At 65.3% G+C, this 42,701-nt stretch carries 44 protein-coding genes and 1 pseudogene; 18 read left to right on the top strand and 27 right to left on the bottom strand.

Translation table 11 applies throughout. From position 1 onward, the window contains the following. Window positions 1-1,065 (bottom strand): UDP-N-acetylmuramate dehydrogenase (locus VEI45_RS14230; protein ID WP_324854229.1); only part of this gene is annotated, 1,065 nt, incomplete at its 3' end. Window positions 1,066-1,103: 38 nt separating this feature from the next. Here VEI45_RS14230 and VEI45_RS14225 point away from each other — a divergent pair. Next, entirely contained in the window at window positions 1,104-1,628 is a 525-nt protein-coding gene (locus VEI45_RS14225; RefSeq protein WP_324854221.1) for a DUF2505 domain-containing protein, read from the top strand. A 14-nt stretch (window positions 1,629-1,642) separates the two neighbouring features. On the opposite strand, the gene VEI45_RS14220 is transcribed toward VEI45_RS14225, so the two are convergent. Next, entirely contained in the window at window positions 1,643-2,077 is a 435-nt protein-coding gene (locus tag VEI45_RS14220; protein ID WP_324854219.1) for an SRPBCC family protein, read from the bottom strand. 206 nt (window positions 2,078-2,283) lie between these two features. Between VEI45_RS14220 and VEI45_RS14215 the strand changes: the two genes are divergently transcribed. The 3 genes from VEI45_RS14215 (at window position 2,284) to VEI45_RS14205 (ending at window position 5,360) form a co-directional block, all read left to right on the top strand. Further along, window positions 2,284-3,120, top strand: coding sequence for a carbon-nitrogen hydrolase family protein (locus VEI45_RS14215; protein ID WP_324854217.1), 837 nt, complete (start codon window positions 2,284-2,286; stop codon window positions 3,118-3,120). Further along, window positions 3,117-4,124, top strand: a complete 1,008-nt coding sequence (locus tag VEI45_RS14210; protein WP_324854215.1) for a DUF2993 domain-containing protein — start codon at window positions 3,117-3,119, stop codon at window positions 4,122-4,124. Before VEI45_RS14215 ends, VEI45_RS14210 begins: the two co-directional genes overlap by 4 nt. A gap of 90 nt (window positions 4,125-4,214) precedes the next feature. Then, window positions 4,215-5,360 carry a DUF2993 domain-containing protein gene (locus VEI45_RS14205; RefSeq protein WP_414687479.1) on the top strand — a complete coding sequence of 382 codons (1,146 nt, stop codon included), beginning with the start codon at window positions 4,215-4,217 and terminating at the stop codon, window positions 5,358-5,360. Between the two features lie 9 nt (window positions 5,361-5,369). On the opposite strand, the gene deoC is transcribed toward VEI45_RS14205, so the two are convergent. From deoC to VEI45_RS14175, 6 genes are all read right to left on the bottom strand, one after another. Further along, on the bottom strand, window positions 5,370-6,041 hold the full coding sequence (deoC, locus tag VEI45_RS14200) for a deoxyribose-phosphate aldolase (RefSeq protein ID WP_324854211.1): 672 nt from the start codon (window positions 6,039-6,041) through the stop codon (window positions 5,370-5,372). Beyond that, complete coding sequence (locus VEI45_RS14195; protein WP_324854209.1) at window positions 6,041-6,481, bottom strand: DUF2599 domain-containing protein; 441 nt, start codon at window positions 6,479-6,481, stop codon at window positions 6,041-6,043. The genes deoC and VEI45_RS14195 overlap by 1 nt, the downstream gene beginning before the upstream one ends. A 4-nt stretch (window positions 6,482-6,485) precedes the next feature. Next, window positions 6,486-6,716, bottom strand: a complete 231-nt coding sequence (locus VEI45_RS14190) for a DUF2516 family protein (RefSeq protein WP_324854228.1) — start codon at window positions 6,714-6,716, stop codon at window positions 6,486-6,488. 171 nt (window positions 6,717-6,887) lie between these two features. Continuing rightward, window positions 6,888-7,478, bottom strand: coding sequence for a heparin-binding hemagglutinin (locus VEI45_RS14185; RefSeq protein ID WP_324854207.1), 591 nt, complete (start codon window positions 7,476-7,478; stop codon window positions 6,888-6,890). Between the two features lie 79 nt (window positions 7,479-7,557). After that, window positions 7,558-7,950, bottom strand: coding sequence for a helix-turn-helix transcriptional regulator (locus tag VEI45_RS14180; protein WP_324854226.1), 393 nt, complete (start codon window positions 7,948-7,950; stop codon window positions 7,558-7,560). An 87-nt stretch (window positions 7,951-8,037) separates the two neighbouring features. After that, complete coding sequence (locus tag VEI45_RS14175) at window positions 8,038-9,378, bottom strand: DUF445 domain-containing protein (RefSeq protein WP_324854223.1); 1,341 nt, start codon at window positions 9,376-9,378, stop codon at window positions 8,038-8,040. Between the two features lie 271 nt (window positions 9,379-9,649). On the opposite strand from VEI45_RS14175, the gene VEI45_RS14170 reads away from it, so the two are divergent. Both VEI45_RS14170 and VEI45_RS14165 read left to right on the top strand, forming a co-directional pair. Next, entirely contained in the window at window positions 9,650-10,351 is a 702-nt protein-coding gene (locus VEI45_RS14170; protein ID WP_324854205.1) for a TetR/AcrR family transcriptional regulator, read from the top strand. A 1-nt stretch (window position 10,352) separates the two neighbouring features. Then, window positions 10,353-11,363 carry a prenyltransferase gene (locus VEI45_RS14165; RefSeq protein WP_324854203.1) on the top strand — a complete coding sequence of 337 codons (1,011 nt, stop codon included), beginning with the start codon at window positions 10,353-10,355 and terminating at the stop codon, window positions 11,361-11,363. 7 nt (window positions 11,364-11,370) lie between these two features. Here the strand turns inward: VEI45_RS14165 and VEI45_RS14160 are convergent, their stop codons facing one another. Both VEI45_RS14160 and kasB read right to left on the bottom strand, forming a co-directional pair. Then, entirely contained in the window at window positions 11,371-12,231 is an 861-nt protein-coding gene (locus VEI45_RS14160) for a cyclopropane mycolic acid synthase family methyltransferase (RefSeq protein WP_324854201.1), read from the bottom strand. Between the two features lie 388 nt (window positions 12,232-12,619). Then, window positions 12,620-13,870 (bottom strand): 3-oxoacyl-ACP synthase KasB, encoded by a 1,251-nt coding sequence (gene kasB / locus VEI45_RS14155; protein ID WP_324854199.1) that lies wholly within the window; start codon window positions 13,868-13,870, stop codon window positions 12,620-12,622. Between the two features lie 174 nt (window positions 13,871-14,044). Here kasB and VEI45_RS14150 point away from each other — a divergent pair, with 174 nt between their 5' ends. Beyond that, window positions 14,045-14,950: a cyclopropane mycolic acid synthase family methyltransferase gene (locus tag VEI45_RS14150; RefSeq protein WP_324854197.1), complete on the top strand. Its 906-nt coding sequence runs from the start codon at window positions 14,045-14,047 to the stop codon at window positions 14,948-14,950. 256 nt (window positions 14,951-15,206) lie between these two features. Here the strand turns inward: VEI45_RS14150 and VEI45_RS14145 are convergent, their stop codons facing one another. The 3 genes from VEI45_RS14145 to VEI45_RS14135 all read right to left on the bottom strand — a co-directional run bounded on the left by VEI45_RS14145 (window position 15,207) and on the right by VEI45_RS14135 (window position 18,636). Beyond that, on the bottom strand, window positions 15,207-16,061 hold the full coding sequence (locus VEI45_RS14145) for a 3-hydroxybutyryl-CoA dehydrogenase (protein ID WP_324854195.1): 855 nt from the start codon (window positions 16,059-16,061) through the stop codon (window positions 15,207-15,209). Window positions 16,062-16,282: 221 nt separating this feature from the next. Beyond that, window positions 16,283-17,569: an isocitrate lyase gene (gene aceA, locus VEI45_RS14140; RefSeq protein ID WP_324854193.1), complete on the bottom strand. Its 1,287-nt coding sequence runs from the start codon at window positions 17,567-17,569 to the stop codon at window positions 16,283-16,285. A gap of 263 nt (window positions 17,570-17,832) precedes the next feature. Then, the gene (locus VEI45_RS14135; protein WP_324854192.1) at window positions 17,833-18,636 is read right to left on the bottom strand and encodes an acyl-[acyl-carrier-protein] thioesterase; all 804 of its coding nucleotides are present in this window, start codon (window positions 18,634-18,636) and stop codon (window positions 17,833-17,835) included. 191 nt (window positions 18,637-18,827) lie between these two features. On the opposite strand from VEI45_RS14135, the gene ramB reads away from it, so the two are divergent. Further along, on the top strand, window positions 18,828-20,243 hold the full coding sequence (gene ramB, locus VEI45_RS14130) for an acetate metabolism transcriptional regulator RamB (RefSeq protein ID WP_324854190.1): 1,416 nt from the start codon (window positions 18,828-18,830) through the stop codon (window positions 20,241-20,243). Further along, complete coding sequence (locus tag VEI45_RS14125) at window positions 20,240-20,785, top strand: carboxymuconolactone decarboxylase family protein (RefSeq protein WP_324854188.1); 546 nt, start codon at window positions 20,240-20,242, stop codon at window positions 20,783-20,785. The genes ramB and VEI45_RS14125 overlap by 4 nt, the downstream gene beginning before the upstream one ends. A 7-nt stretch (window positions 20,786-20,792) precedes the next feature. On the opposite strand, the gene VEI45_RS14120 is transcribed toward VEI45_RS14125, so the two are convergent. The 7 genes from VEI45_RS14120 to adh all read right to left on the bottom strand — a co-directional run bounded on the left by VEI45_RS14120 (window position 20,793) and on the right by adh (window position 26,241). Beyond that, window positions 20,793-21,065 carry a hypothetical protein gene (locus tag VEI45_RS14120; protein WP_324854186.1) on the bottom strand — a complete coding sequence of 91 codons (273 nt, stop codon included), beginning with the start codon at window positions 21,063-21,065 and terminating at the stop codon, window positions 20,793-20,795. Between the two features lie 5 nt (window positions 21,066-21,070). Beyond that, the gene (lpdA, locus tag VEI45_RS14115; RefSeq protein WP_324854184.1) at window positions 21,071-22,468 is read right to left on the bottom strand and encodes a dihydrolipoyl dehydrogenase; all 1,398 of its coding nucleotides are present in this window, start codon (window positions 22,466-22,468) and stop codon (window positions 21,071-21,073) included. Window positions 22,469-22,542: 74 nt separating this feature from the next. Then, the gene (locus tag VEI45_RS14110) at window positions 22,543-23,247 is read right to left on the bottom strand and encodes a helix-turn-helix domain-containing protein (RefSeq protein ID WP_324854182.1); all 705 of its coding nucleotides are present in this window, start codon (window positions 23,245-23,247) and stop codon (window positions 22,543-22,545) included. A 33-nt stretch (window positions 23,248-23,280) separates the two neighbouring features. Further along, on the bottom strand, window positions 23,281-23,862 hold the full coding sequence (locus VEI45_RS14105) for a hypothetical protein (protein ID WP_324854180.1): 582 nt from the start codon (window positions 23,860-23,862) through the stop codon (window positions 23,281-23,283). Window positions 23,863-23,908: 46 nt separating this feature from the next. Next, window positions 23,909-24,187 (bottom strand): putative holin, encoded by a 279-nt coding sequence (locus VEI45_RS14100; RefSeq protein WP_324854178.1) that lies wholly within the window; start codon window positions 24,185-24,187, stop codon window positions 23,909-23,911. Window positions 24,188-24,215: 28 nt separating this feature from the next. Beyond that, window positions 24,216-24,704, bottom strand: a complete 489-nt coding sequence (locus VEI45_RS14095) for a DUF779 domain-containing protein (RefSeq protein ID WP_324854176.1) — start codon at window positions 24,702-24,704, stop codon at window positions 24,216-24,218. 13 nt (window positions 24,705-24,717) lie between these two features. Further along, complete coding sequence (gene adh / locus VEI45_RS14090) at window positions 24,718-26,241, bottom strand: aldehyde dehydrogenase (RefSeq protein WP_324854174.1); 1,524 nt, start codon at window positions 26,239-26,241, stop codon at window positions 24,718-24,720. A 65-nt stretch (window positions 26,242-26,306) separates the two neighbouring features. Between adh and VEI45_RS14085 the strand changes: the two genes are divergently transcribed. The 3 genes from VEI45_RS14085 (at window position 26,307) to VEI45_RS14075 (ending at window position 30,244) form a co-directional block, all read left to right on the top strand. Then, window positions 26,307-28,331: a prolyl oligopeptidase family protein gene (locus VEI45_RS14085; protein ID WP_324854172.1), complete on the top strand. Its 2,025-nt coding sequence runs from the start codon at window positions 26,307-26,309 to the stop codon at window positions 28,329-28,331. Window positions 28,332-28,495: 164 nt separating this feature from the next. Next, the gene (locus tag VEI45_RS14080; RefSeq protein ID WP_324854170.1) at window positions 28,496-28,996 is read left to right on the top strand and encodes a hypothetical protein; all 501 of its coding nucleotides are present in this window, start codon (window positions 28,496-28,498) and stop codon (window positions 28,994-28,996) included. A gap of 342 nt (window positions 28,997-29,338) precedes the next feature. Then, window positions 29,339-30,244, top strand: coding sequence for a crotonase/enoyl-CoA hydratase family protein (locus tag VEI45_RS14075; RefSeq protein WP_324854168.1), 906 nt, complete (start codon window positions 29,339-29,341; stop codon window positions 30,242-30,244). Window positions 30,245-30,284: 40 nt separating this feature from the next. On the opposite strand, the gene VEI45_RS14070 is transcribed toward VEI45_RS14075, so the two are convergent. Continuing rightward, window positions 30,285-31,991 (bottom strand): cytochrome c biogenesis protein DipZ, encoded by a 1,707-nt coding sequence (locus VEI45_RS14070; RefSeq protein ID WP_324854166.1) that lies wholly within the window; start codon window positions 31,989-31,991, stop codon window positions 30,285-30,287. Window positions 31,992-32,065: 74 nt separating this feature from the next. Beyond that, a complete protein-coding gene (locus VEI45_RS14065) occupies window positions 32,066-32,608 on the bottom strand; it encodes a fasciclin domain-containing protein (RefSeq protein WP_414687480.1) in 543 nt (180 codons plus the stop codon). Between the two features lie 420 nt (window positions 32,609-33,028). Here VEI45_RS14065 and VEI45_RS14060 point away from each other — a divergent pair. From VEI45_RS14060 to VEI45_RS14045, 4 genes and pseudogenes are all read left to right on the top strand, one after another. Beyond that, window positions 33,029-33,271: pseudogene (locus tag VEI45_RS14060) on the top strand (class I SAM-dependent methyltransferase); the annotation flags it as partial. Beyond that, on the top strand, window positions 33,268-34,071 hold the full coding sequence (locus VEI45_RS14055) for a DUF1295 domain-containing protein (protein WP_324854162.1): 804 nt from the start codon (window positions 33,268-33,270) through the stop codon (window positions 34,069-34,071). The pseudogene VEI45_RS14060 and the gene VEI45_RS14055, both read left to right, overlap by 4 nt. Window positions 34,072-34,090: 19 nt before the next feature. Beyond that, window positions 34,091-34,651, top strand: a complete 561-nt coding sequence (locus tag VEI45_RS14050; protein WP_324854160.1) for a sigma-70 family RNA polymerase sigma factor — start codon at window positions 34,091-34,093, stop codon at window positions 34,649-34,651. Then, complete coding sequence (locus VEI45_RS14045) at window positions 34,648-35,343, top strand: anti-sigma factor (RefSeq protein WP_324854158.1); 696 nt, start codon at window positions 34,648-34,650, stop codon at window positions 35,341-35,343. Before VEI45_RS14050 ends, VEI45_RS14045 begins: the two co-directional genes overlap by 4 nt. 38 nt (window positions 35,344-35,381) lie before the next feature. On the opposite strand, the gene VEI45_RS14040 is transcribed toward VEI45_RS14045, so the two are convergent. Beyond that, entirely contained in the window at window positions 35,382-36,251 is an 870-nt protein-coding gene (locus VEI45_RS14040; RefSeq protein WP_324854156.1) for a hypothetical protein, read from the bottom strand. Window positions 36,252-36,407: 156 nt separating this feature from the next. Then, window positions 36,408-36,926 carry a mycothiol transferase gene (locus tag VEI45_RS14035; protein WP_324854154.1) on the bottom strand — a complete coding sequence of 173 codons (519 nt, stop codon included), beginning with the start codon at window positions 36,924-36,926 and terminating at the stop codon, window positions 36,408-36,410. A 107-nt stretch (window positions 36,927-37,033) separates the two neighbouring features. On the opposite strand from VEI45_RS14035, the gene VEI45_RS14030 reads away from it, so the two are divergent. Beyond that, window positions 37,034-38,764: an N-acyl-D-amino-acid deacylase family protein gene (locus VEI45_RS14030; RefSeq protein ID WP_324854152.1), complete on the top strand. Its 1,731-nt coding sequence runs from the start codon at window positions 37,034-37,036 to the stop codon at window positions 38,762-38,764. Window positions 38,765-38,770: 6 nt separating this feature from the next. On the opposite strand, the gene VEI45_RS14025 is transcribed toward VEI45_RS14030, so the two are convergent. Continuing rightward, window positions 38,771-39,394: a TetR/AcrR family transcriptional regulator gene (locus VEI45_RS14025; protein ID WP_324854150.1), complete on the bottom strand. Its 624-nt coding sequence runs from the start codon at window positions 39,392-39,394 to the stop codon at window positions 38,771-38,773. A gap of 113 nt (window positions 39,395-39,507) precedes the next feature. Between VEI45_RS14025 and VEI45_RS14020 the strand changes: the two genes are divergently transcribed. After that, on the top strand, window positions 39,508-41,028 hold the full coding sequence (locus VEI45_RS14020) for an NAD(P)/FAD-dependent oxidoreductase (protein ID WP_324854148.1): 1,521 nt from the start codon (window positions 39,508-39,510) through the stop codon (window positions 41,026-41,028). A gap of 3 nt (window positions 41,029-41,031) precedes the next feature. Here the strand turns inward: VEI45_RS14020 and VEI45_RS14015 are convergent, their stop codons facing one another. Continuing rightward, window positions 41,032-41,421 (bottom strand): heme-binding protein, encoded by a 390-nt coding sequence (locus VEI45_RS14015; RefSeq protein WP_324854146.1) that lies wholly within the window; start codon window positions 41,419-41,421, stop codon window positions 41,032-41,034. 134 nt (window positions 41,422-41,555) lie between these two features. Then, window positions 41,556-42,701, bottom strand: a 1,146-nt coding sequence (gene groEL / locus VEI45_RS14010) for a chaperonin GroEL (RefSeq protein ID WP_324854144.1), incomplete at its 5' end; no start/stop codon positions are given.

Genomic DNA, 42,701 nt, shown 5'->3' with positions numbered 1-42,701 from the left:
GCCGACCAGCACCGGCTCGGGTGTCAGTGTGACACCAAACACATCACGTACTCCGTTTCGCACGGTGCGCGCCAGCGAAATCACGTCGTCGACGCTGGCCTCGCCGCGATTCGTCAAAGCAAGCGCATGCTTGGTGGACAGTCGACAGCGCGCGGTTGAGACGTCGGGATAGCCCTTGCCGAAGCCGGCTTGCTCGACTAGCCAGCCGGCGGCAAGTTTGACGCCGTCGGGAGCCGGATAGTGCGGCACTGCCCGGTCGACGCTGCTGGCCAGCTTCTGGTAAAACTCCGGTGCGACAACCGGATTGGTGAAAAACGAGCCCACACTCCAGGTGTCGTGGTCGGCCGGGTCGAGCACCATGCCCTTGCGGGCGCGCAAACCCAGCACCGCATCACGGACAGTCGCGGGATCCGCGCTCTCCCCGGCCGTCGCATCCAGCGCCGCGACCAATTCGCCGTAGCGCAGTGGCGCGCTGCGACCCGACACGTCCAGCGCGAACTCCACCTCCAAAACGATGGCCGCGTCGGAATGTTTGAGCACGCTGGTGCGATAACCGAACCCCAGTTCGGTGGGCGCCGCCCAGCTCACCGCGCCGCTGCGCCGGTCCAGCAGCCGGACCCGGGTGATGGTGTCGGCTACCTCGGCTCCGTAGGCGCCGACGTTTTGCACCGGGGTGGCGCCGGCCGAGCCGGGGATGCCCGACAGGCACTCCAGCCCGCCCAGGCCCGCGGCGATGGCCGCGACGACCACGTCGTCCCACACCGCCCCGGCCTCGGCCCGCACGATGTTGCCGTCGACACGGATGTTGTCGGTGGCTAACCGCACCACGGTCAGATCGGTCAGCGTCTCGGCGATCACCACATTCGAGCCCCCGGCCAACACCAGCAGCGGCTGGCAACCCTCGCCGTCGAGCTGGCGGAGCGTGGCGACCACCTGCTCGGTGCTGGTGCAGGTGATGACGCGCGGCGCGACCGGACCGACTCGCAAGGTGGTCAGCGGTGCAAGCGGCACCGCCTCGTCGACGCGCGCGCCGGCGAAAAGCGTTCCCACATCGTCCCTTTTCAGGCCCTTTTTCATCGGCCTTCACGGTAGCCTGACCTGCTATGCCGCGTTCGTTCGACATGTCCACCGACTATGCGGTCAGCGTCGAAAAGGTTCTGCAGGCCTTCAGCGAAGAGGAGTACTGGCTGGCCCGCCTCGCCGATTCGGGCGCCGACGACACCGCGCTGGATTCGATGCAAGTCGGCGGTCCATCCGGAGATGACGGCAGCATCGACGTGATCACCACGCAGGTGCTGCGCAGCGACCGGCTCCCGGGCGTGATCGCCCAATTCCACCGCGGCGATCTGCACATCCGCCGCGAGGAGAAATGGGAGCCGGTCACCAACGGTTCGGCGACCGCGACCATCACCGGCTCGATCCTGGATGCGCCGGCATCGTTGACCGGCAACGCGGTGCTGGAGCCGCTAGCGGAGTCGGGCGGCGCGCGGATGAAGCTCCGGGCCACCGTCGAGGTGCGCATCCCGCTGGTCGGCGGCAAGTTGGAGAACTTCATCGGTAACCAACTCGTCGAGTTGCTGATCGCCGAGCAGCGTTTCACCACCACGTGGATCGGCGAAACCGCCTGATCAGTCGGTCACGTCTATGCACGGCCTTCGGCGGCGGTGATGCCGCCTTTGAAGAGTTCGTCGATCACCTTCTTGAGCACCGGCAGCAACAGCCGGTCGACACCGGGGATCTTCGGCGTCGACCGTAAGTGCCAGCTGACCGCAGTTCCGGTTCCTGCTTCGCGCAGCTCGATCGTGCCGACGTGATCCCGGACCGGCGCGCCTGAGAGCAACTTGTACGCGTAACGGGTGGGTCGCTGATACTCGGTGATCTCTTCGACGATTGCGGGCCCGATCGCCTCGAGGCGTCTGATCGCACCGACACCGTTTGGGGCGGGGATCCCCTCGCGATCTAGCGTGCTGCGACGGCACGCCCACACGTGGTCCGCGATCGCGCGGTGGTCAGTGAGGGCATCGAACACTGTCTCGATCGGCGCCGTCGTGGTACGCGTGAGAGTGAACTCGATCATCCGCCCGCCTTGCTCCCGCTACGTGCTGCCGGTATCCGGTTGTCCACCGTCATGGTCTCTCCTTCGCTAGGTCAATGAATTCTGGCATCCGGGGGCGACCCGCCGCGCCCGGCTCCGCCGCGCTTGCGATCGCCCTAGGCGGCATCCGGGGGCGACCCGCCGCGCCCGGCTCCGCCGCGCTTGCGATCGCCCCTAGGCTGGCGGTCATGCGGATTGCGGTGGCGCAGATCCTGTCTGGCACCGATCCGGCTGACAACCTGCAGCTGGTGCGGGACTACGCCGGGCGGGCCGCTGAGGCCGGCGCGCGGGTGGTGGTGTTCCCGGAGGCGACCATGTGCCGGTTCGGGGTTCCGTTGGCACCGATCGCCGAGCCGGTCGACGGCCCGTGGGCCGACGGCGTACGCCGGATCGCGGCCGACGCGAATATCACGGTGATCGTGGGCATGTTCAGCCCGGCCGACGACGGGCGGGTCTACAACACGTTGCTGGCGGTGGGTCCAGCGGGGCCGGGCACCCCCAATCGGCCGGACACCCACTACCACAAGATCCACCTGTATGACGCCTTCGGCTTCACCGAGTCGCGCACCGTCGCGCCCGGCCGCGAACCTGTGGTGATCGACGTCGACGGCCTCGGGGTGGGGTTGACCACCTGCTATGACATTCGTTTCCCGGAGCTCTTCACCACGCTGGCGCGCCGCGGTGCCCAACTGATGGCCGTCAGCGCGTCGTGGGCTGCCGGGCGAGGGAAGCTGGAGCAGTGGACGCTGCTGGCCCGGGCACGGGCGCTGGACTCCACCAGTTACGTCGTCGCGGCCGGCCAAGCCGACCCCGGTGAGCCGCTGGCATCGACGGCACCGACCGGGGTGGGCGGCAGCCTGGTGGTTTCACCCTTCGGCGACGTGGTGGCGTCGGCCGGAGCCGACCCACAGTTGCTGATCACCGATATCGCTATCGATCGGGTGGCGCAAGCTCGCGAAACGATCGCAGTGCTGCGCAACCACTCAGCGTTTGCTCATGGTGATAGGGCAGAATCGCCCGGGTGACGAATCCGCAGGGACCCCCACACCAGGACCCGTCGATATGGGCTCGTCCGGGCAGCCAGAGCACGCCCACTCAGCCTGCGCCGCAAGCCGAGTCGCCAACCACCCAGGTGGCGCTGGGCCACGGTGGACTGCATGTCGAGCACGCCCATGAAGCACCGGCCAAGCCGCCGCGCCAGACCATTTCGCCCACCCTGGAATTCCCGGCTGCGTCGCCATACGGCCAGCCGCCGTCGCAGGACCCGCCAGCTGCCGTGAAAACCAAACGCCGCCGCTTCCTCGGCGATCCAGTGTCGATCATCTTGGTTCTCGTCATCGTGGCGGCGTTAGCCGTCGCCGGTCTGATCGCAGGCGAGCTCTATGCCCGCAACCGTGCCGACAGTGTGGTGGCCGCGGCCACCGAATGCGTGGTGCAGGACCAGGTTAAAGTGTCCTTCGGTCCGAGTCCGTTTCTGTTGCAACACTTCACCGGCCACTACCGCGACATCTCCATCCACACCGCGGGACACCAGATTCGCAACGCCAAAGGCATGACGGCTGACATCAACATCAACAACGTCGACCTGCACGGCAGCGGCGACTCAAAGGGCACCATCGGCGAGCTGGACGCCGCCATCACCTGGACATCGGACGGCATCAAGGAAACCTTGCAAGATGGTGTTCCGTTCGTCGGTGGCCTGATCAACAACGTCAGCACCAACACCAGTGCCGGCACCATCGAACTCAACGGCGCACTGAGCCTGGGCAGTGTCACCGTCAAACCGCAGGTTGCCGGCAGCGGGCTGTCATTGCAGGTCGTCAAGGTCACCGCGATGGGCGCCACGTTGCCGCACGAGACCGCGCAATCGGCGCTGGAAACCTTCACCTCGGCGCTGACCAAGGACTATCCCTTGGGTATTCGCGCCGACAGTGTGCAGGTCACCAATGACGGTGTGGTGGCCCACTTTTCGACGCGCGACGCCTCGATCCCGGCAGCCCAGACCGATCCCTGCTTCGCCCATGTTTAATGCAGACGATCACGGGTACAGGACCGACGCCATGATGCGACGACGTGAACGCCTTCGACGTCCCCCTGCCGATGCGGAACAATCGCGCTGATGACGAACTCGCGAGGACCATCGAGCGACGACCCATCGGAATGGGCTCGTCCGACCAGGCCGGCCGGACCCCCCAACCGCGGTACGCCGCCACGCCGTCAGCCCGCGGTGCCGCCGTCTGAATCACCCACTCGCCAAATCCGCCACGGCGGCCGCCCGCCGGATCCGGCCAGCCGTGATGTCCCACGGCCGCAGCAGCCCGGGCCGCCGCCGGGTCGCCCGCCCCAGCAACCAGGTCCACCGCCGCAGCAACCGGGTGTACCGCTGAATCGGCCGCCGCACCAACCGGGTCTGCCACCCAATCCGCGGCCGCGTCAGCCGGGCCCTCCACCACCCCCGTACGAACATCCCACCACCCGGATATCCACACCGCCGCCGTTGCCGGACACACCGGTGACCAGCAAACGCGGCTTCTTCGGTAACCGGACGGCGATCCTGTTGATCCTGGCGATCGTCGTGCTGCTGGTCCTCGCCGGGTCGATCGGTGCCGAGCTGTATACCCGCCATCTGGCGAGCAGCAAGGTGGCTCAGGCAGTCCAGTGCGAGGTTCAGGACAGCGCCAGCGTGTCCTTCGCCGGAGCCCCGCCGGTGCTGTGGCAATACCTCACCCGCCACTACACCGACATCTCCGTGCAGACCGCCGGCAATCAGGTGCGGTCGGCCAAGGGCATGAAGGTGAGCCTGGACATCCACGACATAAAACTCAACAACACCAGCAACTCTCAGGGCACGATCGGGTCGCTGAACGGCACCGTCACCTGGTCCGCGGACGGCATCAAGCAGTCGATCCAAGACGCCATCCCGGTGCTGGGCAACTTTGTCACCGGTGACGTCACCACCAACCCCGGTGACGGCACCGTGTCCCTGAAGGGCGCGTTCGACAGCGCCACCGTCAAGCCGCAGATCGTCAACAACGGGCTGTCGCTGCAAGTGGTCAGCTTGACTGCGCTGGGTTCCAAGATGTCAACAAATACGGTGCAAAAGGCCCTGGACGACCTCACCTCGAAAGCCACGCAGAACTATCCGCTGGGCATTCACGCCGACAGCGTGAAGGTCACCAGCACCGGCGTTGAGGGCACGTTCTCGACCAGCAACGCCACCATCCCCACCGGCGACAGTCAGGATCCCTGTTTCGCCAACCTCTGACGTCCTGGCTCACTCCAGACCGTCGAGGACCGCGCGGGTGCCCGACAGCCCCAACCGGGTGGCGCCCGCGTCGAGCATCGCCAGCGCATCGGCGGCAGTGCGGATGCCACCGCTGGCCTTGACTCCCAGCCGTCCGCCGACGGTCTCGGCCATCAGCGCGACCGCGGCGATCGACGCCCCGCCGGCGGGATGAAAACCCGTCGAGGTCTTCACGAAATCCGCGCCGGCGTCTTCCGCGGCACGGCAGACGTCGGTCAGGGTCTGGTCGTCAGAAAGCGTCAACAACGCCGCCGATTCGACGATCACCTTGAGCACGGCGGTGGGAACGGCGGCGCGCACCATAGCGATCTCTGACCGCACCGCGTCGACGTGACCGGCCACCGCGGCCCCGATGTCGATGACCATGTCGATCTCGCTGGCGCCACAGGCGACGGCCAGCGCTGCTTCCCGTGCCTTTATTTCGGGCAGATGCTTACCCGACGGGAAACCCGCGACCGCCGCGACCCGCACTCCCGCGGTGTTCGCATCGGGCACCATCGACGGCGAGACGCAGACGGCGTAGACGCCCAGCGCTGCGGCCTCGGCCGCGACCGCAGCCACCTCGGCGGCGGTGGCCTCGGGCTTGAGCAGAGTGTGGTCGACGAGGGCCGCCACCTGTTCGCGGGTCGGTCGGCCGGGCATCAGAAGCGCTCTTCGGGACCGCCGGGGTTGCATCCGGAGCCGATCATCGTGGTGTCGTCGACGACCGGCCGCCACGGCTCCAGGTTCCAGCTGGCCTTGCCGGGTTGCAGAACCTCGGCCAACTCCCAATGGCAGAGAAACTGCTCGCGCATGCCGGGAGTGCCGGCATCCGGCGCCAGCGCGAGCACCTCGGACCACGCCTCGTCGGCGTCGGGCCCCGCCGAACCGAGGGTCTTGGCGGCCGCACGGCCGGACGCCGTCGGATAGACCCGCAGGCTGGGCAGGTGATTCCACTGCGACCACTGGGTCCAAGAAACGTGGTCGACGAACGGCGGCGGGTATGACGGCCCGCTCGCCCCGGCGGCGCCCGGATCAGCGGATGCGGGCGCGGCAACCGACAGCGCGACGATGGCGGTCGCCCCGAGGGTCAAAACTCGCATGCCGCTATCGCGACTTGCCCTGAATCTCAAGGAGTTTCGGCCGAACATCGACCAGGTAGACACCCGCCGCGCAGGCGCCGACAACGATCCCCAGCACCGACTGCGCCGGCAACAGCAGGGTGAGCAGGGTGGCGACACCCAAGATCATCAACCACACCGGCTTGGTCATCTTGTCCGCGGCGGTGTAGGCGTCAGGCCGCTGGATCGCCGCATGCACGAAGGCGTAGAGCGTCATCAGGAATACAGCGACCTGCAAGACGAACAGGACGATAAACACGAGATTCACTCAATAAGCGTAAGCGGGCGACGCCGAAAACGTCGACTCCGAGCCACCCGGCTGGACGACTCGGAGTCGATGTGTCACGCAAGTCGGCGCTGCCGCTGCCGCGCAGCGCAGAAGGCGCCTTTACTTCTGGGTGACCTTCTTGGCCGGAGCCTTCTTAGCCGCAGCCTTCTTAGCTGCAGCCTTCTTGGCCGGCGCCTTCTTAGCCGCAGCCTTCTTGGCCGGGGCCTTCTTGGGCAGTTCGATGCCGACCAGCTTGGCGGCACGCTCGCCGACCGCGCGGGTCTGCGAGGCAACATTGCCCAGCGCCTCCTGAGTCAACTCGACCGCCTGGTCGACGCTTTCGCGAGCACGCGCCGACGCGTCGTCGAAGCCGGCCTGGCTACGCAGCCGCTCGAGAGCAACCTCACCGCGCTCGACCAGGTCGTTGTACCGAGAGGTCGCCGCCTCGACATAGCCTTCCGCGGCGCTGCGCAGCTCGTCAGCGGTGAACCGTTCGCGCAGCTCGCGCAGCTGCTCGGGCAGATCCTCCTGCAGCTTGGTCAGGCGGGCACGGCTCTCCTCGACCCGGCTGCGGGTGTCGGTGCGGGTCTCTTCGGCACGCTCACGCAGCTCGGCGAGCAGGTCGTTGACCGTGGCCAGGGCCAGGTCGGCGGCACCCAGCGCGGCGAGCAGCGGGGCCTTCAGGTCGTCAATGGTCGTGTTCTCGGCCATCGTGTTTCCTTTCGTGATTTTCGTTGTGTCAATCGGTTGGCATTGCTCGATGTCACGAGCTCGTGGGGGTTATGCGGGTCTACGCAGGCGCATTCCCCTCCCCGGCAGCTTCGTTCTGTTGAACGAAGGACGTGTAGGTGTCCAGTAGCACCTGCTTCTGCCGTTCGGTGATCGCCGTGTCCGTGACGATAGCGTCGCGGACTTCGCTGGACTCGCTCGGCTCGAGAATTCCAGCCTGCACGTAGAGAACCTCGGCCGAAACCCGCAGCGCCTTAGCGAGTTGCTTCAGCACATCGGCGGACGGTTTACGTAACCCGCGCTCGATCTGGCTGAGGTACGGATTGCTGACACCGGCTTTTTCCGCCAACTGTCGCACCGACACTTGGGCCGCCTCACGCTGCGCCCTGATGAAGCTGCCGATGTCGGACGCAGCGGTCGACACCACAGCGGCAAGCTTCTCTTCCTGCGGCATGGCGACTCCTCGTGTCGGACAATCGGTGCGGACGAGCCCCACAGTAAAACCTGGTGCTAACTTTTGCAAGCACTTGTTAGCAAGTGCTCAGAACAGCAGCTGCGCCAGCCCGTAGATGGCCAGCCCGGCCAGCGAGCCCACGACCGTACCGTTGATCCGGATAAACTGCAGGTCACGGCCGACGTGCAGTTCGATGCGCCGGCTGGCTTCCTCGGCGTCCCAGCGCTCGATGGTGTCGGTAATAATCGCAGTGATCTCGACCCCATACTGGGCGACCAGGTGCTCGGCGGCACGCACGATCCAGTTGTCGACCTTGTCCCGCAGATCGGCGTCATCGCGTAGCGATTCACCGATGCGCACCACCGCGTCCGTGATGCGGGTGCGCAAGGCGCTGGACGGGTCGTCCACACCCTCGAGTACCAGGCGTTTCAGCGTCTTCCAGGCCGTCGCCGCCGCTTTGGTGACCTCCTCGCGGGCCATCAACTGCTCTTTGACCGCTTCAGCGCGCGCGATCGTCGCCTCGTCGTGCTGCAGGTCGTCGGCGAACTCGAACAGAAACCGCGTCGCCGACCGGCGCAACTCGTGATCTGGGTTGCGGCGCACCTTGTCGGTGAAGTCCATCAGCTCGCGGTGGATACGGTCGCCGACGAGATGGTCGATGAATCGGGGCGACCAGCTCGGTGAATCGCGCTCGACGACCCGCTGGATGACCTCTCCGGCGTTCAGTGACCACTGAAATGCCCGGTCGGCCAGCAGTTGGATCAGCGCCTCCTGGCGGTTCTCGGCCAGCAACGTGGCCAGCACCCGGCCCACCGGCGGACCCCACTGCGGCTCGGCGATGCGCCGCACGATCATCCGGTCGATGACGTGCTGGACGTCGTCGTCGCGCAGCAGTTCCACCATGACCCGCAGCACGGTCGCGCTCTCGGCGGCCACCCGCTGGGCATGCGAGGTCTCCGACAGCCACTTGCCCAGCCGGCTCGGGATCTGCGCGTCGCGAAGCTTGGTTTCCACCACCTGCGAGGAAAGGAAGTTCTCCCGCACGAAGGTGCCCAGTCCCTCGCCCAGCTGGTCCTTCTTGCGTTTGATGATCGCGGTGTGCGGTATCGGGATCCCGAGCGGGTGCTTGAACAGCGCGGTCACCGCGAACCAGTCCGCCAACGCACCGACCATGCCGGCCTCCGCGGCGGCCCCCACATAACCCACCCAGGCGGGCGCCGTACCGCCCGCCTGCGCCCACCGGCAGCCCAGGAACACCGCGGTGGCGCCTACCAGAAAACTCAGCGCCACCACTTTCATTCGTCGCAGTCCGCGACGCCGCTCGGCATCAGCTTGCGGATCGGCCCCGACGAACGACTCGGCGAAGGACGCGGGTTTGCGGGGCTCCGGTGTCGGAAGCGTTGCCAGACCAATGCGCGCCGCCCGCAGGCTCCGCGAATCGGCTCGGTGTTTGGGTCCCGGAGTGGGTCTCCCGTTCAGTCCGACTGCCACCACACCATCATCCGCTATCCGCGTTGCTGTTCGGCAACAATGCGCGCCCTCCGCGGGCACGATCCGCTTGGGCAGAAAGCCGGACGATCGGGGGCGGTAACTGTTACCGGTCCAACAACGAAACTCCGTCTTAGGAGGTGCGAGGCGAGAAAGCCGCGTCGATAAGTCGTACTATCAAGAGCATTTAGTGAATGGGAATCAGCGGATAGTGGCAAAGCAGGTCCCCGCCGGGACGGCAAAAATTGATGGCCGGAAGCGACGTTGGCACCAGCACAAGGTGGAACGCCGCAATGAGCTGATCGACGGGACGATCGACGCGATCCGACGGCGTGGCCGCTTCGTGAGCATGGACGAGATCGCCAGTGAGATCGGTGTCTCCAAGACCGTGCTTTACCGGTATTTCGTCGACAAGAACGACCTGACGACCGCGGTGATGATGCGGTTCGCCCAAATCACCCTGATCCCCAACATGTCGGCGGCGATGTCGTCGAACCTGGACGGCTTCGAGCTGACCCGCGAGATCATCCGGGTGTACGTGCAAACCGTGGCAAACGAGCCGGAGCCGTACCGGTTCGTGATGGCCAACAGCTCGGCCAGCAAGAGCAAGGTGATCGCCGACTCCGAGCGAATCATTGCCCGCATGCTGGCGGTGGTGCTGCGCCGCCGCATGAAAGCGGCCGGAATGGACGTCGGCGGAGTGGAGCCGTGGGCCTACCACATCGTCGGCGGCGTCCAGCTGGCCACCCACTCGTGGTTGCTCGACCCCCGGATGAGTGCCGACGACCTGATCGACTACCTGACCATGCTGAGCTGGAGCGCGCTGTGCGGGATCGTCGAGGTCGCCGGCTCGGTGGAGAAATTCCGCGGCCAACCGCATCCGTCGCCGATCGTGCCGCCGCTAGGTTCCTGATATGACTCACCTGACAGTACGTTCCCGGCTCAGCTCCTGGGGCTATGCCCTGCGCACCACTAATCCGCCGCCGGACGGGCCGGTCGACCTGGTCACCCGCTGGATTGTCGTCACCCGCGCCGCGGTGTTGCCGATGACCCTGTTCGCCGGCCTGGTCGCGGCGCTGTTGGCGATCGGCCAGCCGGGATTCGATTGGCGCTGGCTCGTTCTCGCAATCGCCGGAATCCTGTTGGCGCACACCGCCAATAACTTGATGAACGACCTTTTCGACACCCAGACCGGCACCGACAGCTCCAGTTACCCGCGCGCTCTCTACGCCCCGCACCCGGTGCTCTCGGGGCTGGTCAGCCGCCGCACCTTGCTGATCGCGATCGCCGCGGTGAACATCGCCGACCTGGCAATCCTGATCGTGCTGACGTGGGCGCGCGGCTGGCCCGTGGTGGCCTTCGCATTGTCGGGCTTCGTGCTCAGCGTCGCCTACACCGCGCCGCCGATACGACTCAAAAAGCGCGGTCTCGGCGAGCCGGACGTGCTGGTGGTCTGGGGTCCGCTGATGGTGTGCGGAACGTACTACTCAGCGGTCGGCAACGTCGGCTGGGATGTCCTGCTGGCGTCGCTGCCCTACGGACTGCTGTGTACGACGGTCCTGATGGGCAAGCACATCGACAAGATCCCCTACGACGAGCCCCTTGGCATCCGCACGCTGCCGGTGATCTTCGGGGAAGCTCGTGCTCGCGCGGTGACGCTAAGCATGATGGTCGGGTTCTACCTGCTGATTGCGGCGGCAGTGCTGGCCAAAGCGATGCCGTGGCCGGCGTTGCTTGTCGTCGTGGCGCTGCCCCGACTTGTCAAGGTGTGGCCCTATTTCCGGCGCCCGCCGCCCGACGAGCCGCCGGCCAAATACCCGGTCTGGCCACTGTGGTACGCGGCGCTGGCCTGGGTGCACGTGCGCCAAGCGGGCGCATTGCTAGTGGTAGGCCTGGCTATCGGCGCGCTGCTGCACGCCTTCTAGCCTGCTGCTATTTGGTCAGGGTGAACTGACCGACGTTGGTGATGCCTCGCCGGAAGAAGTCTGCGCAGCCGGTCAGGTACCGGATGTAGCGGTCGTAGACTTCCTCGGACTGGATGAGGATGGCGCGTTCGCGGTTGGCCCGCAGATTGGCGGCCCACATGTCCAACGTGCGCGCGTAGTGCGGGCGGAGCAACTGGATCCGTTCCACAGCGAAATTGGTGGCCTCTGACAAGTCAACAATGTCTTCGACGGCGGGTAACTCGCCGCCAGGGAAGATCTCTTTCCCGATGAACCGCATGAACTTCAGGTCGCTGATCGTCACCGCGATGCCGTTGTCCCGGAAGTACTTCGGCGTGTGCGCCAGTATCGTGTGCAATAACATCCGGCCGTCATCGGGAAGAATGTCGTATGCCCGGTGGAAGAAAGCGGGGTACCGCTGGGCTTTGAACGCTTCGAAGGCGCCGATGGTGACGATCCGGTCGACCTTTTCGTCGAACTCTTCCCAGCCTTGCAGCCGCACCTCAACATTGCGTCCGGTCGGGATCTTGGCCAGCCGGGCCTTGCTGTACTCGCACTGGTTGCGGCTGAGTGTGATGCCAATAACGTTGACGTCGTACTTCTCGATTGCTCGCTGCATCGCGCCGCCCCAACCGCAGCCAATGTCCAGCAACGCCATCCCTGGCTCAAGGTTGAGCTTGCCGAGCGCCAGATCGAACTTGGCGTTTTGCGCCTCTTCGAGGGTCATATCATCGCCGTCGAAGTATGCGCAGGTGTACGCCATGGTGGGGTCGAGGAATAACGAGAAGAATTCGTCTGAAACGTCGTAGATCGATTGCGACTCTGTGTAGAACGGCGTCAAGTTTGACATTTGCGGCAGCTACCTCACCCTTAACATTGTCGATCTGACGTCGAGCACGCTAATCCGCTAAAGCGTGCTGGCCGGCAGCTGCCGTATCGCTCAGTAAAAGCAATGTGCGAACCCGGCCTTGGCCTTACATTCAAGCGGGTACTGTACCACCCCGGCCGCCTGCAGCCCGGTCGCCGCGTGCTTCTGGGCTGCCAACGTCAACCAGACCGCGCGTGGCCGTTCGCGATTGATCCGCCGTCGGACGGCGCGGAGTCGCCGAAGGCCTGTCTCGGTGAGGCCGCTGAGATGTTGCATCTCCTTCACCGGAAAGCAAGCAGGGCAAGAGAATTCGACGACCTTGACGCTCACCCGCGCGGGGCTGCCCAGCAATAACGATGGGATAGCGGTGTCAGTATCGCCCGAAGGCCAAGGCGACGTTATGGCCGCCGAAGCCGAAGGAGTTGTTGATCGCGTACCGGTAGTCACCCGAGCGCGGCTCGTCAGTCACCACATCCAGATCGACCTGCGGGTCCAAGTTGCGCAGGTTCAACGTCGGCGGGATGACGCCGTCCCGCAGGGCCAACACGGTCAGAATCGACTCCACCGCCCCAACGGCGCCAATCGAATTGCCGAGCGCCGCCTTCGGCGCGTAGACCGCTGGCCGGTGGGCCCCCAACGCCTTGTTGACTGCCTTCGCCTCGGCCAGGTCGCCGACCGCGGTGCCGGTGGCGTGCGCGTTGACGTGGTCGATGTCGCGCGGACTCAGCCCGGCAAGCTCAATCGCCCGGGCGATCGCGTGGCCGGCGCGTTCGCCGTTGGGATCGGGCGCCACGATGTGGTAGCCATCTGAGGTGATGCCAGCACCCATCAGTCGACCAAAGATGTTGGCCCCGCGGGCCTTCGCATGCTCCTCGGTCTCAACGACCATCAGCGCTCCCGCTTCGCCGAACACAAAGCCGTCCCGGTCCCTGTCGAACGGGCGGCACGCGCCGGCCGGATCGTCGTTGTTGGTCGAGAGCAAGTGCTGCTGAGCGAAGGTCGCGATGGGAACGGCCTCGATCCTGGTCTCGACGCCGCCGCAAATCGCGATGTCGGCCTCACCGAGCACGATGTTGCGCCACGCATACGCGATGGCCTCGGCGCCGGACGCGCAGGCAGACACCGGTGTGGTGATCCCCGCTTTGGCGCCATGTTCCAGCCCGACAGCCGCTGCCGCCGCGTTGGGCATGGCCTTCTGCACGCCGAACGGCGAAATCGCCCTGATACCGCGTACGCGGATGTCGTCGTAGGCGGTGATCCATTCCTCGGTCGAGCCCATCCCTGTGCCGATGGAAACCATCAGCCGGTTGGTGTCGACCTCGGGCGAGCCGGCGTTCGCCCAGACCCGCCGGCCGAGCCTTGTCGACATCTTCTGCAGAAACAGGTACCGGCGCAGTTCCACCCGGGTCAGTTCATGGTCGAAATCCTCGAGCAGATGTCCGCCGATGCGGACCGGTAGGTCGAACTCCTCGACAAATAGATCATCGAGCTTACGAATCCCGCTCTGTTTGTCCAGCAACTTCTTCCAGGTGCTATCCGCGTCCGTGGCCAGAGCGGTCGTCATCGCGATACCGGTGACGACCACATCGGGAAAACCATTTCCGGTTGACAACTGCGCCATGGCGTTGCTTCGTTCACCTCCTCTAGGGCTTCAAAGCTCTTTGCACCAGTCTGGTACCCGCCGCGACTCCGAATAAAGCCTAGATCCGGTCCCAACAGGTCGCCGGAGACTGAACACAGCTATTGGCCGTCGGGGTGATTGCCGCGGCCTGACGAGGGGTATAGGTTCGCCATGATGACGAGCGACAACGCAGGTGAAGCGGCTCTAGCGCCGAACGTCGACAACATCCAGTCGCACTACGACCGGTCTAACGACTTCTTCAAGCTGTGGCTCGATCCGTCGATGACCTACAGTTGCGCCTACTTCGAGCGCGACAACATGACCCTGGAAGAGGCGCAGTTAGCCAAAATCGATCTGTCGCTGGGCAAGCTGGGTCTGCAGCCCGGGATGACGCTGCTCGACATCGGCTGTGGCTGGGGTTCCACCATGCGGCGGGCGATCGAGAAGTACGACGTCGACGTGATCGGGTTGACGTTGAGCGAAAATCAGCTGGCGCACAACAAGGAGAAGTTCGCCGAGATGAACTCTCCGCGCATCAAGGATGTGCGACTGCACGGCTGGGAGGAGTTCGACGAACCGGTCGACCGTATCGTGTCGCTGGGAGCGTTCGAGCACTTCGCCGACGGCGTAGGCACTTTCGAGCGATACGCCGACTTTTTCAAGATGTGTTACCACGTGCTGCCCGACGATGGCGTCATGCTGCTGCACTCGATTGTGGTGCCCACTGAAGAAGAAGGCCAGCAGATGGGGCTGAAGCGAACGATGTCGCTGATACGGTTCATCAGCTTCATCCGGAAGGAGATCTACCCCGGCGGCCGGTTACCGACAATTTCCGTTGTCGACAAATACGCGACCGCGGCCGGCTTCGACATCACCCGTCATCACATGATCGGGCACAACTACGTGCGCACCTTGGACACCTGGGCCAAGGGGCTGGAAGCGCAGAAGGAAGAGGCGATCGAGTTGAAAGGCGAAGACGAGTACAACACCTTCATGAAGTACCTGACCGGTTGCCGGGAGCTGTTCCGCGACGGCTACACCAACGTGTGCCAGTTCACCATGGAAAAACCAGCCGCCTAACCGGCGATTACTTGGTCAGGGCGAACTGAGTGACCTCGCTGATTCCCCGGCGGAAGAAATCGGCGCAGCAGAAAGGTCGTAGATAGCTTGCGACTCTTCGCAGAACAGCCTTAACCCATTCAATCCAGCAATGCACCTATCGAATAGGCCCCGTCCCGTGCACAAAACCGTAGCTGGAAGCGGGCAGCACGGCGGAAAGGCCTGGCGCCCATTGCAACTCGGTAGCCGGACATGAGTCGACGGACGCAGTAGAACCTCAGTAAGAGTAGAACCCCTTGCCGGATTTCTTCCCCAGCAAACCCGCCTCCACCATCCGCAGCAAAAGTGGCGGCGCGCCGTAATGCGGCTCCTTGAATTCCTGGTACAGCTTATCGGCGATCAGCTTCAGGGTGTCCAGGCCGATCAGATCGGATAGCCGCAACGGCCCCATCGGATGCGACAGCCCGGCAACAACTGCCTTGTCGACATCTTCGACGGTGGCAAAGCCGGCCTCGACCATCCGGATGGCGGAAAGCAGGTAGGGCACCAGCAATGCGTTCACCACGAAGCCGGATCGATCCGAGCACCGCACAACCTGCTTCTTCAGCACCGCGCTGGCGAACTCCTCGGTGCGAGCGGCCGCGGCTTCGTCGGTGACCAGCGTGCTGACCAACTCCACCAGGGGCAGCACCGGAACGGGGTTGAAGAAGTGCAGACCCAACACCCGGCCCGGATTGGCGGTGGCAGCAGCGACCTTCATGATCGGAATGCTCGACGTGTTGGACGCCAGGACGGCGTCCGGGTTGGTGATCACCCGATCCAGCTCGGCGAAGATCGCGGTCTTGACGTCCTCGTCCTCGACCACTGCCTCGATGACCAGCTGCCGGTCGGCCAGCTCGGCGAGATCGGTTGTGAACTTCAGCTTGGCGACCGCAGCGTCGCGCTCGCGTTCGGTGATCTTTCCGGCACTGACACCGCGCTCGACGGATTTGACGATCCGATTGCGCCCGGCATTGGTGAGGGCCTCGGTCGGCTCGTAGACGAGCACGTCAACCCCGGCGCGGGCCGATACTTCGGCAATGCCGGCACCCATTTGGCCAGCCCCGATGACTCCCACTCGTTCGATCGGCACGTTTCTCCTTAAGGCTCCGCGGTCCCATTACCCGGCGGATAGGCACAGGCCCCGCCCAGGTTCGCCGGGCGGGGCCTGTGCTGTCAACTTCGCGGGATCAACCGCTCAGGAGCTCAGTGACTCAAGCCATCGGTTCGACTTCGTCCTCGCGGGCAAGCCGCTCGTTCTCAGTGGCTGAAGCCGTTGGTTTCACTTCGACCTCGCGGGCAAGCCGCTCGTTCTCAGTGAAACTGCCCCTCTTCGGTCGAGCCGGCCAGAGCCGTCGTCGACGAGGTCGGATCCACCGTGGTGGCGATGCGGTCGAAGTAACCGGCACCGACCTCACGCTGGTGCTTGGTCGCGGTGTAACCCCGCTCCTCAGCGGCGAACTCGCGCTCTTGCAGCTCGACGTAGGCGCTCATCTGGTTGCGGGCGTAGCCGTAGGCCAGGTCGAACATCGAATAGTTGAGCGCGTGGAAGCCGGCCAGCGTGATGAACTGGAACTTGAATCCCATTGCGCCAAGCTCTTTTTGGAACCGCGCGATGGTCGAGTCGTCGAGGTGCTTGCGCCAGTTGAACGACGGCGAGCAGTTGTAGGCCAGCATCTGATCCGGAAACTCGCTCTTGACGCCCTCGGCGAACCTGCGGGCCAGCTCCAGGTCCGGCGTGCCGGTCTCCATCCAGATCAGGTCGGAGTACGGCGCGTAGGCCTTGGCACGAGCGATGCACGGCTCCAGGCCGTTCTTCACTCGGTAGAAGCCCTCGGCGGTGCGCTCACCGGTGATGAATGGGCGATCGCGCTCGTCGACGTCGGAGGTGATCAGCGTGGCCGCTTCGGCGTCGGTGCGGGCGATGACCACCGTCGGCACCCCGGCGACGTCGGCTGCCAGGCGGGCGGAGGTCAGCGTGCGGATGTGTTGCTGGGTCGGGATCAGCACCTTGCCACCGAGGTGACCGCACTTCTTCTCCGAAGCCAACTGGTCCTCCCAGTGCGAACCCGCGACACCGGCGGCGATCATGGCCTTCTGCAGCTCGTAGACGTTGAGCGCGCCACCGAAGCCGGCCTCACCGTCGGCGACGATCGGAGCGAGCCAGTTCTCCACGGACGTGTCGCCTTCGACCTTGGCGATCTCGTCGGCGCGCAGCAGCGCGTTGTTAATGCGGCGCACCACCTGCGGCACCGAGTTGGCCGGGTACAGGCTCTGGTCGGGGTAGGTGTGGCCGGACAGGTTGGCGTCGCCGGCGACCTGCCAACCGGACAGGTAGATGGCCTTCAGGCCGGCGCGCACCTGCTGCACCGCCATGTTGCCGGTCAGCGCGCCGAGCGCGTTGACGAACTCCAGGTCGTGCAACTGGTTCCACAGCACCTCGGCGCCGCGGCGAGCCAGCGTGTGCTCCTCGACCACGCTGCCCTGCAGGGCGACGACGTCGGCGGCTTTGTAGGTACGGGTGACGTCCTTCCAGCGCGGGTTGGTGGCCCAGTCGTGCTGGATCTGTTCGGCGCTCTTCGGCGTGCCAACGCTGGACATGCGCTGCTCCTCAAGGTTGTTGAGCCGAGGGTCCCGGATTTCCAGGCTTGTTAACTCCCTCAGCATCTTTGCTGACCTGCTAAGTCGAAGATGGCACAGGTTAGCTTCGCAGGTCCACCCATTTCCATTGCCAACTTTGGCTAGGACTTCGCGCAATTTTGCAAAGCTTGCGAAGGTGGGCTGAAACTGAACCGTTTCAGAAACTACCGGTCAGTAACATAAACGCGCAGGTCAATACACAAGTTTGCGTGACGGCCGTACTGCTATAGCGCGAAGATCGACGCGACCGCTTTGGTCTCGTCGCCGACGGCATATGTGAGCGTTCTAACAGTGCGATCAGCCAGGTCAGCGCCGAATCGATCGGTTGATCCGGGCTGATGCACGTGGGAGATGATCTCGAGCTTGTCGCCCAGCGCCACCGGGGCGTCGTGCTCGATGGTTACCCGCAGCGGCGCTTTGAGCAGCTCCGGGCACGATGCGAGGTAGTCCTCGATCACACTCCAGTACACGGAGTTGTTCACGTGGTCGAATAGGTCGATGTCGGTCACCCGAACCGGAAACTCGTGGATCTCCGCGGCTCCGGTTCTCAGGTCACCACTGCCGGCGCTCAGATAGGCCTTCCACCGCAGCCGGTCGATATCAGTGGTTTTCCGCAGGCCCTCGAGGAAGTCGTCGGCGATCCGCGACGGCATCTCGGTATCGCGGTTGATGTTGATCCAAAAGGCCTCGGACTCCATCAGCCCGCCTTTGCGCCCGTCGATGCGGACCCGCATCTCACACCAGCGGTTCGATGTGCCCGAACACCATCGACGCATCCGCAGCATGTCGCCGAACTCGACTGGACGGATCAGGTCGACCATGGTCCGGCGGACAATCCAGAGCGGATGGGTTTCCTCAAACCCCATCTCGCGCAACTGATCCTGGCCGATGTCCTGGATATGACGGGCGGCCGCGTCGAAGCGCAGCCGACCCTCGCGATCGATGTCGGCGACGCGCAGCGGCCACTCACGGTCGAAGACGTCAGGATGACCGTCTGGGACCGGCATCATCACTTTGTCCAGGCTCACGGTTTCACTCCACGCTACGTCTCATGCTGGGCCTTCTCACTCCGCAACGCGACATAATCCCTGGTTGCTAGCTGGCCTAGCTTAGGTTCCCCCAAGCAAGGATCATGCCAAACGACCTCGCGGCGGCGCCAATCCAGAGCGTCGTGCCAACTCTGCAAACCTTGTCTTCGCAACGCCGGTAGGCTGGGCGGGTGTCCAAGACGTTCGTCGGATCCCGTGTTCGCCAGCTGCGCAGCGAGCGCGGCTTCAGCCAGGCCGCGCTGGCCCAGATGCTGGAGATCTCGCCGAGTTATCTCAACCAAATCGAGCATGACGTCCGTCCGCTGACGGTGGCCGTGCTGTTGCGGATCACCGAAGTCTTCGGGGTGGACGCCACGTTCTTCGCCTCTCAAGACGACACCCGGCTGGTCGCCGAACTGCGTGAGGTGACAATGGACCGCGATCTGGACATCGACGTCGACCTGTCCGAAGTAGCCGAGATCGTCAACGGGCACCCAGGGTTTGCGCGGGCCATGGTCAACCTGCACCGCCGCTACCGGATCACCACCGCCCAGTTGGCCGCCGCCACCGAGGAACGGTTCTCTGACGGTAGCGGCAGCGGGTCGATCACCATGCCGCATGAAGAGGTGCGGGATTACTTCTACCAGCGGCAGAACTATCTGCACGAGCTGGACACCGCCGCCGAGGATCTGACCACGCGGATGCGGTTGCACCACGGTGATCTGGCCGGCGAGTTGTCCCGCCGGCTCACCGAGGTGCACGGCGTGTACATCAACAAACGCATCGACCTCGGCGACACCGTGCTGCACCGCTACGACCCGGCGACCAAGACGCTGGAGATCAGCAACCACCTCTCGTCCGGCCAGCAGGTGTTCAAGCTTGCCACCGAGCTGGCATATCTGGAGTTCGGCGACCTCATTGACAGCATGGTCACCGAGGGCAAGTTCACCAGCGACGAGTCGCGCACGCTGGCCCGGCTCGGGCTGGCCAACTACTTCGCCGCGGCCGCGGTGCTGCCGTACCGGCAGTTTCACGACGTCGCGGAGAACTTCCGCTACGACGTCGAGCGGCTCTCGGCCTTCTACTCGGTGAGCTACGAGACCATCGGACACCGGCTGTCCACGCTGCAACGGCCGTCGATGCGGGGTGTGCCGTTCTCCTTCATTCGGGTAGACCGGGCCGGAAACATGTCAAAACGCCAGTCGGCCACCGGCTTTCACTTCTCGTCCAGTGGCGGCACCTGCCCGCTGTGGAACGTTTACGAGACCTTCGCCAACCCGGGCAAGATCCTGGTGCAAATCGCCCAGATGCCCGACGGCCGCAACTACATGTGGGTGGCCCGCACCGTGGAGCGGCGGGCATCACGGTATGGTCAGCCCGGTAAAACCTTCGCGATCGGCCTGGGCTGCGAACTCCGCCACGCTCATCGGCTCGTCTACTCGGAAGGACTCGACTTGTCCGGGGATATCGCCACGCCGATCGGCGCGGGCTGCCGGGTCTGCGAACGCGACAACTGCCCCCAGCGGGCGTTCCCCGCTCTGGGCCGCGCCCTCGACCTCGACGAGCACCGCAGCACGGTGTCGCCATACCTGGTGAAGCAAACATGAATGAAGTCGGCCGGATCCCCGCTTCCGGAAGGATCGGCGATCTGGGACTGATCAATTGGATCTTGGCGAAGTCCGCCGCCCGTACCGTCGGCGCTCCGCAGATGCATTTGTTCGCGACGCTGGGTCAGCACAAGCGGCTGTTCTTGGCAATGATGCCCTATTCCGCGCTGTTGCTGCGGGGCCGCTTACCACTCGCCGACACCGAGTTGGTGATCCTGCGAGTCGCTCACCTGCGCGGTTCGGAATACGAGCTGCAGCATCACCGCAAGATGGGGCGCCGTCGCGGGCTCGATGATCAGACCCAGGAGATGATCTTCGCCTGGCCTGACGCCACGGGCGGGCTGTCCGACCGGCAGCGTGCGCTGCTGGCCGCCACCGACGAGTTCATCAACAACCGCTCGATCAGCGCCGAGGTCTGGCAGCAGCTGTCGGCTTACCTCGATCGGCGTCAACTCATCGAATTCTGCATGCTCGCAGGCCAATACGACGGTCTGGCCGCGACGATGTCAGCCCTCGAAATCCCGCTGGACAACCCACGATAGCAACCGCTTATACGTAGGTGCGGACCAGCACGCCCACCGACAGCAGTACCGGAAGAACGGGCAACGCGAAGACAAACGACGCCAGCGCATAGTTCTGCTGCCGCCGCAGCCGCTGTCCCCGTAAGACCGCCCACAGTGCGAACGCCGCCGAGACCAGCAGCACAACCAGACTCCACAGGCTCACCGTGGTGAGGGCGTCGCCGATCGAGATCGCGACTAGCCACAGGACATAGCCGACGATCACTCCGCCAATGGCGGTCCAAATCGACTCGGTACGCATCGCGGTCAGAAGTTGATCATGTGCCCGGCCAGTCCGTGGAAACATTCTTGCAGCGCCTCCGACATCGTCGGGTGGGTATGGACGTTGCGCGCCAACTCGTTTGCGGTCAGGTCCCACTTCTGCGCCAGCGTCAGCTCTGGCAGCAACTCGGCGACGTCGTGGCCGATCAGGTGTCCGCCGAGCAGCTCGCCGTGGTTGGCATCGGCGATGAGTTTGACGAAACCGCTGGGGTCGCCCACGCCGTGCGCCTTGGCGTTGGCGGTGAAGGGGAACTTGGCGACCATCACGTCGTAGCCCTCGTCGCGGGCCTGCTCCTCGGTGAGCCCGAAGCTGGCAACATTCGGCTGGCAGAACGTCGCGCGGGGCAGCATGCGGTAGTCGCCGAGTGCCAAAGTCTCTGCGCCGGCAATGGTTTCGGCCGCGACGACACCCTGAGCCTCGGCGACGTGCGCCAGCTGAAGCAATCCGGTGACATCGCCGATGGCGTAGATGTGCGAGACGTTGGTCTGCATGTAGTCGGTGATCCCGATGGCTTTGTGGTCGGTCAACGCAACACCGGCCTTGTCCAAGCCGTAGCCTTCGACATTGGGCGCAAACCCGATGGCCTGCAACACTTTCTGCGCTTTGAGCTCTTGCGTATGGCCGTCCTTGCTGACAGTCACGGTGACCACGGATCCGTCGTCGGCGATCGACTCGACTTTGGTGCCGGTGAGGATCTTGACGCCGAGTTTCTTGAACTGCTTCTCGATCTCCTTGGATACCTCGGCGTCTTCGGTGGGCAGCGCGCGCGGTAAGAATTCGACGATGGTCACGTCGACGCCGTAGTTCTGCAGCACGTAGCCGAATTCCATGCCGATGGCCCCGGCGCCGGCGATGATGATCGACTCCGAGAGTTCTCGGGACAAGATCTGCTCTTCGTAGGTGACGACATTGGCCGACAAAGACGTGCCGGGAACCAGCCGGGTGCTGCTGCCGGTGGCGATGATGACGTTGTCGAACGTGACCGTCTCGGTACCACCGTCATTCAGTTCGACCGACAGCGTGTGGGCATCGGTGAATCTGCCGTATCCGTGGATCTCGGTGATCTGGTTCTTCTTCATCAGAAAGTGCACACCGGCGACCCTGCCCTCGGCCACCCTCCGGCTTCGGTCGTAAGCGACGCCGTAGTCGAAGGTCGCATCGCCGCCGATGCCAAAGGTGTTGGCTTCCTTGGTGAAGATGTGGGCGAGTTCGGCGTTGCGCAGCAAGGCCTTCGACGGGATGCAGCCGACGTTGAGACAGACTCCGCCCCAGTACTTGGATTCGACGACGGCCGTATTCAATCCCAGCTGCGCGGCGCGGATGGCCGCCACGTATCCGCCGGGTCCGGCTCCGAGAACAACAACGTCGTAGTGAGAAGTCACGAGCCCACACTAGTGGGCGGTGACTTCTCACTGACAGCACCGTGGGTCATTACCCTAGTGGCTCGGCCTCCTCGTCAGCTTGCGAGCCATTTTTCGACGTAGTCGTCGTAGCCGCCGGCGACGCGCAGGCTGCGGCCCGGCCCGCGGGCAAGCCATCCGCGGGCGAGGAACACGCTGGTGATCGCGGCGGGCAGCGCTCCGGCCAGGTGGACCCTGCGATCGGTCCAGTCGATGCATGAGCGGGCGAACACCCGTCGGCTTGCCCTCAGCGTGGCCAGGTCGATGCCCAGTTCGTCGAGCAAATACTGTCCGCGGTCGGTGAGCTCGTGGTCCCGGTCGTCGAGGCAGCGGATGGCCGCGGTGGCCAGCAGGCGGTGGCGAAGTTCCACGCCGCGGCGTCCGGCAAGGTGGTCGTAGCACGTCCGCGCCTCGAACAGGGCGCAGGCGGCGCGATGTTGACTCAGCGAGCGGATCGGCGCCGGCGGCGCGATGTGGGCGATGGCCTCCAGCACGGTGGCCACCTCCGGGTTGACGATCTCGTGGTATCGATGCCGGCCTTGCACTCGGACCCGGATCAGCCCGCCTTCGGTTAGTCGGCGCAAGTGCCTGGAGGCGGTGGCGGGGTGCACCCCGGCCTGCCGAGCCAGCTCCCCCGCCGGCAGCGCCCGGCCACCGACCAGGGCCGCGAGCATGGCGGCCCTGGCTGGATCTTCGATCAGGTCAGCGATTGAGGCTAGGTCCGAATCGGCCGGGGTATACGAGGCCGACCTGTCGCTCACCCCGTCAGCCTTGCATAGCCTCCGTCGACTGGCTCAGTGCGGGATGATGCCCATCAGGCAAGGACGCTGGCTGTGGTCGCAGTAGAACGCCCCGTAGAACGGGGCCGCGGCGACGACGGAAGCGAACACCGCCGATATCATCGCGATCGCCAACGCTGACACCAGCGGCCGGTCCGGCACCATCGCCAGCATCAAGCCTGCGACCGTGCACACGACGACATAGACCAAGACAACGAAGACAACCGCGGTTTTGTGGATGGAATTGTCGTGGGTCCACCAGTAGAACAGGCCGACACCGATCGTCGCCGCCGGAACCCACACCGCCAGCAGCGTCAAGATGAACTTCCACCACTTCAGGTAGTGATACCACTTCAGGTAGTGATACCGGCCGGGCACCGTGATCGGCGGCGCCGGCGCGTGCAGCGAGCCGGAGAGCGGCGCATCGCCCGTCGCGGCCTCAGTCGCCGGGGCAGCGCTGCTCGCCGGCTCATCCGCTGTCTGGATCGCCGAACTGTCCGACCGCCGCCGCCACCATCGGCGTCGCCGCGCCGACGGTTCCGGTTCAGTGAGCTCGGGTTTGGGTGTGGGGTGCGTGCCGGTGTCGAAGGTCGGCATGTGCGGCTCGGCCTTCGGGAGTGATGCGCTGTCCACACGGTCGTCTTCAGGCAGGGGTCGTCACCTCGATCACCGCGAGCACACCGAACCATCCCGGCGCCAGCGCCAGGATGAACACGCCCAGCGCCGTCAGCCATCGGCGCCGGGACAGCAGGGTCACCAGCAGACCGACGGCGCTGGGGAATCCGACCACCAATGCGATCGCGACGTCTGAGCGCATGTGCGCGTGATCCACGGTCAGCGCGGCTGTTCCACCCAGCAACCCGACTGCGACGCCGACCAATATCGCGCTGGTCAGCAGCCAAGGTCGTGGCAGCGGTATCACGCTTTGACGATACTGCCGCGGCCGCCTGCTATCCCTGCACCTGCGCGGCGCGCCCTGCGGGTACTGGGCACGCGTCAGCGGCAGTAGCCATCACCGGTGAACGTGCCGGCGGGCGCTCGCCGCGCTCATAGTCGGCCCCGGTGATCACCCGGGTCGCCCCGAGCTCCGCGTTCTCGGCGTCGCTGAAGGCACGGCCGCGGCACAAAAACCGCATCCCCTCGGGTGCTTCCAGGCTGAACCCGCCGCCGCGGCCGGGCACTACGTCGATGACCAGCTGGGTGTGCTTCCAGGCCTGGAACTGCGGCCCGGAGATCCACACCGGCACCCCGGCGCCGACGTCCAAGACGCCTAACAGGACGTCGCGATCGCCCACGATGAAGTCACCGTCCGGGTAGCACATCGGCGACGAGCCATCGCAGCAGCCGCCGGACTGATGGAACATCACCGGGCCGTGCCGGTGCTGCAGCTCACCGAGCAGCCCGGCGGCAGCGGCGGTGAGCACCACCCGCGGCGTCATCAGAAGAACCTCATCAGAAGAACCCTTGCGCCTTTTGTGAATACGACACCATCAGGTTCTTGGTCTGCTGGTAGTGGTCGAGCATCATCTTGTGGTTCTCCCGACCGATACCGGATTGCTTGTAGCCGCCGAACGCCGCGTGCGCCGGGTAGACGTGGTAGCAGTTGACCCACACCCGCCCGGCCTGGATGTCGCGGCCCGCCCGGTAGGCGGTGTTGCCGTCGCGGCTCCACACCCCCGCGCCCAGGCCGTAGAGGGTGTCGTTGGCAATCGAGATCGCGTCGTCGTAGTCCTTGAACGACGTCACCGCCACCACCGGCCCGAAAATCTCCTCCTGGAAGATCCGCATCTTGTTATTGCCGGCGAAGATGGTCGGCTGCACGTAGTAGCCGCCGGACAGGTCACCGCCCAGCTCGGCGCGCTCCCCGCCGCACAGGATCCTCGCGCCTTCATCTTTGCCGATTTCGATGTAGGACAACACCTTTTCCAGCTGGTCGTTGGAGGCCTGCGAACCGATCATCGTCTGGGTGTCCAGCGGGTCACCCTGCCGGACGGCCTTGGTGCGGATGGCCGCCAGTTCCAGGAACTCGTCGTAGATGTCGGCCTGGACCAGGCTGCGCGACGGGCAGGTGCATACCTCGCCCTGGTTGAGGGCGAACATGGTGAACCCTTCCAGCGCCTTGTCCTGGAAGTCGTCGTTGGCGGCCATCACGTCCGAGAAGAAGATGTTGGGGCTCTTGCCGCCAAGTTCCAGGGTGACCGGGATCAGGTTTTGCGACGCGTACTGCATGATCAGCCGCCCGGTGGTGGTTTCGCCGGTGAACGCGACCTTGGCGATGCGGTTGCTGGACGCCAGCGGCTTACCGGCCTCGGCGCCGAACCCGTTGACGACGTTGACCACGCCGGCCGGCAGCAGGTCGCCGATCAACGACATCAGGTACAGCACCGACGCGGGGGTCTGCTCGGCGGGCTTGAGCACCGCGGCGTTGCCGGCCGCCAGCGCCGGCGCCAGCTTCCAGGTAGCCATCAGGATCGGGAAGTTCCACGGGATGATCTGCCCCACGACGCCCAGCGGCTCGTGGAAGTGATAGGCGACGGTGTCCTCGTCGATCTGGCTCAGCGAACCTTCTTGGGCGCGAATCGCCGCGGCGAAGTAACGGAAATGATCCGCCGCCAGGGGAATGTCGGCGGCCAGCGCCTCGCGGATCGGTTTGCCGTTGTCCCAGACTTCGGCGAGCGCCAGCGACTCGCGGTTCTCCTCGATGCGGTCAGCGATCTTGTTCAGGATCGCCGCCCGGTCGGCCGGCGCGGTCTTACCCCACCCCGGTGCAGCGGCGTGGGCGGCGTCGAGCGCCCTGTCGACGTCGGCCTCGTCGGAGCGCGGTATCTCGCAGAACGCCTGTCCGGTGATCGGTGTCGGATTCTCGAAATAGCGGCCGCCCACCGGCGCAACCCACTCGCCCCCGATGAAGTTGCCGTACCTCGATTCGTACGACATCAGCGCCCCCGCGGAACCCGGACGTGCATAGACGGTCATGGGATCAGCTCCTCGTTTGACGGTGTTACACAGCTCACACTACCGCCGCCGTCACAATCTCTTCTATGACGAGCCACGGCCCCGAAGACCCCTATCTGTGGCTGGAGGACATCCTCGGCGAGGAGCCGCTGGACTGGGTGCGCGCCCGCAACGAGCCGACAGTGGCCGAGTATTCCGGCGAGGAGTTCGAGCGAATGCGCACCGAAGCGCTCGAGGTGCTCGACACCGATGCCCGGATTCCTTACGTGCGCCGTCGCGGCGACTATCTCTACAACTTCTGGCGCGACGCCGCCAACCCGCGCGGGCTGTGGCGGCGCACCACTTTGGACAGCTACCGCAGCGATAAGCCGGACTGGGATGTGCTGTTGGACTTAGACGAGCTGAGCCGAGCTGACAATCAAAACTGGGTGTGGGCCGGCGCCAACGTTATCGAACCCGATCACACCCGGGCCCTGATCAGCCTGTCCCGTGGCGGGTCGGACGCCGCTATCGTGCGTGAATTCGACATGGCCACGCGCGGATTCGTCGACGGGGGGTTCGCCCTGCCCGAGGCCAAGTCCGGAACCAGCTGGGTCGATCCCGACACTCTGTTGATAGGCACCGACTTCGGCGAAGGCTCGCTGACCGACTCGGGCTACCCGCGGATCGTCAAACGATGGCGCCGCGGACAACCGGTGGAGGATGCGCAGACGGTGTTCGAAGGCTCGCCCAGCGACGTGATCGTGACCGCAGGGGTAGACCGCACGCCCGGCTTCGAGCGGACGGTGCTGCGACGGGCCCTGGACTTCTTCAACGACCAGGTCTACGAGCTGCGCGGTGACGAGCTGATCCGCATCGACGCGCCCACCGATGCGTCGGTGTCGGTTCACCGGCAGTGGTTGCTGATCGAGCTGCGTACCGACTGGGTCACCGGCAGCGCCAGCTATGCCGCTGGCTCGTTGCTGGCCGCCGACTATGACGAATTCCTGGCCGGTACAGCACAGTTGCGAATTGTGTTCGAGCCCGACGAGCACACCAGCCTGCTCCACTACGCGTGGACCCGCGAGCGGCTCGTGGTGGTCACGCTGGTCGACGTGGCCAGTCGCGTCGAGATCGTCACTCCGGGCACCTGGCAGCGTCGGCCGGTGACCGACGTGCCGGCCAACACCAACACCGTGATCGCCGCCGCCGACGACACTGGCAACGAAATCTTCTTGGATTCCAGTGGATTCACGACGCCGTCACGGCTCCTGCAGGGGCCTGTCGACGGACCGCTGGAACAGATCAAATCCACGCCGGCTTTCTTCGACGCCGAAGGCATGACCGTCGCACAGCATTTCGCGACATCGCAGGATGGCACCTCGATCCCGTATTTCGTGGTGCGTCCGCGTGATGCGACCGGGCCCGGTCCGACACTGCTCGGCGGCTACGGCGGATTCGAGGTGGCCCGAACCCCGGGGTACGACGGCGTATTGGGCCGGCTCTGGCTGGCACGCGGCGGCACCTATGTGCTGGCCAACATCCGCGGTGGTGGCGAGTACGGCCCCGGCTGGCACACTCAGGCGATGCGCGCGGGCCGTCACCTGGTCGCCGAGGACTTCGCCGCGGTGGCAACCGATTTGGTGGACCGCGGCATCACGACTGTGCAGCAACTCGGTGCACAGGGCGGCAGCAACGGCGGGCTGCTGATGGGCATCATGCTGACCAAGTACCCGAAGCTGTTCGGCGCGCTCGTGTGCCAGATGCCGTTGCTGGACATGCGCCGCTTCCATCTGCTGCTGGCGGGCGCGTCCTGGGTCGCCGAGTACGGCGACCCGGACAATCCCGATGATTGGGAGTTCATCGCCGAATACTCCCCTTACCACAACATTTCGGCCGACATCGACTACCCGGCGGTGTTGATCACCACGTCTACCCGTGACGATCGAGTGCATCCGGGCCATGCCCGCAAGATGACGGCGGCACTGGAAGCCGCGGGCCATCGGGTCTGGTACTACGAGAACATCGAGGGCGGCCACGCCGGTGCTGCCGACAACGCGCAGATCGCGTTCAAGGCGGCGCTGAGTTTCTCGTTCCTGTGGCGGATGCTGCACACTCGACAGACCAGGTGACAAAAGTGAGGTGCGGTGCAATCCGACGGCCGTGCATGCTGTCTGCGACGGTCGCGGCGGCGGCACTGTTCGCAGCGCCGGGCTGCAGGAAGGTGGTCACCGGTACCGCAGTCCAGGGCGCGGGCGCGACAGGCACTAAAAGCACTATATGCCAACAGGTTTCGGTGCCTATCGCATCGGTTCCGGCGCGCGCGGCCGGTGAGCCGGTGCTGCGGATCCCGCAGCCGCCCGGGTGGCAGCGTACGAAAATGCTCGATTCCGAGATCATCCGCTTTGCCATGGGAAATAAGGATTTGGCCGGCGACGACTTCGTGCCCACCGCTGTCGTCACCCTGGAATCCGCCCCCAGCACGAACCAAGATCAGGAGAAGATTTTCGATCAGGAACGCGCGACGTTGGCCGATCACCTGGGCGTCACCAATACGCAGACGACCCACACCACCCTCTGCGGCCACAAAGCGGATCTCGTCAGCTACGACGCCCCGGCCATGGGCCGGATTCCGCCACGCAAGGCCAAGACGCTCGTCGTGATAGCTGCGTTTGCTGGCAACGACTACGCCGCGACGGTCACAGTCCAGGCAGCCGACCCCGACAACCCCGGATACGTCCGCGATACCCAGACCATCCTGACCGGGTTTCAAATGTTGCCGCCCGGCACAGGGTGAGCGTCACCTGTGGCCGCGGTCGGCGCCGAATAACTTTTCTGGAACATCTTGGAGAAAATCGCGCGTTTCGGCTTTCCTTACTGCGGCCTGAGGCGTACCTTATATCTGCCTAAGAAAGGCGTATGGGGAAGGTTAGGGGCGGGAAGAGCCCTGGCAGAGGAGGTCGAGATGACTCCACTCATGGCGGCATGTTTTTTCATCGCGGCTCCGGTCGCCGGGCTTGGCCTGCTCGAATTACAGGCTCGGCTCGAGCGATGGGATCAGCGACGACACGCTGACGATTGATCGCGACTGCGGCACCCGGTAACGCCGGCAACTGAGCGCAGCTGTCAGCATTCAGCTATGCCAGCTGCACAATTCGAAACCTTGCTCTACACGACGGCCGGGCCGGTCGCCACCATCACGTTAAACCGGCCCGACCACCTCAACACCATCGTTCCGCCGATGCCCGACGAAATCGAGGCCGCCATCGGCCTGGCCGAGCGGGACCCGGACGTCAAGGTCATCGTGCTGCGCGGGGCCGGCCGGGCGTTCTCCGGCGGCTACGACTTCGGCGACGGCTTCCTCCAACACTGGGGCGAGGCGATGAACACCGGTGGACGCTGGGATCCGGGCAAGGATTTCGCGCTGGTCACCGCGCGGGAGACCGGGCCGACCCAGAAGTTCATGGCGATCTGGCGGGCGTCAAAGCCGGTGATCGCCCAGGTGCACGGCTGGTGTGTTGGCGGTGCCAGCGACTACGCGCTGTGCGCCGACATCGTGATCGCCAGCAACGACGCCGTGATCGGCACCCCGTACAGCCGCATCTGGGGCGCGTATCTGACCGGGATGTGGCTGTATCGGCTCAGCCTGGCCAAGGTCAAGTGGCATTCGTTGACCGGTCGGCCGCTGACCGGTGTGCAGGCCGCCGAGGTCGAACTGATCAATGAGGCGGTCCCCTTCGAGCGGCTGGAGGCTCGGGTAGCCGAGATCGCTGCCGAGCTGGCGCGAATCCCGTTGTCGCAGTTGCAAGCCCAGAAGCTCGTTGTGAATCAGGCCTACGAGAACATGGGCCTGGCGTCGACGCAGATGCTGGGCGGCATCCTCGACGGCCTGATGCGCAACACCCCCGAAGCGCTCGACTTCATCCAGACCGCGGCCACCAAGGGCGTCCGGGCCGCTGTCGAGCGACGCGATGGGCCGTTCGGTGACTACAGCCAGGCACCGCCGGAGCTGCGGCCCGACCCATCACACGTCATCACGCCGTGACAGCTGTGCCGTCGCAGCCCGACGCATCCTGGACTGGCGATTAGCCATAGGTGAAGGAAAACACCTGCAGCCCTTTGCTTAAACGCACATCGAGCAAACCGCGGGCGACGTCCTTGCCGGCGACGATCTGGTGTGAAGTCGGTGGGCCACCGACCGGCACCGCCATCGTCTTTCCGTCGCGCGTCAACATCAAGTTCCCGGTTCCGCCGACGACGATGTAGACGCTTTTCGCGTAGTAGTTCAGCTCGATGCTGGAGGCATCGCCGTCGGCCGTCGCGCCCTGGTAGTCGAGTGTCCACGGTCCCTGCAGGGCGAAGCTGTCGTCCGGCAGCGCCGCGGGGAAGGTGAAGTTGGCCTGCCCCTTGTCGTAGACGCCGCCGCCGGCGTAGTTGACCACCTTGCCAACGCCGAAGTACGTCTCGGGAGTGAGGCCGAGCTGCGGGGTGGTGTCGGGTGCATCGACCGCCGGCGGCAGCCCGACTCCGGGCCGCGCGCTGGTAATAAGCTCGCGGACAAGCTTTTCGGTGCCGTCGTAGTCGCCTTCGCCGAAGCTGACATGTCGCACCACGCCGCCGGCGTCGATCAGGTATTCGGCTGGCCAGTACTGGTTGCGGTAGTTCGTCCACGTCGAGTAGCTGTTGTCCAGGGCGATCGGGTAGGTGATCCCGATATCGGCGGCGCCTTTTTTGACGTTGCCGGTGACCTTCTCGAACGCATACTCCGGGGTGTGCACGCCGATGACCTCGAAACCGTCGTCGTGATAAGCCTTGTACCAGCCTTCGACGTGCGGGATGGCGCGTTGGCAGTTGATGCAGGAGTAGGCCCAGAAGTCGATCAGCACCACCTTGCCCCGCAACGCTTTTAGGTCGATCGGTTTGTCGCCGGGGATGTTCAGCCATGCGGTGATGCCCTTGAGGTCGGGCGCGGGGCCGCAGTTCTGCAGATGCGGGGAGGCGTTGGTGCAGTTCGACAACTCTTTGTTCTGGTCGTTGACGATGCCGCCGAGCTCTTGCTGGAGCTGCTCGTCGCCGCCCAGCTTGTTCTGCAACGAGCTGGTGTAGTCCGGAATGGCCCGCTGCAGCATCGCGGGCAGGTTGAACACCAGCGCCACCGCCAGCAGCAGCGTTACCACCCCTGCCGTGACGCGGATCTGGCGTTGGCGACGACGAAAGGCGCTGACCCGCTGGGCAACTCGTTGGCCAGCCAGCGCGAAGAACAACAGCGGCACCGCCGTGCCCAGCGCGAAGGCCACGGTCAGCACGACGACGGGCAGACCGATATTCGCGGTGGCGCCGGCCACCACAATCGCGGCCAGCACCGGGCCCGCGCATGGAACGTAGAGCACGCCCAACGCCAGGCCGAGACCAAACCCGTTGGCGCGGGTGGCGATCTGTTTCTGCGGGATGCGGGAGAACGGCCGCTCCAGCAGCCGTTCGAAGCGCGGGAAGATCAAGCCGAGACCGATCGCCACCAACGCGGCCAACGCAACCCAGCGGATGGCGTCCTGCGGCAGGTGCAGCAACGACAGCAGCGCCGAGCCGACCAGCGTGACCAGGCTGAAGCTCAGCACCAGTCCGCCGATCACCCGATACGGTCGCAAGACTTCGAGTTTCGTCTCGACCGCGACCGCACCACCGTCAGCACCCTGCGTGCCGGAGAAGAAGATCACCGGCAACACCGGAAGGATGCACGGCGAGATGCCAGTGATGAGGCCGCCGAGCAGACCGATCAACGCTAGAGACAACATGATTACTATTCGCTACCACAGCTGTCTTGGATCGGTATGCTCGGCGGCGCAGATGAATGCGACAATCTCGGCCGTTACCGGCTGGGCGGGGTCAGCACGGTGTCGATCATGTACACCGTCGCGTTGGCGGTGCGCACCCCTCCGCAGACCAAACCGGCATCGCCGACCTTGAGGCCGTTGCCCTGGCCGGTCACCGTCACGTCGGTCCCCTGCAGGGTTTTGTGGGTGCCGTCAACCGTGATCGGACTTTCCTGCCCTTGCACCACGTGGTAGGCCAGGATGCTCTTCAGCATGTCGGCGTTGGTCTTCAGCTCATCGATCGTGCTCCCCGGCAGCTTGTCGAATGCGGCGTTGGTCGGCGCAAACACCGTGTACTGGCCGCTGTTCAGCGTGTCGACCAGGTTGACGCCCGCGTTCAGCTTGCCGGAGAGCGCGGCGGTCAGGGTCGACAGCATCGGATTGTTCGACGCCGCCGTCGCGACCGGGTCCCCTGCCATTCCGGTCACCGAGGCCGGACCGCTCGGATGCTGAGCCGCGTAATCCGCGCATCCCGAGCCGATCAGATTGGTCGCGGGACCCGCCGTGGCGTTCGTGCTCGCGGGCGCTGCCACGGTCATGGCGGGACTCGCGCTGGTCTGCTGCGCGGACTGGGATGTGTTGCTCGAACACGCCGAGAACCCCAAGGCCGCGATCGCCGCTAAGCCCACTGCAAGCGTCTTTCTGTGGATGTCCTTCATTCCGCTTCGGCTCCTTCGTCAAGGCGGCGGGCGCCGCCGGTTACGGGTCGGACAGTTGTTCTTCGGAGCGGCCAGCGTTATGGATGGCCTTCGTCACGGTCGTCCGATCGGGCCCCCGCTCCGAATACCTCGCTGTGCGAGAAACGTTCGGGGTGCAAGAAACACTCGGGTCGGCCGCGGTCATAGGTAGCCACCCCACGGTGCCACGCGCGCCCGGACCAACTGGCCCGCCGGATCGGACGCCACGGTCTGATCGGCTTCGGTGAGTCGTACATGGCCGGCGAGTGGGAATCCGATGCCCTCACCGAGCGCGAGACCGCATTACGCCCGATCGATATGCTCTCGCTGCAGCAACACTACGCAGAGACGCTGCGGCTATGGCGGGAGCGGTTCATGCAACGTCGAAAAACTCTGGCGCACCTCGGCTTCGACGAAGTGCTCGGGGGGATGTGGGGACTGTACCTGGCCCATGCGGAGGGCGGATTCCGCTCGGGGTACCTCAACGTCTACCAATGGACGTTCGCCAGTGAGGCCGCGCCGTGATCGTCAACTTCGCGGTCGTCTCAGGCGCCTCGGTTGCCGCATTGCTCGTGGTCCATGCGGTCACCTTCACGATCGGCCACCGCATCGGCCGCTACAACGTCGTCGACGTGGCCTGGGGGCTGGGCTTCATCGCGGTCGCGATGGTCGCCGCGATCCTCGGCGACGGCGACGCGTCGCGCCGGTGGCTGCTGCTCGCGCTGGTCGCGATCTGGGGCCTGCGGCTGAGCTGGTACATCTACCGACGGTCGGCGGGCAAAGGCGAGGATCCGCGCTACGCCGACCTGTTGCGTGGCGCCACAGTAGGACTGGTAATCCGCAAGGTGTTCCTGGTACAAGCCTGCGCGACCTGGTTCGTCTCGTTGCCGCTGCAACTGTCGGCGGTCATCGGTCCCACCCCGCGGCGCTGGCTGGCCGCCACGCTGGCCGGCGTTCTGCTGTGGGTCATCGGCGTCGTCTTCGAAGCCGTCGGCGACCATCAACTGCGGGTATTCAAATCCGACCCGTCGCATCGCGGTGTGGTGATGGACCGCGGCCTATGGGCGTGGACACGTCATCCGAACTACTTCGGCGACGCATGCGTGTGGTGGGGATTGTGGCTGATCACGATCGCCGGGCGGTGGTCGCTGATCACGGCGCTTTCGCCGCTGCTCATGACCTACTTCCTGGTCTACGTCACGGGTGCTCGGCTGACCGAAAAGTACATGGCGGGCCGCCCCGGCTTCGACGAATACCAGGCGCGGACGTCGTTTTTCCTCCCGCGTCCGCCTCGATCGGCGCAAAATGACGACCGCTGTCGCTGAATCGCTAAGCTACAGGTCAATGACCGGACCGCGGCACCGCAGCGACCTGGACGCATTGCTGCACCGGGTGGCACGTCGCGATGCCGACGCGTTCGCCGTGCTCTACGACCACACCAGGGCGCGGGTATACGGGCTGGTGACGCGTGTGCTGCGGGACTCCGGCTACAGCGAAGAAACCACTCAAGAGGTGTACCTGGAGGTCTGGCGAACCGCCGACGCATACGACCCGACGAAGGGCTCGGCCCTGTCCTGGCTGATGACGATGGCACACCGGCGAGCGATCGACCGCGTGCGTGCCGAACAAGCCGCCACGCAACGAGAATCACGTTACGGCGCGTCCACCGTCGAGCCGCCGAGCGACATCGTCGCCGAATCAGCGATCGCCGCGGACGAGCGCCGCCGGGTTGTGGAGTGCCTTGGTGGGCTGACCGACGTCCAGCGGCAGTGCATCGAAATGGCCTACTACGGTGGGTTGACTTATGCCGAAGTGTCACAGCGGTTGTCGGCCAACCTTTCGACGATCAAATCACGGATGCGCGACGCGCTGCGCGGACTTCGTAATTGCCTGGGTGTGCCATGACTGAGCCAACCGATTTCGAACTGCTCGAGCTGGCCACGCCGTACGCGTTGCACGCGGTATCCGATGCCGAGCGCGCGGCCATCGACCGGCAGCTCGCCGCGGCGCCGCCATCGGTCGTCGAGGCCTTCCGCGAAGAGGTTCGCGCGGTCCGCGAGACGATGACGGCGGTTTCGGTGGCAACTGCCGCCGAGCCGCCGACGCGTCTTCGCGCCGCGGTGCTGGCCGCGGCGCAACCGGGCACTGGCCGTCGATCCCGTTGGCGCACAGCGCTACTAGCTGCGGCTGCCGCAATTGTGGTGGGATTGGCCGCCTTCGGAGCCGGAATAACGTTGCGACCGTCGGCCACGCCGACAATGGCCGAGCAGATCATGGCGGCACCGGACGTGCGGACGGTCTCCGGCCAATTGGCCGGTGGGACGGCGACGGTGCTGTTCTCGCGGAACATGAACGCCGGTGTGCTGGTGATGAACAACGTGCCCCCACCCTCGCAGGGCACCGTCTACCAGATGTGGCTGATCGGCGACAAGGGGCCGACCTCGGCGGGCACGATGAATACCGCGGCCGTCGCGCCGTCGACCACCGACATGCTGACCAACCTCGGGAATTCCAACGCGCTGGCGTTCACCGTCGAACCCGGCAACGGGTCACCGCAGCCGACCGGGAAGATCCTTGCCAAGCTGTCGTTGATCTAGCGTGGCCGCAACGCGGAGGAAGGCCGGGCTGCAGTCCGCTAACCAGAAGCCGGACGCGCTGCTGAACGGCGACCAGCCCTGAACAGACCGCCCAGCATTGCCGCTAGTATGCCCAGCACTACCAGCACTCCGCCGGCGGCCAGAGCCAGGTCCAGCCAGTGGTGCAGGCTGCTTTCGGCTTCGCCGATCATAACGTCGGCGATGCGGCGCATGTCGCCGGTGGTGTGGTTCAGCGCATCGTCGATATAGCGGCGGCCGAGTTCGATTGCGGCCCAACCGGCGGCGCCGACCAGCAGCGCCGAGACGCCGAGGCCGGCTAGCGCTCTGCCACGGCTGCGCGCGACGGTTAGTGTCAGCAGGGCGCAGATTCCGGTCACCACCGCCGCGACGATGCTGGCCCACGGACCCCAGCTGGCCAGCGGGCGTAATATGCCGGGTTGCAATACCTTTGGCGTCGTCGCCGTCACCGGAACCGCCACGGTGGAGGGCACGTCCACGTCGTGACCGGCGAGGAGCCGGTCGAACACGGGGTCGTTGAGCATCGGGGCCACATCGACGACCCACTGGTCGGACTGCGTGGCGGCGCGGGTGAACAGCCACCCGTGCAGCTGCCGATTGGCCTCCGCAAAGTGCGACGGGAACGATGGGCTGGCGGTGTACGCCGCGGCCACACTATGTACCTCCGACGAGCTGATGGTGTAGCCGCGCTGGTTGATCAGCACCACCGCCCGAGTGGTGAGCTCGGATGCCACCGCGGCCTGCAGCACCGGATCATTCGACGCTTCTTGGGCCATTGCCGTGTAGCCGTCGACGTCGATGAGGTGCGTCTGCGCCCAGGCCGTCAGCACGGCAACCGCCAGCGCGGCCGTGGTGAGCAGCCACAGCAGCACCGTCACCGCGAATCGCACGCGGTCAAGCCTACGGAGGCTATTTGGCGACGCGACGCGGACGCGCCAGCGCTACCCGCGTGCTGACAGGCATGTCAGGGGGTTTCGTCGCGGTCATAGCCGCCACGCTAATCGTGCGGTGTGACCTCGATCCGACGCATCTCGACAGGTGTCAAGTTACCTGGGCAGGATGCCCACCAGGTAGGCGGCTTGGCCGAGATGCTGGGCGCAGTCGTCGATGATGCTGACCAGTCGCGCGCTCGCGGTCACCGGTGGATCCCAGTTCCGGTCCACGATGCGCGCCAAGTCCTCGGCGGTCACGCGGGCGACGAATTCCAGCGTGACCTTGTGCACGGCGTGGTAGTAGCCGGCCAGCAGATCGGCCCCTGCGTGCACCTTCGCCACCTCTTCGGGGCGGTGCCCGTACCCGGTGTCGTTGCGCGGCAGGTCCAGCCCGAAACGGTCCACCCACCCTTCGTGGGTCCACACCTGCTCGATGCCGGCGATCGGGGCGAGCTGAATGTCTTGCACACGCGCGCTGTGCCAGATCAGCCACGCAATGCTGTTAGCGTTCGGGCTCGGCCGGTAGTCGGCCTGTTCGTCGGTGAGCCCATCGGTGAGCTCGTCGACGTGTTCGATCAACCGAGTGAACGCGTCACGCAGCAACTCCTGGGCAGCGGCATCGGTGCTGGACATATTGGCGACCCTACGCGTGGCAGACCGCTTCGACGTTGTTGGTGTCGCGGTCACCAATCACGAACTGATCCTGGCATCAGCCACCGACACGGTCGTAGATTATTTAGATGACCTACGACCTAATCATCCGCAACGGCACCATCGTCGACGGGCTCGGAGGTGAGCCGTATGTCGGTGACGTGGCCGTGCGCGACGGCGTCATAATGGCCGTCGGAGCCGACGGTGCTCTCCGCGGCGCTATCGCGCCGCGGGAGATCGACGCGACCGGCCTGCTGGTCACCCCGGGCTTCGTCGACCTGCACACCCACTACGACGGGCAGTCCATCTGGTCGGACCGGCTGACCCCGTCGTCGGCGCACGGGGTGACCACCGTGGTCATGGGCAACTGCGGCGTCGGCTTCGCGCCGTGCCGCCACGAGGACCACGACGTGCTGGTCGACGTGATGGCCGGAGTCGAGGACATTCCCGGTGTCGTGATGACCGACGGCCTGCCGTGGACGTGGGAAACCTTCCCCGAATACCTGGACGCACTGGACGCGGGCAAGCGCGACATCGACGTGGCCGCCTATCTTCCGCACTCGCCGCTACGGGTCTACGTGATGGGTCAGCGCGGCGCCGACCGTGAGCCGGCCACCCCTGACGACCTCGCGAAGATGCGGGCGCTGGCCACCGAGGCGATCAAGGCCGGCGCGCTGGGCTTCGCGACGTCGCGGTTCACCATCCACAAGACCGAAAGCGGCTCGCCGATTCCGAGTTACGAGGCAGCTCGCGAGGAGATCGAAGAAATCGCGCGAGGCGTGGTCGACGGCGGCGGCGGCCTGCTGCAATTCGTGCCCGACCTCCCGGCCGGCGGCTACCAGCCGGTGCTGCAAACGGTGTTCGACGTCGCCGAGGACGTCGGGCTGCCGGTCACCTTCACCCTCGTCGTCGCCAACGCCGGCGACCCGACCTGGCCGGACGCCATCACGATGATCGAGAAGGCCAACGCGGCCGGTGGCGACATCACCGCGCAGCTGTTGCCCCGCCCGATCGGCTTGGTGATGGGGCTGCAACTCTCCGCCAACCCGTTTGTGCTCTACCCCAGCTACCAGGAGATCGCTCACCTGCCGCTGGCCGAGCGGGTGGCCGAGATGCGCAAACCCGAGGTCCGCGCCCGCATCCTCGCCGACAAGCCCGGCGTCGGGCACCCGATCCTCATCGTGACGCAGATGTGGGATTGGATCTTCCCGCTCGGCGACAACCCCGACTACGAGCCCGACCCGTCGACCAGCATCGGTGCCCGGGCCCGGGCCCGCGGGGTGAACCCGATGGAAGAGGCCTACGACCGGCTGCTCGACGACGACGGTCGCGCCATGCTGCTGGTCGCCACTAGCAACCTGGAGAACAACTCGCTAGACACCGTCGGCGAGCTGCTGCACCGCGACGACGTCGTGCTCGGGCTCGGCGACGGCGGCGCGCACTACGGGATGATCTGCGACGCCAGCTACTCGACGTACTTCCTGGCGCACTGGGCGCGCGATCGGAAGTCGGGGCGGTTCTCGGTGCCGGATGCCGTCCGGAGGCTTACCTCGGTGCCCGCTCGCATCGCCGGGCTGGGCGACCGGGGCCGCATCGCGGTGGGCTACAAGGCCGACCTCAACGTGATCGACCACGCGGCACTGCAACTGCACAAACCGGTGATCACCCACGACCTGCCCGCCGGCGGGCGTCGGCTCGACCAGACCGCCGACGGCTACGTGGCGACGATCGTCTCCGGCGAGGTGATCGCCGAGAACGGCGCGCCGACCGACGCCCGGCCGGGCAAGCTGATCCGCGGCCGCCAGCCGATCCCTGCCTAGCGCCGGTCAGTCGGGGGCGTGCCGGGAAAGCTCTTCGCCGAAAGCGATGAGCGCGCGCCGGCCGATGGCGAGGATCTCCTCGTCGAAGCCGTTCCCGCCGCGGTAGGACAGTTCCAGCATGCGGTCGGCCATTTCGACGGCCACCAGCATGGTCCGCGGGTCGGTCTCGGCCGGGATCAGTCCGGAGTCGACCAGGATCGCGTGCATCCGTTGAGCGAGGGTCTGCATCCGGGCTCGAACGTAGTTGGTGACTGCCGGCGAGGTGCGCCCGCCCATCCACATCCGCGCGGCGCTCGGGTGCTCGCCGTAGTAGTGCACGTGCAGGTCGATCTCGTAGTCGAGCAGGTCGGCGACCGAGGTGATCTTCCAGGTCTTCTCCGCCGCCACGCACCGCGCGTCGAGGTCGGCGCACTGCCGCTCGAGCAATTCACCGAGGACGGCCTCCCGGTCAGCGAAGAAACGGTACAGCGAGGGGTAGGAGACGCCGGCGCGGTCGGCGATCGCGCGGGTGGTGGCCGCGTCGACGCCCTGCTCGTCGGCGATCGCGGCGGCGGCGTCGAGGATGCGGGTAACGGTGTGCCGGCTGCGCGCTTGCATTGGCGCGCGCCGCTGAACAGGTGCGACGGTCATTCGTCCCCTCGTTTCGTTTGCCGCTACAGGTGTGACAGAAGGCCCTTGACAGATGTCAACTGAACTATAACATTAATCATGTTACAATTCATCACAGCTGTCCGGGAGTGCACATGTCCGTCGCCACGCTCGACCAAACCCGCCCGAAGAAGTCATTAACCGGTCACGTCGACGTGCTGATCGTCGGCGCCGGAATATCCGGGATCGGCTTCGGGCACTACCTGGTCGCCATGCAGCCCGGCCGCACCTTCGCCATCGTGGACAGCCGTGACGCGATCGGCGGCACCTGGGATCTGTTCCGCTACCCGGGGATCCGGTCAGACTCCGACCTGCACACATTTGGCTACGAGTTCAAGCCGTGGACCAGCGACAACGCCATCGCCGATGCGCACGAGATCCTCGACTACCTGCACGAGGTCATCGAGGACGACAGCCTGGCCAGTCGGATCTACCTCCAGCACAAGGTGATCCGCGCCGACTTCTGCAGCGACACAGCGCGGTGGACGGTGGTGCTGGAGTGCGACGGACAGCAACGGGAGGTCACCTGCGACTGGCTCTTCGGTGCGACCGGCTACTACGACTACGCCGCCGGGCACAATCCCCACTTCGAAGGTCAGGAGGACTTCTCGGGAGCGATCGTGCACCCGCAGTTCTGGCCTGAAGACCTGGATTACCAGGGCAAGGAAGTTGTCGTCATCGGCAGCGGCGCCACCGCGGTCACCCTGATCCCGGCCATGGCCGACGACACCGCGCACATCACGATGCTGCAGCGCTCACCCACCTACGTTATGCCGCTTCCGCGGAGGGACCCGATTGCCAACGGGCTGCGGAAAGTGTTGCCGGACAAGACCGCCTACAAGATCACCCGTGAGATCAACAAGTTCCGGCAGCGGCTGATCTACACCATGGGTCAGCGTCACCCGAAGGTGGTGCGCCGCGTCATCCGTGGACTCAACGCGCGGGCCTTGCCCAAGGGCTACGACCTGGACACCCACTTCAAGCCCGTCTACAAGCCGTGGGACCAGCGACTGTGCGTGGTGCCCGACAGCGACCTGTTCAAGGCCATCTCTGCGGAGAAGGCATCGGTAGTCACCGACAAGATCGTGCGCTTCACCAAGACGGGCATCCTGCTGGAGTCGGGCCGGGAGCTGAAGGCCGACATCATCGTCACCGCGACCGGCCTGAAACTGCTTCCGTTCGGCGGTATCCAGATCTCAGTCGACGGCATCGTGCAAGACCCACACGAAAGCCTGGTCTACAAGAGCTTCATGGTGTCGGGTATCCCGAACTTCGCCTTCGCGTTCGGCTACACCAACTCGTCGTGGACGCTGAAGGTGGACCTGATCTGTGAGCACCTGTGCCGGCTGATGTCCTATATGGATCGGCACGGATACTCCACCGTCGTTCCGGTCTGCGACGACCCGACCATCGAGAAGCGCCCGATGCTGGACTTCCCAGCGGGCTACATCCTGCGCTCGATCGAGCTGTTCCCGCAGCAGGGAACGACCGGCCCGTGGACGGTGGAGATGAACTTCAGGGCGGACCACGCGCGGCTGCGCAAGGGTCCGGTCGAGGACACCGCCCTGCGGTTCAGCACCGCCGCACACTCGGTCGCCCCGGCCGGGGCTGCCTGAGCGTCAGCCCTTGAGCGCGTCGAAAAGCGCGGCCAGCTGGTCCGGCGACACCGATGTGCTGCATTGGCCGCGCAGGTCGGTCAGCGGCTTTGCAATGTTCTGCAGATCCAAGAACTCACCCGGGTGAGCGACGAAATAGCCCCGCACTGACGACCGCGCGTCCTCCGGCGATTGACTAACCGCATTTGTCAGCATGTTGTTGGCATCGGGGTGATCGTTCAGATATCCGCCTGCCGCACTTAGCACTCCGCTGGCCGTGGCAGCCAGCCCGCTGGCTGTGCACGGCCCGGGATCAGCACCCACCGTCGGCGAGGTGCACACCGCGGTCAAGGCGCAAAGAACAGCGACGGGAAGTACGCCAAACACCTTGCGCCATAGAAATTTTCCGGACATCGTCATTGCTCTGGTTTCCCTTCCCCGGCTTTTCATTGGTCATTCGCTGGGCATCCAGTACAGCAGCTGGACAGCGAAACGAAAAGCCCGGCCCCACATGGGGACCGGGCGTTTCGTTGACTGCGGACTTGTCTTTAGAAGTCCATGCCGCCCATGTCGCCGCCACCGGGCATGGCGGCCTTCTCCTTCTCCGGCTTGTCGGCCACGACCGCCTCGGTGGTCAGGAACAGCCCCGCGATGGACGCCGCGTTCTGCAGCGCCGAACGGGTCACCTTGACCGGGTCGGCAACGCCGGCCTTCAGCAGGTCCTCGTACACCCCTGTCTGCGCGTTCAGGCCGGTACCGGCGGGCGAGTTGCGCACCTTCTCGGCGACAACGCCGGGCTCCAGCCCGGAGTTGAAGGCGATCTGCTTCAGCGGAGCCTCCAACGCCACCTTGACGATGTTGGCGCCAGTGGCCTCGTCGCCGCTGAGCTTCAGCTCGTCGAGGGTCGGAGCCGCCTGCAGCAGCGTGACACCACCGCCGGCAACGATGCCCTCCTCGACAGCAGCCTTGGCGTTGCGCACCGCGTCCTCGATGCGGTGCTTGCGCTCCTTGAGCTCCACCTCGGTGGCGGCGCCGGCCTTGATCACCGCAACACCGCCGGCCAGCTTGGCCAGCCGCTCCTGCAGCTTCTCGCGGTCGTAGTCGGAGTCGCTGTTCTCGATCTCCTGACGGATCTGCGCGACCCGGCCGGCGATGGCGTCCGAGTCACCGGCGCCCTCGACGATCGTGGTCTCGTCCTTGGTGACGACGACCTTGCGGGCCTTACCCAGCAACGACAGGTCGGCGTTCTCCAGGGTCAGGCCGACCTCTTCGCTGATGACCTGGCCGCCGGTGAGGATGGCCATGTCCTGCAGCATCGCCTTGCGGCGGTCACCGAAGCCGGGGGCCTTGACCGCCACCGACTTGAAGGTGCCGCGGATCTTGTTGACGACCAGGGTGGACAGCGCCTCGCCCTCGACGTCCTCGGCGATGATCAGCAGCGGCTTGCCGGCCTGGATGACCTTCTCCAGCAGCGGGAGCAGGTCCTTGACCGTCGACACCTTGGAGCTGACCAGCAGGATGTACGGCTCCTCCAGCACGGCTTCCTGCCGCTCGGCGTCGGTGACGAAGTAGCCCGAGATGTAGCCCTTGTCGAACCGCATGCCCTCGGTGAGCTCGAGCTGCAGGCCGAAGGTGTTGGACTCCTCGACGGTGATGACGCCCTCGTTGCCGACCTTGTCCATCGCCTCGGCGAT

The organism is Mycobacterium sp. (genome assembly GCF_035623875.1).
Taxonomy (GTDB): Bacteria; Actinomycetota; Actinomycetes; order Mycobacteriales; family Mycobacteriaceae; genus Mycobacterium.
Note: the sequence above shows the minus strand (reverse complement) of the source record. Positions and strands in the feature narration are given on the sequence as shown.

Coding starts and splice junctions, on each gene's coding strand:
- VEI45_RS14095 (WP_324854176.1), bottom strand. CDS start 24,704: ATGACGCCGCGGGTGGTGCTCACCGCCGCTGCCGCCGGGCTGCTCGGT.
- VEI45_RS14050 (WP_324854160.1), top strand. CDS start 34,091: ATGACCGGACCGCGGCACCGCAGCGACCTGGACGCATTGCTGCACCGG.
- VEI45_RS14075 (WP_324854168.1), top strand. CDS start 29,339: ATGCCAGCTGCACAATTCGAAACCTTGCTCTACACGACGGCCGGGCCG.
- VEI45_RS14020 (WP_324854148.1), top strand. CDS start 39,508: ATGTCCGTCGCCACGCTCGACCAAACCCGCCCGAAGAAGTCATTAACC.
- VEI45_RS14105 (WP_324854180.1), bottom strand. CDS start 23,862: ATGCCGACCTTCGACACCGGCACGCACCCCACACCCAAACCCGAGCTC.
- VEI45_RS14185 (WP_324854207.1), bottom strand. CDS start 7,478: ATGGCCGAGAACACGACCATTGACGACCTGAAGGCCCCGCTGCTCGCC.
- VEI45_RS14190 (WP_324854228.1), bottom strand. CDS start 6,716: ATGACGCTCTACGCCTTCGTGCATGCGGCGATCCAGCGGCCTGACGCC.
- VEI45_RS14180 (WP_324854226.1), bottom strand. CDS start 7,950: ATGCCGCAGGAAGAGAAGCTTGCCGCTGTGGTGTCGACCGCTGCGTCC.
- VEI45_RS14125 (WP_324854188.1), top strand. CDS start 20,240: ATGAATGAAGTCGGCCGGATCCCCGCTTCCGGAAGGATCGGCGATCTG.
- VEI45_RS14120 (WP_324854186.1), bottom strand. CDS start 21,065: ATGCGTACCGAGTCGATTTGGACCGCCATTGGCGGAGTGATCGTCGGC.
- VEI45_RS14215 (WP_324854217.1), top strand. CDS start 2,284: ATGCGGATTGCGGTGGCGCAGATCCTGTCTGGCACCGATCCGGCTGAC.
- VEI45_RS14150 (WP_324854197.1), top strand. CDS start 14,045: ATGACGAGCGACAACGCAGGTGAAGCGGCTCTAGCGCCGAACGTCGAC.
- deoC (WP_324854211.1), bottom strand. CDS start 6,041: ATGCCCGGCCGACCGACCCGCGAACAGGTGGCGGCCCTCGTCGACCAC.
- VEI45_RS14225 (WP_324854221.1), top strand. CDS start 1,104: ATGCCGCGTTCGTTCGACATGTCCACCGACTATGCGGTCAGCGTCGAA.
- VEI45_RS14220 (WP_324854219.1), bottom strand. CDS start 2,077: ATGATCGAGTTCACTCTCACGCGTACCACGACGGCGCCGATCGAGACA.
- VEI45_RS14025 (WP_324854150.1), bottom strand. CDS start 39,394: ATGACCGTCGCACCTGTTCAGCGGCGCGCGCCAATGCAAGCGCGCAGC.
- VEI45_RS14205 (WP_414687479.1), top strand. CDS start 4,215: ATGACGAACTCGCGAGGACCATCGAGCGACGACCCATCGGAATGGGCT.
- aceA (WP_324854193.1), bottom strand. CDS start 17,569: ATGTCCAGCGTTGGCACGCCGAAGAGCGCCGAACAGATCCAGCACGAC.
- VEI45_RS14070 (WP_324854166.1), bottom strand. CDS start 31,991: ATGTTGTCTCTAGCGTTGATCGGTCTGCTCGGCGGCCTCATCACTGGC.
- VEI45_RS14015 (WP_324854146.1), bottom strand. CDS start 41,421: ATGTCCGGAAAATTTCTATGGCGCAAGGTGTTTGGCGTACTTCCCGTC.
- VEI45_RS14195 (WP_324854209.1), bottom strand. CDS start 6,481: ATGCGAGTTTTGACCCTCGGGGCGACCGCCATCGTCGCGCTGTCGGTT.
- VEI45_RS14030 (WP_324854152.1), top strand. CDS start 37,034: ATGACCTACGACCTAATCATCCGCAACGGCACCATCGTCGACGGGCTC.
- VEI45_RS14045 (WP_324854158.1), top strand. CDS start 34,648: ATGACTGAGCCAACCGATTTCGAACTGCTCGAGCTGGCCACGCCGTAC.
- VEI45_RS14065 (WP_414687480.1), bottom strand. CDS start 32,608: ATGACCGTGGCAGCGCCCGCGAGCACGAACGCCACGGCGGGTCCCGCG.
- VEI45_RS14085 (WP_324854172.1), top strand. CDS start 26,307: ATGACGAGCCACGGCCCCGAAGACCCCTATCTGTGGCTGGAGGACATC.
- kasB (WP_324854199.1), bottom strand. CDS start 13,870: ATGGCGCAGTTGTCAACCGGAAATGGTTTTCCCGATGTGGTCGTCACC.
- VEI45_RS14035 (WP_324854154.1), bottom strand. CDS start 36,926: ATGTCCAGCACCGATGCCGCTGCCCAGGAGTTGCTGCGTGACGCGTTC.
- VEI45_RS14160 (WP_324854201.1), bottom strand. CDS start 12,231: ATGTCAAACTTGACGCCGTTCTACACAGAGTCGCAATCGATCTACGAC.
- adh (WP_324854174.1), bottom strand. CDS start 26,241: ATGACCGTCTATGCACGTCCGGGTTCCGCGGGGGCGCTGATGTCGTAC.
- VEI45_RS14165 (WP_324854203.1), top strand. CDS start 10,353: ATGACTCACCTGACAGTACGTTCCCGGCTCAGCTCCTGGGGCTATGCC.